Raw genomic sequence first — 57,671 nt, 5'->3', positions numbered from 1 at the left:
TTAATTAATACTATTTGATCTGTTCATAAGCAATTTTCAGCCAGCTTGCTACTGCCTCTTCGCTTAAATTATTTCCCTGAAGCTCAATAGCTTTTCTTATAGCTCCGTTACTTTTTTCTGAGTATGGTTTAGTAATATTCAGTTCTAAAAGCTCGCTCGCTAAAGCGGAAATTATTTTTCCAGCATTATTAGCTGATCTTATATGTAATTCTTTAGTAGGTTTCTCAGAACTTAGTTTGTTATTCAGATTTTCTATTTGTGCAAGTTGTTGACTTATAAGTCTATTAGCTTTTTTTAATTTTTTAGCTAATTTTGGAGCTAAATCAATATTTTCAATCCTACGAAGGATGAAGCTCACATCTTGACTTGAAAATATTAATTTGCATTGTTTTTCAGGTTTTATCGCTTTATGATAATCGCTATCAGGCATGTGTAATACCCAGCCAAAAACCTCATCCTCTCTTAATAAAGCCGCGTAATCGTCTTCACCCATATTGCCAAAAGGATTTTTTGAGATAAATTTTATGTGGTGAGAAATAGGCTCATAATCACCAATAATAACTTTTAAACCTAAATTAGTATGCATTACATTGTTAGAAGAGATACTAAATATACCTTCAACATAAGGAGCGAAACCATCGTTACCCATAGCATACTCATCTTTAAAAGTAGTAAGCAGCTTTTTGGTCTGATATATTATTGCGTCTATGTCTAAAGAAGCATCATATCTCTGTGGATCTACTAGTTCCTTTAACTCCAAAATATTAATATCTTCATTTATAGTTGCAGATAGCTCTTTTATAATATCTTCACGACTCTTCGAATAGACAGATCTAACACTATTAATAAGACCTTTGTAATGAACATAAGGTGTCAGTAGATGGGTGTCTATAAAACGTTTTATTGTTAGATCACTACTAAGCTGAGGATCAGTTGATGCAGCTAATTTATTTTTGACTTCTTCAAGAGTATAAAAGTTCTTTAAATGGTCAGACATCGTTATTATCCTTAAGATGAAGTTTACTTAAGTAGTCAGCCCACTTATTCATCATATCCTTACGATAATCTAAGTGCTGAGCACCGTTATAAGCTCTACTGATTTTGCTCTCTTGTTCATGTGCTAGTTGTAACTCAATAGCTTCATGCATAAACCCTTGCTCATGCAGAGTAGTACTCGCTAGTCCCCGAAAGCCATGCCCTGTCATCTTGTATTTATAACCCATTTGATAAAGTGCGTTAATAAAAGCGTTCTGACTGTACGGCCTACGAGTTGAAGGGTTATAGAATACATACTGCTCTGAAAAATTTAGTTCTTTGATTTGCTCTAATATCTTTATAACCTGTGGTGCAAGAGGTACAATATGAGGTCTATCCATTTTCATTTTATTTGCAGGTATGCGCCAAGTTTTATCATTCCAGTCAATTTCTGACCACTCCATAAATCGAATTTCATTAGTTCTTACAAAGGTATAGCATAAGAACCATAGACCTAGTTTGACAGTTATATGTCCAGTGTATGCATCGATATCTTGTAAAAGCTTAGGTAGTTCTTTTGAAGTAATACGACTGTGATTTTTTGTTCTGTGCGGTTTGATCGCTGCTGATAAGTCTGCTGCAGGATTTGACGTCGCTACGCCTATGCGAATAGCGTGCTTAAATATCTGTCCTACTTCTGCCATTATGCGTCGTGCCATTTCATTAGCACCACGTGCCTCGATACTTTTACCAATCGCTAAAATATCAGGTGATGTAATGTCGTCGATTAGCTTATGCCCTATAACTGGTTTAACGTCACGCATATAGGCTGAGTAGTTACGACTAAACGTACTTGAGGCTAAAAAGGTTTTACGATCTGTATACCAAGCCTGTGCAATAGTATCAAAAAGTCTTGAGCCATCTTGCTCAGCGAGTTTTTCTTTTTTCTTACCTTTTGGGTTAATACCTTCGTTAATCTGTTGCTTTATTTCTAGGTTACGCTGGCGTGCCTGCTGCAGTGTAATTACTGGGTACTTGCCCAAGGTCAGTGATTGCTGTTTACCTTGCCAGCGGTAAGCACTGATCCAGACTTTGTTTCCGGTGTGTCTTACCCACAGTTGAAGGCCGTCGCCATCACTATGCTTGTCAGGGCGGCTAGGGGTGCATTTGTCACTTGGGGTTAGTTTGTTGATAATCGTATGAGTTAATGGCATGTTGGTATATCCCCGTGTTGATATAATCTATACCAACAAATATACCAATATTCTATATAGTTCGCCATATACCAAGGTATTCGGAAATTACGTAAAATCCCATAAAAAAAGGCTTGCCGCATCGCTGCGAACAAGCCTGATTTGATATATGGTGGGCCCAGTAGGACTTGAACCTACGACCAAAGGATTATGAGTCCTCTGCTCTAACCAACTGAGCTATGGGCCCTAACGTTAGACGCACAATGATACCTGATTTTTTTAAATTTTCAAGTAAAAGATAGCAACTAAACGATATTATTCAGCTCTTTTTGCTTACTTACTAAATATTACCACCAGCTAAGGTCAAACCACGACCGCCATCGACATTAATAACCTCTCCTGTGACATAGCTTGCCTTTGCTAAATATAATACGCTTTGTGCAATATCATCTGGTGTACCGATTCGCTGCATAGGAATAGAGTCGATGATATTTTGTTGCTGTATGTCCTCGAGTGCTTGGTCGCTATCGGCATCAGGCAATACGTTTACCCCAGGTGCAACGCCATTAACGCGAACATAAGGCGCCATATCTAACGCGAGAGACTGTACCATCATCCGGTGCGCTGCCTTTGCCATATTATAGATAGTGTAGTGCTTAAACGGTTTATTATGAGCGTGAATATCAAGTAGGCTAATGATGCATCCATACTGCGTTTGTAAGTAAGGCAAAAAAGCTTGGCTAAGTAATAATGGTGCTTTGGCATTGCTCAAAAACAGATCATCCCATTGGTCATTATCTATACTATTGAGCGGAGTCGGGTAAAATCGTGATGCGTTATGTACTAGCACATCAAGCTGTCCAAATCTATCTATAACGGATTGAACAAACTGAGTTAATAAATGGCTATCGGTGACAACTGCTAAATCCGCAACGACAACTGCCGCACTATTATCACGGATTTCGTTAAGCTGGTTTGCTAGCGCTATTGCTTGTTGCTCGCTACGATGACAATGGATAATGACACGGTAGCCTTGATGATGCGCTGCTCGAATGATGGCTGCGCCAATACGCTTAGCGCTACCAGTGACGAGTATGACGGGACTATCACTGTATGAGTGGTCATTGTTCACGTCAATAGATGGGTTTGTGTCGCTCTTCACTGTGGATTCGATTGGCATAAAAATACAGTTTCCATCGTCTAATCGTATTTTGTTTAATAAAAAAGGTTGTTAGCTTTGCTTACAGATAAAATATATGACACTGTTAGTCAGTACTGGCTATAGATTGTTCCATAGAGAACAGATGCGCAGCACGCGCCTCATTTAATGCTTTACCGATGGCAGCGCCCTTAATGTCTGCATCTATACTTTTTATACCAATAGCATGAAAGCTATTTAATGCAAGCATCATTTGACGATGTTGTTTTGCCAGCTGTAATACATGACTGGTTACCAATAGCTGCGACAACTTATTAGGCTCTTTATGAGCGCTACAGGCTTGGATAAGATCAATCTTTTGAGTAGCGTTTAGTTCATTGACTGCGCTTAATTTCCCAGCTTGGGTAACGAATAAGCTTGCAAACTGAATGGGTACTTTAGGTACTTTGGCGCTATTGCTTATAGAGGTGATGGCTTTTAGAGCGGCTTTTTTCTCCTCAGCCGCAACACTTGTATGTGAACCGCTTGATAGTATGTCAGGGTTAGGTTGCGAGACGAATATGGATTGATCAAGACTAGCCATCAATAACGCCCAACGCTGAGACAAATTTAAGTGCATTTGACCAGCAAAGTATAGTGCTGTCTGTACCGTTTCCCGTACACGAGTATCACTCCAAGCGTGATGCAATGGCGCAAAGTACTCAGTTAAAGCGCCGATCGCATACAACTGCTCCCAATAAACCTGAGGAGAGTCTTGCATCATTGCGCGGCTTGATTCTTGCCAAATACGCTCAGCACTCAAATGGGTAAGCTCACCTGAATCGACCAGTTGGCACATGAGCGTGATGGTTTCCTCAGCGATGTGAAAACCTAAGTCATAATAACGTCCATAAAAGCGTGCGACTCGCAGTACCCGTAGCGGATCTTCGCTAAAAGCCTCCGATATATGACGTAAGGTCTTGCTCTGAATATCATCGAGTCCACCATAATAATCAATTACTTCACCCGTAAGAGGCGTGTCATCAGTGAGGCCAGTTACTTCAATCGCCATCGCATTGATGGTTAAGTCACGGCGCTGTAAGTCATCTTGCAACGTTACATCAGGGCTAGCATGTACGCTAAAGCCTTGATAACCACGACCAAGTTTGCGCTCAGTACGTGCGAGTGCATATTCTTCTTGAGTAGTCGGGTGCAAAAATACGGGAAAGTCTGCACCGACTTGAATAAAGCCTGCTGCTAGCATCTCATCGACGGTTGCACCTACCACCACAAAGTCTTTATCTGTAATAGGGCGATCTAACAGCTGATCACGAACTGCACCACCAACGAGATAAACTTGCATGGAAACCTCTTTTATTCGTCAAACAAATTTTAATCAGATGAATATTATTATCATTTTATTGAAGCAAAAAAAACCAGTCTATACCATTTATGACGATGATATAGACTGGTCTTAGTATAGCAAACTACTACTATTAATCATGAACAGTAGCAGCTCATCGATAAATATAATGCGGCAATTACTTCTCGTTTTCTAAGTCTTGCGCTTCAGTGACAGCAAGCGCCGTCATATTGACCACGCGACGAGCTGTCGCTGATGGCGTCAAGATATGAACAGGCTTATTGGCTCCCAGTAAGATTGGACCAATAGAGGCGCTGTTTGTTGCTGTTTTAAGCAAATTAAAGGCAATGTTTGCAGCATCAAGCGTTGGCAAAATAAGCAAATTGGCCGCACCTTTTAGGTGACTTGATGGCATATCTTCTAAACGAATATACTCATTAAGCGCAGCATCACCTTGCATCTCACCATCAAAATCGAAATCCACATTCATCTCATTTAGTAGCTTATAGACTTTGCGCATTTTGACAGCACTAACGCGATCAGAGGTACCAAAGTTTGAATGTGATACCAAAGCGACGCGCGGCGTGATGCCGAAGCGGTGCAATTGATCCGCAGCCAATACGGTCATTTCAGCCAATTGTTCAGCAGTAGGGTCTTCATGAATATAGGTATCAGCAATAAAGATATTGCGATCTTGCATGAGTACCGCATTCATCGCATAAAAGTCACTTACACCGTCTTTTTTACCAATGACTTTTTGGACATAATCAAGATGTAATTGATAATGGCTAAACGTACCGCAGATCATGCCCTCAGCGTCACCATTTTCGACCAGAAGCGCACCAATAAGGCTGGTCTTGCGACGGACATCACGACGAGCAAGCTCAATACTGACACCGCGGCGTTTATTTTTTTCGTAATAACCTTGCCAGTAATCTTTATAACGAGGATCATCATCTTGGTTGATAATGGTAATGTTCTCACCGTCTTTTAGACGTAAGCCAAGCTTCTCAATATTGTTTTCAATGACTGATGGACGTCCAACCAAGATAGGTTTTGCCAGCTTTTCATCAACGACGACTTGTACGGCAAGAAGGACATTGTTATCTTCACCTTCACAGTAAACGATACGCTTTGGATCTGACTTCGCACGAGAGAAGATAGGCTTCATCACAAACGCTGAGTTATACACAAACTCTGATAAGCGCTGACGATAAGTATCTAAGTTATCAATCGGTAAGGTTGCAACACCTGAGTCCATCGCCGCTTTTGCAACTGCAGAGGCAATCTCGATGATTAAGTTTGGCTCTAGCGGTCCTGGAATCAGATAATCAGGGCCAAAGCTTCTCATTTTGTCGATATTTCTGACGTTCGTGGTCGGCGTCGCTTCAACGTGCGCCATCGCTGCAATCGCACGTACGCAAGCAATTTTCATCTCTTCGTTAACAGTCGTTGCACCTACATCTAATGCCCCACGGAAGATATAAGGAAAGCATAATGCGTTGTTAACTTGGTTTGGATAATCTGAGCGTCCGGTCGCCATAATGACGTCTGGACGTACTGAATGCGCCAATTCTGGCATGATTTCAGGCGTTGGATTGGCGAGAGCAAAGATGATAGGGTTTTTTGCCATACGGCGTACCATATCGGGGCTTAAAATGCCAGGCATTGATAGGCCGATAAACATGTCCACATCGTCCATCACATCATCAATGGTACTAGCATCGGTGTCGCGAGCATAACGTTGTTTTGACTCGTCTAGATTCTCACGACTGGTGGTAATAATACCGCGTGAATCAGAAACAAAAATATTGTTCTGATCAACACCAAGAGCACAGATGATGTCTAGGCAAGAAATGGCGGCAGCACCAGCACCTGAACAGACGATTTTGATCTCTTCAATCTTTTTGCTAGTCAGAATGAGGGCGTTTAGCATGGCGGCAGCAACGATAATAGAGGTACCATGCTGATCGTCATGAAAAACTGGAATGTTCATACGTTTACGCAGCTCGCGCTCGATTTTAAAACATTCGGGTGCTTTGATGTCTTCTAAGTTAATACCACCAAACGTTGGCTCCAGTGATGCAACCGCTTCAATAAATTTGTCAGGATCATTTTGTTGAATTTCAATATCAAAAACATCGATACCAGCGAATTTTTTGAATAATACCCCTTTACCTTCCATCACTGGTTTTGACGCCAGCGGACCGATATCACCCAAACCCAATACGGCAGTACCGTTAGTAATAACACCAACCAAATTACTACGTGCTGTATATTTAGCGGCTGTCGTTGGGTCTTTTTGAATCTCAAGACAAGGTACTGCGACACCTGGCGAATAGGCTAAAGCCAAATCACGCTGGTTAGCCAGTTGTTTAATAGGTGTTACCGAGATTTTACCTGGTCTTGGAAACTCATGATAATGTAGAGCAGCCTGTTCGAACTGTTCTTTATCTGTATTAGGATTATCCATATTCAAATTGGTATCGTCATTCATAATAATGGCCATTGTTGGAATAAATTGAAATAAAACAAAGTGTGATAAACAAAATAAAGTAACGCTCGACCCCAAAAAATCGTCGAATATAAGCTCCAGCAAATAACAGATTAAGGAGCTACTAAGCGACTATTAAAAGGCGATGCACAGTCAAAAAAGCGTTAGGCTATGATCAGATGATAACGTAAAGCGAAAAGCTAATAAACTTAGCTATTTTAGTCTAGCATTATTGATAATTAGCTGCCGAGTCAATCATAACGAAGTGCATAACTTATATAATAAATTGATAACGAACATTTAGCCAGTTGATAGTAACAAATAAAGTGAAATTTACAATATATATTCAATATTGTGACTATTGTTTTAAATTTAGTCTAAATTTTACTGTCAGTTATTAGGTTAGTGGTTTCATCTCAAGATTTTTTAGAAGTGACATAATGATTAACAACTAAACAGAGAATAATAAAAAACGTTTATTAACCTCTGTTAGGGTTTAATAGTAGTAATCAAAAAGAGATTCTGTAGTATTTATGAAGAACAACTGATCGGCATCTGCGGTGCATTAGGAGCTGGAGGGGTACTATCAAGCGCTGTTGCGATATCTTGTACCGTATATGGGCTGGCAAGCAATTCATATAAGCGTGACACCTCTTCAAACTGCCCTTGTTCAGCAGCAGTGATAGCGCGCTGAGCCATGCTATTACGGAGTACATAGACAGGATTAGTCGTTTGCATGTCGGTGACGACTTGTTCAATAGATAGCGCTTGCACATGCGCTAAATAACGCGCTGACCAATCTTGCCATACTTGTAATGCCTCACCTTGCAATTCATGAGTCAAGGTGGCTAATAATTGCTTCTCATAAGGGTAATTCTCTGGAGATACTAAACCTAAGAGGGCACGAAAGCTATTGGTATAATCAAGCAAGTTGTCTTCTAGTAAGGTCAGCCACTCAAAAGCTAAGCTTAAGCTCTCTTTTTGATGCGGCAATCCTAACTTACGACACAGTCCTTGTTGATAATGTTGCATAAAGGTTGGTTCATAAGGGGCTAAGCAATCTGATAACGCTTCACGCGTCACGCCCTCTAAGCGCATAAAGTGTGGCAACCAGATATTGAGATTCCAGTGTCCAATAGCAGGCTGGTTTTGATAGGTGTAGCGTCCAGTATGGTCAGAGTGATTGTTGATCCAAGCAGGATTAAAACGTTCCATAAAGCCAAATGGCCCAAAGTCTAAAGTACTACCAGTGATAGATAAGTTATCGGTATTCATCACTCCGTGTGCAAAACCAATCAGTTGCCAGTCAGCTATCATACGTGCAGTACGCTCAACGACTGCTTGCAAAAATGCTAGCACTGGCGTTTCGCTATCACGACATTCTGGATAGTAGGTGTCAATCATATAATTAGTAAATTCACCAAGCAAATCAGGAGCAAAGCTTGCAATCCACTCTATGTGACCTAAGCGAATATGACTATCTGCTACGCGCATCAAAGCAGCACCTGCTTCCATACGTTCGCGGCGTACAGGCGTATCTGATACGACAAAGCCAAGCGCATTAGAGGAGGGGATACTGAGCTGATTGAGAGCATGCCCACATAGATACTCACGAATAGTACTGCGTAATACCGCCCGCCCATCACCCATCCGCGAGTACGGTGTCAGACCAGAGCCTTTAAGGTGCAAATCTTGCAATTGGTTGTCATTGTCTAGTACTTGCGCCACGAGCAAGCCACGTCCATCACCCAATTGTCCTGCCCATTGTCCGAACTGGTGACCTGCATAGGCCATCGCCAAAGGCTCAAATTGAGTAGGCACATAATGACCACCGAGAATCTCAACCCAGCGTGCCATTAAGTCTTCATCATCTGCCCAACCTAGCTGCTCTGCTACTTGAGTATTAAAATGCCCAGCACGCGGATTTTTTAGCGCGGTTGGTGGCTGCTTGTGATATAAACGTGGGTCTAAATTGACATAGGTATTTTGATAGCGCATACGTGCTTTTCCTATTGATACTCACTAAATATGAATAATAACGATGATATAAAAAACAATAAATATACTATAACATAGCCCTAGTGCTACACCTGTGCACTCTGTCCATGTCTTGTAATTTATCTTAAATTAATCACTGTTATAAGATGATAAATTTACGATGGCAAACTAATTTGATGAGTGTTAGTTGTCGCTTTACTCAACAGACCCTAAGTAATGGTAAACATTCCATAAAAAAATCTCCCTATCTACTATAGATAGGGAGATTTTGTATTATAAACAATGAACTCGTTTAACTAGTCAGGATGCTTTAAGCAGCTTTTTTATTGTAGCCAATCGAGCGAAATGCGATCTTCAAGTTGTCGTTATGCTCATGAATCTTTTGTTCGATCTTAGCATACTCAAGCTTGAGCTTGTCATCGACTTCATGCAAGCGATCTGCAAATTCATTCTTTTTCATCTCAACAGCTTTGGCTTTTAGTGCTTGCCATTCTTCTACTGTCTGCGTAAAAGCTTCGTACTCAAACTTGATGCGATCTTGGAAGCTTTGCATAACATGCGGAATATCGATGCCACTTGCACTTACCGTATCGATCTGCTGTTGAGCTTGTTTGAACTGCATTTGGACTTCAGCGTGCTTAATAGTTGTATCATCAACTGTACGAAGCTCACTCGTTAGACCAATTTTAGACAAACCAGCAATCAACCATTTAGTAGGATCGTACTGCCACCATTTTACACCGTTACGATAATCGTATTGGAAGAAGTGATGGTAGTTATGATAACCCTCACCCCATGTGAAGATAGCTAACATGAAGTTGTCACGTGCAGTGTTGGTATCAGTATAAGGACGCGAACCAAACATATGGCATAGCGAGTTGATAAAGAAAGTAAAATGGTGAGTCAATACCAAACGTAGCAAACCTGCTAGTACTAAGGTACCCCAAACATCACCAAGTAACCAACCAACAGCTGCTACTAAACCGACGTTCGTTGCTAATACCCAAAGACCATAATACTTATGCTGGATTTGGAGGACTTTATCTTTCGTCAAGTCTGGAATGTTTTTGTAGTCAAACTTACCACTTGGATAATTGCGCAGCATCCAACCGACATGACTAAACCAAAAACCACGCTTAGCTGAGTACGGATCTTCTATACGATCATCAACATGACGATGATGAGTACGGTGACCTGAGACCCAATCAAACGCAGAACCCTGTACTGCTAACGTTGAACCCAGTAATAAAAAGTTTCTCACTGCTGGATGCGCTTTATAGGCACGATGCGATAGCAAACGGTGATAGCCTGCGGTGATACTGATACCCGTCCATACCATAAAAGCACCAAATACGCCCCAAACAGGTGCGCTCACTTGGTGGGTAAATAAGTACCATGGAGTAATGATAGCAGCAGCAATAGGCGTCGCTACCAAAATAGTAGCAGGTATCCAATTGATTGGCGCTTTTTTAAATTCAAGCTCTTGTAAATCAAGAGTATGGTTACTTGTAGTGACGTCATTTTGCTTAGCAGTTTTTGTATAGTTACGTTTTGCGGTAGGCTGCTCATCAAGCGCAGCTTTCGCTTTGTTATTATCAAACCACGTTTTAAAACGTCCAACCTGAGTGGTTGCGTTATCCAAAATGCTGTCACCAGATTTGATAGCGAAACGTAAGCCTTTAAGCGGTAAGCCCATTGCTTTTTTTGCAATCATATAATTTTCCTAGCGGTATTAGTTTCAGGCTCTATATTACCCTAAAAGAAGCAGAAAGTGAACGTTTATACACTAGAAAAATATTAATAAATAACAATAACTTGTATGAGTTATTCGATATTTTATTGTAAATACCCTGTTAGCTATCAGGTATTGTGTGAAAGTGTAAGTTCTACTAAAGCTATGTTAAGAAACCATTGATTAATAAATAGCTAAAGCCGTCTTATCATAAGCGCTAAAAAGTATCATAAGCGCTAAAAACCTTAGCAAATCAAGCTAAATATATGACGCAAATAGTAATATAAGCCACTAGCTTACGACAATTGTCAAAAAAAATTTATAATAATTGACTTGGAATGTCAGTAATAATGACGTCTACTTGCCACTCGACAAGTTTTTTTGCAATTTCTATATCGTTTACTGTCCACGCACTGACTGGTAAACCGTAACGATGCGCGTTTTGAATAATAGACTGGGTAATGAGGGGATAATGTATGCCAAGCTGGGTACAGCCCAGTTGTAAGGCGGTATTAGGTGCTGAGATTATCGAGTGCGGTGTTCGTACCAGTAAGCCACGCGGAATATTTGCAAGCAGTTTATTGCATTGCAATTGGGCCAAAAGTTGCACATCAAAAGTAGTAAGAACGATAGGCAAGCTGGCAAGGGGCGTACCTACCAGATAGCGTATTAACGCTTGTATCAGTTTAGAGTAATTTGTTCGGTTATGAGTCTTAATCTCCAGCTCAATATGAGTGAACTGAGTCAAAGCAGGTAGCGTGATTTTGTGGTTTTGAGTCTTAGCTATTTTAGTTGTTTCAGTTACTTGAGTGACTAGGTCTTTAGGGACCTGTGATTGAGAAAAAATAGTAGAAGAGTAGGTCATAGACTGCGCCAACATGTCCAAGGTCATTATTTTATGACCTAATTGTAGTTGGCGCTGAATTTCAATCAAGCTTAGCTGATCCACTCGTGACTGTAAGCCGCAAAGTCGTTGTAGCGTCTCGTCATGAAATATTACCAGATGACCATCGGCAGTAAGTTGTACGTCAAACTCTACGCCTGACAAGCCCTGTGCCTGTAGCTTATAAGCATGTTCAAAACCAAATAGCGTGTTTTCCAATGCTTCACTACGCGCACCTCGATGACCTAGGAGCAAAGTATTATCAAGTTTTATCATAACTACCTATCATCAATTATTCGTCGAGCAATTATCTGTTGATCAATAATATGATGCCTCATAAATTTTTGCGTAAAAGAGCAGAGAAGTATAGTAGAGTTTGGTTTTGTACAGCTAAAACAAAGCAATAACAACGATCAACCAACTTAAACAAGCAACCAGACTGTTTTATATATAGACAGCTTAATAAGTGTTTGTTGCGTTTTTGCAACTGAAAAGGGTTTTTATAGTCTTTGATGGGTTTTATTTGTATATCAATGGTCTACATTACTGACCATCTGCGACAAACCTCGTATAATGAGCTGATTTTAATATTGGTCGTATAAAGCTGTTACAGCGTTATGGCAACATAGATAGCTATACTGTCTACCGTTGACGGTGCAAATGAGTAAATCGGGAGCAAAACAAATATGAGCGTAGCAAATAAAAAGTGGTCAAAATGGCAGCAAATTGCTGGTATTAGTGTGGTATGTGGTTTAGCGATTGCTGGTTGTGAACGTTCGGATAAAGATGATACTACTGAGACAGCTGAGGTTACTACTGAGCAACCAGCAGCCAATGATGGTACGGTTGTTCCTGCTATAAGCTGTGATAATCCAATGGTACAAGATCGTTTGAAATCTGCTTTAAGAAACACACTTAATCAGCAAGCACAGTCAACGGCTGCCAACTATGCGAACATTGCAGAAGTCAGCGTAGACAACAGTGTCTTAATTGATAAAGTAGATGGGGTAATGATTGATGTGCAAAATGCTGCCATCTTACAAGAAGCCAATGCAAATGGTATGACAACTTGTCAGGCAAGCGTTAGTATGACACTGCCAAGCGAAGATTTGTACCAAGCCAGTCAGATGAGTGCAGCGAACAATCAGCCAAGTCTGCAAACGCGACTCGCTCAAAACAACATCCGTATCAACAATAATATGTTAGTCGATGATGCATTCACTTATGTTGCTGGTGCGCAAAGTGGGCAAATACAAGCCCGTATTGCAGGTCAGCCAGCTCTTATCGCTATTGTGTCTGATGTGATGGCAAGCTCTGTGACACAGTCAGTTGTAGAAGAACAACGAGCGGAGCGTCAAAAGCAAGAAGCAGCACGTCGCCGTGAAGCAGCTCGCAAGAATAGTGAGAATCAGATAAAGCGTCAACCAAAGCCTGTCACGCCAGTCGAGCCTGCACGCCCAGCTGAGCCTGCTACGCCGCCTACTATCAATAAAAGTAATAATGACAATAGTGCCGAAGAAACAGCTGCACTACCTAGTGTCGATGCCAAGCCACCAGTGACGCCTGAAGCACCAAAAGTTGTCCCAAAGGATGACAGCATCGATATGATTATTGTGGAAGATGAAAGCGCAACCTATTGATTACTAGGTTCTGTGCTCTAAATCTAAATAGCGCCTGCAACTAGCATAAGTTGCAGGCGTTTTGCATATAGCATGCGCTCATTGACTGTCAGGTTAACTGTTGTTTTTATTATCGTTAATGGCAACGTTCTCTAAGACTTGACTGTCCCACAGTATCTCAGATGTCTGCTTTGGGTCCGTGCAAAAACGTGCAGCGACAAACAACCAATCAGACAAACGATTGATAAAGCTAAGCGCAGTACTGCGAATGGCTTGTGGATGCTCTTGCTGTAATAGCACAGCTTGGCGCTCAGCACGGCGACACACACTACGTGCTACATGCAATTGACTGACCAATAATGAACCTGTAGGCAGGATAAAGTCCTTTAGCGGCGGCAGGCTAGTATTCATCGCATCAATTTGTTGTTCTAACCAGTCTATATGAGCAGGATTAACACCTTCATATTCTGGCATAGCAAGCTCGCCACCGATGTTGAATAATAGATGCTGAAGCACCACTAGCGCTTGAGTGACATCTGACGCTTTTTGTTGCAAGCGTTCAGGTAACTGTTGCGCGCTTGGGTTTTTACTATCAGTTATAGCTTGTGTCAGATGCGCTCGTACCAAACCGATGTGTGAATTGAGCTCGTCGATATCACCCATAACGCTAAATAGATTATCCGCTTTACTCACGCGGCTACCATCTGCCATACCAGTACTACCATCATCACCGGTACGTGTATATATTTTGCTCAAACGATTGCCCATCTCTTATCCTTAATAGTTTTTAAATGTGTGCAAGTTTTAGTTATCTGGCTATTGTAGTATTTTCCTGCCGTTTTCGCTAAGATAATAGGTTACGTTTTATTTTCTTTATTTTTATCAAAAGGCTTTTTTATTATGACCACACCACTTGCCGATGCGATGTCTCAGCTTGTCATTTATGATTCACTCACTGGCGGCAAACGTCAGTTTGAACCGCTTAAAGCAGGGCAGGTAGGCATGTATGTATGCGGTATGACTGTCTATGACTATTGTCACATTGGTCATGCTCGCGTTATGGTTGGGTTTGATATGGTAGTGCGCTGGCTGGCACGACTAGGCTATGATGTTGATTATGTGCGCAATATTACCGATATCGACGACAAAATAATTGCTCGTGCTAATGAGAACGGCGAAGATATTAGTGCGTTGACGCAGCGTTTTATCGAAGCGATGCACGAAGATGCGGCCGCACTCGGCTGCGAGATGCCAGATGCTGAGCCTCGGGCGACTGAACATATTGATGAGATGCAACAAATGATTGAGACGCTGGTTACGGGTGACTATGCGTATGCTGGTGACAATGGTGATGTCTATTATGCAGTAGACAGCTTCTCTGACTATGGCAAATTATCTAAGCGTAACCTTGATGATATGCAAGCAGGGTCACGTGTCGATGTCGAAAACGACAAGCGTAACCCGTTTGACTTTGTACTCTGGAAAGCGACAAAGCCTGATGAGCCGCAATGGGCGTCACCTTGGGGCCAAGGGCGTCCAGGTTGGCATATTGAATGCTCAGCGATGTCAACTAAGTGCCTTGGTAATACCTTTGATATACATGGCGGTGGTCATGATCTGCAGTTTCCGCATCACGAAAATGAGATAGCGCAGTCTGAAGCAGCGACAGGTTGCGAATACGCGCGCAACTGGATGCACATCGGTTTTATTAATGTCGATGGCGAAAAAATGTCTAAGTCATTAGGTAACTTTTTTACCATACGTGATGTAACCGCCAAATATTTGCCTGAGACGGTACGTTTTTTCTTATTATCAAGCCATTATCGTAGCCAAGTAAACTTCTCTGATAGTGCTTTAGATGAAGCACATAATAGCCTAAGCAGACTATATAACGTCTTAAAACTGGCTGAACAGCAAAAAGGACAATCGCTAACAGTCACTGACGAATTGATAAACAACGCTTATAATAGCGCGGCTGGACAAGATTTTATCAAAGCCATGAATGATGACTTTAATAGCTCGACAGCGATTAGTGTATTATTTGGGCTGGCACGTGATGTCAACAAAGCCATCAAAGCTGAAGATTTAGACACAGCATGGCGCTTGGCGCAGCATCTAAAAGCGTTGGCACAAGTACTCAATATTTTGCAGCAGCCAGTCCAACAGTTTCTGCAAGCAGTGATTGGTGATCAAGCAGATGATGGGTTAACCGATGCTGACATTGATGGATTAATCATTGAGCGTGCAAAGGCCAAAACCGATAAAAAATTTGCGCGTGCTGATGAAATACGCGAGCAACTAAAAGAGGCAGGTATTGAGCTTGAAGACAGCCGTACTGGTACAACATGGCGCCGTGCTTAAGCCGATTGCTGGTGACATTAAATACGTATATTAACAAATTAAGTCAGCTCTACGCTGGCTTTTTTTTGCGCGCTGTTTTAGTTTGATTTTATTTTTAAGATATCTTTTTATATGACATTCACAGATGTATAGGCGCTAATTTTATGACTAGCTTTACCAAAAATGATTTTGAAATGAAATCTTCTAAAGCTTATCTCATGATTGGTTTGCTAATTATCATAGCTGGCATCATTTATATGCCAGCTAAAGCTGCCTCAAGTGATACTGAGATACTCACTAACAAAGACAATGCACCTGCTACTAGAGCAGAGCAGTCAATAAACAGTCCAAATGGTTTTATAGAATATGCTGAACAAAAAGTTGAAACCCTTGAACAAGGTGGTTTTGAGCTGTCCGATACTATCAATGAGGCTTTATATAATGACGAGCGAGCAGCGATGCAGCAAACGGATAAGCTGCAAGGATATACCGGACTTACAGGTGGGCAAGACGCAAACTACTTTGTTTTAACGCGGCTAAATAACGGTCTATCACCGTTGTCACCACCGCCAAACCTATCCACACCGTTTGCGACGTTGGAGTTTTTTCAAACAGCTGCAGTCACAAAACGTTTTGACTTGGCAGCTTATGCGCTTAATTTAAATTTGCTTGATCCAAGCGTGCAACCAAGCCGTAGTATGGAGTTGTCTAAACGTCTTGATTTTTTGCTACATAGAAAGGATCTTTATGTTTTTAATAAATTGCCAGATCGTCCTGATGGTTTGATTGAATCCTCTATTGGTAGCAGTGATCCCCTGCATGGTGTTTCGCGCCGTGCCATTCAACTTGGTCATATTGATTATCGTGAGCATCGAATACCTATATTTGTCGAACGAGTAAAAGTCGAAGATAACGCTCCTGTTTGGGTGTTTTCTGCCCAAACCGTCAGTCATATTGACAAGCTTTATGACCAGTACAAACCTGCAAAGTTCGAAAGCTATTTGCCATCAATGCTTAAGCTGCGAGTCCTTGGCATTGCTGTTTGGGAGTTTTTGGCTTTATTTATTTTCTTTATCATGACGCTAGGACTGGGTTGGGTGGTTAGTAAATTTACTGGCCGTTTGATAGACCATTATACCAGTGATGAAAATGGCTCTTACATCGGTCGCAAAAAAAGTATCACAGACTTGGTCAATAAATTTACCGTGCCGCTGACCTTTACTATTAGTTTGTCTTTAGTATTTACCTTGGTTTCAGGTGGCTTTCCTTTTATAGACGCTATTGCAACAGCGACGCGTCCTATAGTATGGATAGCTTTAGTACTGAGCGCTATTTGGCTTGGTATTCGCGTCATTAACTTCTTTGCCAATCGTTACGAGGACATTCAAATCGACAGCTTAGGGGACGAAGAGTATGACGAGTACCGTAAGCGTACGACGTATCTGTCAGTATTTCGACGTGTTTTTATCTTTGTTATGGTCATTGGTAGTGTTTGGATTGGGATGAGCGAATTTGTCAATCTTGAGGGCCTTGGCAAAACCTTATTGACCTCTGCTGGTATTTTAAGTGTAGTGATCGGTATTGCTGCGCAGCCAACGCTTGGCAACATTGTTGCGGGCTTACAAATAGCCATGACTCAGCCCATACGTATCGGCGACACAATTATGTATGATGGCAATTGGAGTACTATTGAGGATTTGGGTTACACCTACGCTACCATCAAGACCTGGGATGAGCGCCGCTTGTTTGTACCGATGCGCTACTTTGTGACAGAGACCGTTGAGAATTGGTCACATCCTGATCCGCATCAAACGTTTACAGTATCTGTACTGGTGGACTATGGTATCAATGTCGATGACGTTCGTGATAAGTACGCTGAAGTAGTGCAAGCTAGCGAGTACTGGGATGGCGAGACTGAACCCATGCTGTACGTATTGTCCGTAGATAGAGACACCATAGAGCTGTATGGCACTTTGGCGGCTGACAATCCTGATGATGGCTGGATGCTGCAATGTGAGATTCGTGAACAGCTGCTGGACTATCTTTACGATGAGCAAAAACCCTATCTACCTGCCGAGCGTATTACTTTTAAAAACAGCTAATATAATTTTTAAAAAGGCTAACGTGATTGTGCGGACAATAAATACGTATACTAACAAATTAAGTCAGCTTTACGCTGGCTTTTTTTTGCTGACTACATTAGCTTATCATCATACTACAGCCAAGATTTTTTATATGAAAACGCCTTGTCATTCAAAAATGCATAAAAATATGAATACTTTAAGAAGTGTTATTGGTAAAGACAATAAGCAAGTCAGCCATTCTATACAAGATAGTCACGCGATGCATTATGAGAGGCGCTATAAAGCGCTGCAAATACTATTAAGCTTTTTTATCATTGCACTGAGCGCTCTTTGTATTCCTACTTATGCCGCAACTAGTAATAATGAACTCAGCACTAGTGAACAAAGTGTCAGTGAGTCAAATCCTAACGCTCAAGATGATCCAAAAACTCAGGTAGCTGCTAAAGCAGAAAATTTGATCGACTATACGGCTCAAAAAATTAACACAATCAAAAAAGAAGGCGTGAGTGTCTCTGGAGTGACAGAAGAGATATTCGATCCTACAGAACTCAATGCTGTACAGCAGTCTGGAAATTTACAAGGTGATGCAGGATTAAAAGGGGAGTATAACGAAGGCTATTATATTTTAGATAAGCTCAATACAGGTTTGCCGCCCTTATCTGAGCTGCCAAACCTGTCAACGCCACTGGCCACTTTGGAGTTCTTTCAATCAGCGGTGATGAAGCAGCAGTTTGATTTGGCTGCTTATGCGCTCAATATGAACCTGATTGACAGTGAAGTTCAGCGCAGTCGCGCCCTTGAATTAGCCAAGCGACTTGATTTTTTGTTATCTGAAAAAGAGCTTTATGTATTCGATGACCTACCAGACCGTCCTGATGGTTTAATCAAGCCGCCACTTGGTAATGCCAGTAGCGTCATGGGCATTCCTAGACGCTCTATTCAACTGGGTTACATTGATTACCGCGAACGCCGAGTGCCCATTTATATAGAACGTGTACAAGTTAACGACGATGCACCGATTTGGGTTTTTTCAGCGCAGACCGTTGGCAATATTGATAATCTTTATGAGCAGTATCATCCCGCCGAGTTCGAACGTCATTTACCCATGTGGATGAAGCTACAGTTTTTTAGCATCGCATTATGGGAGTTTTTGGCTTTATTTTCATTTTTCTTATTTACCATGGCGATGGGTTGGCTACTAAGTAAAGGCACTGAAAAAATCATTAGCCACTATATTGATGACGATCAAAGGTATAGCACCTATGTAGGCAGTACTAATGGTGTGGCGGATTTGGTAAGTAAGCTGACGGTACCATTAACTTTTAGCATCAGCTTTTCGTTAGTTTTTACTTTAGTATCAGGCGGTTTTCCATATCTAGACGCGGTAGCGTCATCGACCCGTCCAGTTATTTGGATTGGGTTGGTATTTAGTACGATGTGGCTTGGTATACGCGTTATTAACTTTTTTGCCAATCGCTATCAAGACATGCAGATTGAAAACCTATCTGAAGAACACCTGGATAAGGAGCGACGTCGTCGTACCTATGTGTCGATATTTCGTCGTGTCTTTATTTTTGCCATGATTCTCGGCAGTATTTGGATCGGTCTTAGTGAATTTACTAATATGGAAGGCCTCGGTACGACCTTATTGACCTCGGCTGGTATCGCTGGTGTGGTCATTGGTATAGCCGCACAGCCCATATTGGGTAACATCATTGCTGGTGTACAGGTAGCGGTAACCCAGCCGGTCCGTATCGGCGACACCGTGATGATGGAGGGCGATTGGACTACTATTGAAGATCTGCGTTATACCTACGCGGTGCTAAAGACATGGGATGAGCGCCGCTTAATCGTACCAATGCGTCATCTCATTACTGAAGTGGTAGAAAACTGGTCACATACTGAAGCGCATCAGACTTGTGTGGTCTATCTATACGTTGATTATGGAGCAGATATCGATGCTGTTCGAAACAAGTTTAGTGAGCTGGTTAAAGAGAACGAATTTTGGGATGGTGAGACAGATCCTCAAATGCTAACAGTGTCACTAAGTGAAAACACGATTAAATTACGCGGTAGTCTGGCGTCTGATAGTCCTATGAATGCTTTTTATTTAGAATGTGAAGTGCGTGAGCAGATGCTCAGCTATCTATATCAGGAACAAAAAGAGTATCTACCAGCCGAGCGTTTAATATTTAAAGATAGGGACGAATAACGAATGATTGGTTGATACTTTCTATTAGCAAAATAAGCGAGTAAATATAACATGCGATTTACGCGCTTATTTGTTATAATATGGCGTTATTTTTAAGGGATAATTAAGACAGCAAAAGTAAGGCGACGCTATATTTGCGCTAACCAACAAATGGTAAATGAATGGCAATCTTCTAGTGTTTTATTTAACTGGTACATTGTTTACTGTTCAAAGCCTTATAAACCAAAGTATTGTGAGATAAAGTCTTTAGCTAAAGATTAGATATCATAAAGTTGCATTGGTACTCTTGATAGACCGTCTTAATACGAGTATCCCGCCCATCAAAATAACCACCACTAGAGGTCTGTATGTTGCGAATTGTCGATGAAGCCTTAACCTTTGATGACGTTTTATTGTTACCAGCCTATTCTGAAGTCCTGCCAAAAACTGCCAACTTGTCTACGCGTTTGACCAAAAACATCACCCTTAATTTACCGCTAGTATCTGCTGCTATGGACACGGTAACTGAGTCTGAGATGGCAATCACTATGGCACAGTTAGGCGGGATGGGTATCTTGCATAAAAGTATGGATATCGTCAAACAAGCCACGCAAGTACGCCGTGTCAAAAAGTTTGAAGCAGGTACAGTGGTTGACCCTATTACGGTACATCCTGAGATGACCATCGGTGACTTATTAAAGTTGACCCAAGATAACAACATCTCTGGTGTGCCTGTGGTAGAGAAGGGCACAGATAAAGTCGTTGGTATCGTGACTCATCGTGATTGGCGCTTTGAAACTAATTTGTCGTTGCCTGTTAGCCATATCATGACGCCAAAAGAGCAATTGGTCACCGTTCATGAAGGCGAAAGTAATGAAAATATCAAAAAACTACTTCATGAGCATCGTATCGAAAAAGTCATCGTTATTGATGATGAATTTCGCTTGCGTGGTCTAATCACGGTCAATGACTTTGCCAAAGCCGAAAATAATCCCAATGCTTGTAAAGATGATCAAGGTCGCTTACGTGTTGGTGCCGCTGTCGGTACAGGCGCAGATACGCAAGCGCGCGTTGAGGCATTAATCGACGCTGACGTAGATGTTATCGTGGTAGATACAGCTCATGGTCACTCAAAAGGAGTGGTGGATAAGGTTTCTTGGATCAAGAAAAACTATCCGAATGTGCAGGTTATCGGTGGTAATATCGCAACGGGTGATGCGGCCAAAGCATTGCGTGATGCAGGTGCTGATGCAGTTAAAGTAGGTATTGGTCCTGGCTCTATCTGTACGACGCGTATTATCGCTGGTATCGGTGTGCCACAAATCTCAGCGATTGACAACGTTGCTAGTGCCTTACAAGATAGTATTCCATTGATTGCTGATGGGGGTATTCGCTACTCAGGCGATATGGCAAAAGCCATCGCTGCTGGTGCGTCTTGTATTATGGTAGGCTCGCTTATGGCTGGTACTGAAGAAGCGCCGGGCGAAGTGGAGCTATTTCAAGGCCGTTATTATAAAGCGTACCGCGGCATGGGCAGTCTTGGCGCGATGTCAGGATCAAACGGTTCGTCAGATCGTTATTTCCAAGATGCCAAAGATGGTGTAGAGAAGCTTGTGCCAGAAGGTATCGAGGGCCGTGTTCCTTATAAAGGTCCAGTCGCTGGTATTGTCAATCAATTGGTCGGTGGTCTGCGCTCATCAATGGGTTATACAGGCTCAGCAACCATCGAAGATATGCGTACCAAACCGCAATTTATCAAAGTCACTTCAGCGGGTATGAAAGAGTCGCACGTCCATGATGTACAGATTACTAAAGAAGCACCAAACTATCGTGTGGACTAAACTGACGTATTAACCAAATTAGCGCTTTAAATATTCATTCTTTGATATATAATGTCTTAGAATACAACAGTCAACAATGCTCGTGTATTGTTGGCTTTTTTTATAAAATAAATTTAGTGGACAGACTATCATGCCTAAAGGCGTTTGGATTCTGTTATCTCTAACAGCTATCACAAGGATATAATCATAATGAGCTATTTTGGCACCGATGGTATACGTGGAAAATTTGGACAACTACCTATTACACCAGATTTTATTTTAAAATTGGGCTATGTAACAGGACGGGTGCTTATAGAGAATAATGATAATCCTAATCGTAAACCTAGTGTGGTCATCGGTAAAGACACCCGTCTTTCAGGTTATGTGATTGAGGGAGCACTGCAAGCAGGCTTTAACGCAGCAGGCGTCGATGTACATATGCTAGGTCCGCTACCCACACCAGCTATTGCGCATATTACTCGTAGCTTTCATGCTGATGCTGGTGTTGTTATTTCAGCCTCGCATAACCCTTACTATGATAACGGTATCAAGCTGTTTTCAGGCGATGGCAAAAAGCTAACTGATGAGATGCAAGATGCTATCAACGATAAATTGCAAGCGATGATGAATCCTACTAACGACGACTTACTGATGCCTATCATAGATCCATCGCAGTTGGGTAAGCATACTCGTATCAATGATGCTACAGGTCGCTACATCGAATTTTGTAAAGGAACTTTTCCTTATCAATATGATTTGAGTCATTTGACTGTTGTCGTAGATTGCGCCAATGGTGCAGGCTATAGCGTCGCCCCAAGAGTCATGCGTGAGCTTGGCGCTACTGTAATACCTATTAATAATAAGCCTGATGGTATCAATATTAATGCCGACTGTGGCTCAACACATCCTGAAGGTCTGCAAAAAGCGGTATTAGAATATGATGCAGACGTTGGCATTGCACTAGATGGAGATGGAGACCGTATCGTCATGGTAGACGAAACGGGTAAGCTGGTTGATGGTGATGGCATCCTATATGTGCTTGCTACTCAAGGACAGTCACGTGTTAAAGGCGTTGTTGGAACCTTGATGAGTAATATGGGCCTAGAGCTTGCACTACAAAATGCAGGAATTGAGTTTACTCGTGCGAAAGTCGGTGATCGCTATGTTATGCAAGAGCTTGCCGCCAATGATTGGTTATTAGGCGGCGAGCCATCAGGGCATATATTATGTTTGGATAAAAGCCGTACCGGTGACGCCATTATTGCAAGCCTGCAAGTACTTGCCGTTATGCAATCAGAGGGCAAAGCATTAAGTGAGCTAACAGAAGGGTTTGAAATCTTACCGCAAAAGCTTGTCAATGTCCGCTTGAATCAAATGCAAGATCCTTATGAGCAAGAAGAGTTGGTGCAAGCTTTTGATAAAGCACAAGCTACTTTGGAAGGTCGAGGTCGTCTGCTTATTCGTCAATCAGGTACAGAGCCTATGATTCGAGTGATGGTTGAGTCAGATGATGAGATTGAATGTGATGTCATGGCTAACGACTTAGCAGATAAAATCAAAGCAGTACTAGGTTAACCGTTTAATATAATGATCTTAAGATAAGGGAATAGAGTGAGCATGGACTTTACTGACCAGCGTTTGTCATACGAAAAAGGCAGTCTTGATCAGCAATCAATACCAGCATCACCGTTTGAGCTGCTAAAAACTTGGATGGATGAGGCGATAGCGCAGCAAGTACAAGAGCCATACGCTATGAGCCTAGCAACTTGCGGTACAGACCAAAAACCGAGCGTTCGTATCGTCCTTATGCGCGAGATTACCGATACTGGTATTGTGTTTTATACCAATTACGAAAGCGCTAAAGGTCAAGATATCAGCGAGAACCCTAATGCTGAGGTACTGTTCTTTTGGCATGAGCTTGAGCGTCAAATTCGCATTAGTGGTAGTGTTGCTAAAATAGATACCGATAAATCTGCCGCTTATTTTCAAAAGCGTCCGCATGATAGCCAAGTAGGCGCGTGGGTCAGCCAACCACAAAGCGGTGAAGTGGCTAATCGTGAAGTGATGGAACAAACGTTTGAGACGCTGCAAAACGACTATCCAGAAAACAGCCAAGTACCAACGCCAGAATTTTGGGGTGGTTACGAGATTACTATTCATGAGATAGAGTTTTGGCAGGGACGTGCCAGCCGCATGCATGATCGCATTGTCTATACTCGTGATAGTAATAGCAATAATATGAATAAAAACGATGCTAGCTGGTCTACCAAGCGATTATTACCATAATCTGATACTCTGATATATCGTTAATAATAAAAATGTAGCCATAAAAGGCCATGCTATAGCTTGTGTTAACACAAGCTATAGCATGGCCTTTTATGGCTACATCGTACACTGTATAGCGCTATTCTTTGGTATCAACACTTGCTGACACTGACATGCCAGGACGTAACTGTGCCAGCGCTGCTTGGTCTTGATCTAAGTCAATACGTACCGGAATGCGCTGAGCAATCTTAATGTAGTTACCAGTAGCAGGATTAGATGCACCCGCGCTAAATTCGCTTCCTGTTGCTGGCGAGATGTTACTGACATGACCGTAAAATTCGGTACCGCCTAAAGCATCGACATGAACAGTAGCAGGCTCACCGACAGTCATATTTGCAACTTGAGTTTCTTTAAAATTGGCAATAACCCAGACGCCTTTTGGAACAATATACATCAGCTGTGTACCAGCACTAACGTATTGTCCAGTCTTGACGCTAACTTGGCTCAGTTGACCTGATTCAGGCGCGGTAATAATCGTATTTTCTAGATTGATCTGCGCTTGCTTGGCACCAGCTGCCGCGTTTTTGATATTGGCATCAAGTGAGGAGCGACTATTACTGGTTTTTTTACTGGCCTCAATTGCTACTTGTAAATTGGCCTCAGCTTGCTGTACGCTCGCCTGTGCTTGAGCCAGCTGAGCTTTTGTATGGGCAACATCCGCCTTAGACACAGCGCCAATCGCATCAAGTCCTTCATAGCGTTTGACATCTTCACGTGCGCTATTAACACTGACTTTAGCACTATATAAGTCAGCCTCGCGTGCTTCGATTTGCGCCTGACTTGACTGCGTATCTTGCACGTTGCTTAAGCGATCGGTGTCTGCTATTTCGATGTTCGCCTGCGCTTGTTCCAGCTGCTGCTGAAAGGCACGATCATCGATCTTGACGAGCAGATCGCCTGCTTGCACATTTTCAAAATCTTGTACGGCAACTTCTGTCACGTAGCCTGAGACTTGTGGGCTAATAATAGTGGTTTGGCCCTTAACAAAGGCGTTGTCGGTCTGCTGCAGCGTTGGTGTGAAAGGTGGCAGTTTCCACGCATATAGGATCAACGCTATACCAATAACAATCAACCCAACAAGCAAAACCAAATTAAATAGTGATTTCTTTTTTGGTGACCAGCCTGTAGGTGCAGGAATAGGTTCAGTGGGCGGCATCGGTGTGTCATTTCCCGTTTCAACGGTTACGCCATCTGTATTTATCTTATCATTGGAGTCTTCAGGTTTATTTAAGACAGCGGTTGTTTGGTGCTCAGATGTCTCAAGCTTGGTAGTTGCAGGCTCAGGTATGTTGCGGGTCTCGGCTGACGAGTCCACAGGCGTAGCGATTTGTTGTTCAGACGCTTTGTTAGGCATGTGTGCATCATTAGAGCCATAAGAAGGTTTTTTGTCATTCATGATGCACTCCCAAGGAATTTATTAAACATAGTAAGTAACTTTAAAAAATAATCGTAAGGTAATAGTAGAGGTAGAACACCCAATAAAATTCACACTATCCGCTATTTCTTGCCCATCATCTCTGCTAATGCGGCCAGCTCCTTGCCAAGCGGATTGCGCTTATGATAACGATAATAAAAATAAACTATCAATAAGTATAGGGTCGCGATAGTGGCGCTCACTGCCATCAAAAAGAACAAATCATCATAGGCGGCGACCGCTGCTTGACGCTGAATGCCTTGTAGTATTTGTGGCAGCGCAGCAGTATTAACTTCATTCATTGAGCTGACCATATCAGCATAGTGCATTTGGGTGCGAATGGTCGTAAAGGCTTGAATGCCTGCCGCGCCTGCTAAGCCTCCCACGGTTTGGGAAATTCCAAAGATGACTGAAAAGCTGATAATGTAAGCTGGACCGTTGGCAATCGCACGAAACATACCTTCAAATACCATAGGCCCCATAAAATATACCGCAGCAAAAGCGATCATAAACTGACTAAGATAAAACATATATGGCGCAGAGTTTAGAGATACGCCTGTATCTAGCCAAGCACCAACAGCAATCAGGCCAACAGAAAAAATAACTGGACGACGTAAATCCATTGCATTGGTCTTAAAAATACTCAGCACTAATGCTAGTGCGCTAGCGACCAATATCACTGCATAAAAAACAACCAGCTGATCATTGCCATAACCTAAATTGGCCAGTAGTCCTGCTGCACCAACGTTTTGTTCTGATAGCAAAATACGCATCACAGCGCCTGTTATCATAAATGCGATGATAGTACGGCTACGCATCCAGCGCACTTGTAGCATAGGACTCTTGCGATGCGTTTCAATCCATAAAGCAATAGCTATCGTGGCTACTGAAATGATTAGTGGATAACTTAACCAAGGTGTCGTCCACCATAAAATCCGTCCTTGCACCAAGAACACAGATAATGCGGCAAGACCTGTGGCAAAAAAGGCAAAGCTCAGGATATCAAGCTTTTCAAATACCTTTTCGGTATTACCAGGTGGCAGCTCAAGAATATTAATAAGCCCAAAACATATCAGTGCAAGGCCAAACTCAAACAAAAACAAATTTTCAAGTTGACCATCAATCGCTAAATAAGGTGAGATAATACGTGATAGCGGAATACCAAACTGCACCAGACCAAATCCTAAAATCAGTCCACTAATGCGCCGCGCAGTAGGCATGCCTTGTAGACAATAAAAAATAGACAATACTGTCATCGCACTAGCTACCACCCCACTAAAGCCACGCGCGATAAGTTCTAAATAGTAAGGCTCAATACTAATGCCAGTCGCACCAGATAATAGGTTGCTACTAACCAACCACTGCATACTAGTCGCTGATAACAAAAAGAATAAGGTAATTTTGCTAAACAACGACATACCAAACTGCTGACGTATTTTATAAAGCAAGACAGTAATGCAAACATTGGTCATGTTATAAGCGACAGATATCCAGCCGCCTTCAACAGGGGTTAAGCCCATGTCACCTTGAATTTGAGTAAGGTTAGCGACCAATAAGCCGTTTTGAAAACTGGCGGTTAGACCGATAAAGATACCGATGAGTAAGTAGAGTACCTTGCGACGTGTAGGATGATCAGGGGTAGCAGGAGAGCCCAACATAAACGGCTGTTCATGGGGCTTAAATTGGTATTCAGCACTCATATTCAGTACTCAAGGATAGAGGTAATAGGCATGGATGAATAAATAAAGTCTTATCAGAGCTTGTAAGCCGTTTATAAACTACGGCCTTGCAAGTATTGACTGACGATGATCAATAATAGGACAAAAAAATAGCTCAAGATACACTTGAGCTATTTTATCATATTCGGCATATGGTATTTAAGGCGCTGTCGAGATGATTAAGTAGTAATCTATATAGAATCATCAGAATAACTGTCAGTTTCAAGAATTACTTAAATGATTCTATACTGAGCTTGATTGGTCATGCTCGGCTTCAAGACGCATTGCGCTTTGATAGCTATCAATATTAGCAAGCTGTAATGCATATTGCTTGATATGAGGATAATCCTCTAGCTGTTTACGCTTAGCCAGCATAATCAAATCAAACGATAGCATGAAGTCCGCACCACTTAACTTGTTGCCAACGATAAAGGATTTATCCTTTACTTCATCATTTAGATAGTTAAGCAGCTTGTGTTTTTCTGCACCGATATAGCCATTCAAAAACTCATTATTGTTGATGCCGGCTTTATTAATAAACAATTCAAGCAATAAAGGCACCATGAGCGAGCTTTCAGCAAAATCTATCCATTGTAGATAATGTCCATAGTCGCTGCTATCTGTAGCAGGACGCAAACTCTCAGGTGCAAAGCGCTCAATTAATATTTGGGTGATCGCTCCTGATTCTGCATACATCACCCCATCTATTTCGATAACGGGCGATTTACCAAGTGGGTGTACTGCTTTAAGACTGTCCGGTGCCAAGTTGGTGTTGGCATCACGTTGATAACTGACAATCTCATAGGGTTCGCCAAGCTCTTCTAAGAGCCAAAGCGTACGTAGCGAGCGCGATTGATTAAGATGATGTAAACGAATCATAATATTGGCCTTTTTTGCTTAGTATGTGGTATTAATCATCGAATGCTATTAGCCTTTAAGCTTAGCAATCAAACGTTTGGCGGCTTCTTCTGATGAGGCTGGATTCTGACCTGTGATGAGCAGACCATCTTCGACCACAAACGATTCCCAATCAGCGGTTTTTTCATAGTTGCCACCATTGGCTATCAGTGCATCTTCTACTAGGAATGGCACCACATCGGTAAGGCCAACCGCTTCTTCTTCAGTGTTGGTAAAGCCAGTAACTGTCTTGCCTTTTACCAAGTACTCACCGTCAACCTTGACGTTTTTGAGTGCGGCAGGAGAGTGACAAACAAAGGCAACAGGCTTATCTTGCTTCACAAAAGTCTCAATCAAATTGATAGAGTCTTTGTCGACTGCCAAATCCCATAATGGGCCATGACCACCAGGATAGAATACTGAGTCGAAGTCTTCTGCTTTCATGTCAGCAAGTTTTTTGGTGTTGGCAAGATGTTTTTGCGCATCGGTGTCTTCTTTAAAACGCTTGGTATCTTTCGTTTGCGCATCTTCAGTATCGCTACTAGGATCAAGTGGTGGCTGACCACCAGCAGGAGAGGCAAGGGTTACATTGACCCCAGCATCAAGAAAAGCATAGTAAGGGGCTGCAAATTCTTCTAGCCAAAAGCCAGTTTTTTTACCGGTATCACCCAATTCATCGTGTGAAGTTAGTACCATTAAAATATTCATAGTTGTCCTTTTCTATTAAAGTGATTTTTAAATTATTGATGGTTAGCAGTCACGTTAAATAATTATACTTAATCAGTAGTTGTATTAACGGTGACTGCTAGCCGTATCCATGTAACAGTATTCATGGTAAAGATGTCATTTTCAGTAGTTGTCTTAACAAGTTGTGTTGTTAAGTCGTTATTTACCACTGACTTAAATTTCGTTAACAAATCTTGATTATTTAACGTCAGCTACTTTGACTACTGTTTTACCGAAGTTATCGCCATTTAGCATACGAACAAAGGCATTTGGTGCATCGTCTAAGCCTTCAGCGATGGATTCTTTGGTTTTAACATCACCTGACTCTACCCATTTGCTCATGGTTTTGAGGAACTCTGGGAAGTGATCGCCATACTCTTCAAAGATGATAAAGCCTTTAATAGTGAGACGACGGCTCAACACATTGCCCATTAATACACTCAAACGATCCTTGCCATCAGGTAGTTCAGTCGCGTTGTATTGTGAGACCAGACCACATACTGGGATACGTGCATGAGCGTTTAGTAATGGCATGACCGCGTCAAATACTTTACCGCCGACATTTTCGTAATAGATATCGATACCATTTGGGCAAGCAGCTTTTAATTGCTCAGCGAAGTCGTCCGCTTTATGGTCAATACAGACATCAAAGCCTAGCTCATTGACAGCGAAGTCGCATTTTTCTTTACCGCCTGCGATACCAACGGTGCGTGTGCCATATTGATTACCAACTTGACCAACCGTTGCGCCAACGGGACCTGTTGCGGCAGCGACGACCAGCGTCTCACCTTTTTGTGGTTTACCGATATCCGTCAAACCCATATAACCAGTAAAGCCGGGCATACCCAATACGCCTAAACCATAAGAAGGGTTTGGCATATCTTTATCTAATTTCAGCACGCCTTCGCCATTACTGACGCTATAGTCTTGCCAGCCTGAATTTGATACAACCAAATCACCGACGGCAAATTTATCAAGGTTAGATTCAACGACTTGAGCAACCGTTGCGCCCATCATCACATCACCCACTTCTAGAGGATCTGCATAGCTTTTAGCATCGCTCATACGTCCACGCATATACGGGTCTAATGACAAATAGACAGTACGTAGCAGCATCTCACTGTCATTTGGGGTTGGGATATCGCTGGTTGTCATGTCAAAGTTTTCAGCTTTTGGCGCGCCATGAGGGCGACTCGCCAATTTAATTTGGCGGTTTATTTTTTGATTTTGTTGTTTATCAAAGCTCATTTTAATAATCCTTTTTATTTATTGGTTTGAGGTTTTAAAGTATAGTTTTGGTTTTAGAGTATAGATTTTAAAGTTAGCGGCCACTCAAAAGTGAATGGCTACTAATAATGAAAACAATATGCAAAGCTGCTGTTTTATATAAAGTTGTTGTTGTTATTTGCTTATATTCTCAGCTTACAGCGTCTAAAAGACTTTACGACTATTAAGCGGCGCTGGTTAATGAACGCTCTAAGATACGACGTGATACTTCTAAGTCATTGTTACCATGTTCGCCCAGTTTTACCATGTTGTGCGCTTCAAGCTGCTTGATAATCGGGTCAATCGCTGACTCATCTAATTCAGCATCTGCTAAGCTAACTGGTAGGCCGAGGCTACGGAAGAAGTTCTCAGTCTTAACGATAGCAGTCTCGATGATGCTGTCGTCGTCTTGTTTTGTATCAGTATTGCTATCAATAGCCCAAACGTTACGGGCATATTGAAGTAACTTGTCTTTTTTGCTTTCTTTCAGCTCACGCAGGACTGATGGCAATAGAATGGTAAGGGTGCGGGCATGGTCAATGCTATGTAATGACGTTAATTCGTGACCAATCATGTGTGTCGTCCAATCTTGTGGTACACCCGTACCAATGAGGCCGTTAAGCGCCATGGTTGCCGTCCACATAATATTCTTACGTGTTTCTAGGTTTTCTGAATCTGCTTTAACTGCTGCACCTTCCTCAATTAGGATCTTAAGTAAGCTCTCAGCGAAGGCATCTTGCACTTTCGCATTGACTGGATACGTAAGATATTGTTCCATTACATGGACAAAGGCATCAGCAACCCCATTCATTACCTGACGTTCAGGCAAGGTTAGCGTCTTAGTAGGATCTAAAATTGAGAACTTAGGGAAGACTAGTGGACTACGGAAAGGTAGTTTTGCTTGACGTTTACTATGGTTGACAACGCCGCCATTATTCATCTCAGAACCAGTCGCTGGAATAGTCAATACGGCACCCAAATCGATAGCAGTATCAATATTTGAACAACCACTGAGCAGTGCATCCCATGCTTTTTCACGTGAGACAGTGCTGTCGTCCTCGGTAAGTGAGGACACGAGCGCGACAAATTTACTGCCATCAATGACTGAACCACCGCCAACCGCTAATAAGAAATCAATGTTATGCTCATTAACCATATCAGCAGCTTTAAGCAAAGTATTGAACTCTGGGTTTGGCTCAATACCGCCAAACTCAAATACTTCGCGGCTACCACTTGCTGCTAGTGCAGTTCTGACTTCATCTAAAGTACCTGTACGTTCAGCTGAGCCGCCACCATAAGTAATAAGTACTTTTGCATCATTAGGTACTAAATCTGATAGCTGTGCGATTTGACCTTCACCGAAGACGATACGTACTGGGTTGTAATATTGAAAGTTTTTCATAAAATTCCTAAAATCTATTGAATGCTGACTGAGTATATGAGTTGTAAAACGGACTGGAAAATTATCCAGTTCGTTTTTGTGTATGTGGGCATTGTACAGTAATTAGACCGGTCGTCTAGTGCTCTTTACAAAACTCTCGTATATTTATAATTTATGAGAAACTGATTATAAAAATTGGAAGGCGAAAATATTCGCGCAGAACTTAGGGTGCGAACCTAGTAGTACATATGCTGTTAAGCGCTACTTAGATTATTTTGAGAGTGGCTTAGTTAGAACTAGAGTTAGGTGACCGGAGACAAACAAATGAGTATATCTAAAAGATAGTAAATCTTAAAAATACTTTTGCAAAATCGAGGTTAAGTATAGAAAAGAGCTAGGTATAGAGAAAAGAGCCGCTATTAGCGACCCATCTCAGTAGTCGTCATCTGCCATACTTCTGCAAGTGGCGTATTGGTTTGACTAATCTTAGCAATCAAACTGGCACCAAGCCATGCAAAGTACCAACGTTTCGCCATGCTCTCAGCTGCGATATTATCAGGTTGCGGTACTGAGTTACCCGACCAGCCAGCTTTGATTTGTTCCGCAAGCCACGTAATGGTTTGTTGATAACCAGCATTTAAAGCGATACGCATCGGCTCTGACATGTCAGCAACTTCAGCACTGAGCTTGACGACTAAGCACTTCTCATGATCACAGCCATTTTGCTGAGTGTCATACCAGCCTTGGAAGTAGTCATACAGCTTTTGCTGAGAACTGACATCTTGTGCGCCAATACTCTCTAGTCGCATTTTATAATTTTCAAAATAATGCGTGATAATGGCTTCCCCAAAGGCTTCTTTTGACGCAAAGTAGTGATAAAAAGAGCCTTTCGGAATACCTGCTGTGTCTAAAATTTGTTTGATGCCAACAGCGGTAAAGCCCTTTTTAGCAATAAGCTGATAGCCTACTTCTAAAAGATGGGTCTTGGTATCAGGTGGAATCGTGGTTGCATTAGCAGACATAATAGTAATGCCCTCCTAGTGTGCTATTGTTTATTAAAATAGGTGATGTATGGTTATGACGTTACGTTTTATCAACAATGTTTAGAGCGGAAGCAGTCTTGTTTTATCTATCTTCTATGTTAACATTAGACCAGTCGTCTAGCAAGCTTAGCTTCTGATCTAATAGCTTTATCGCCTATATAAGGTATATAGATCTACAATCTTGCTAGCGCTTTTTTATGATTTTCGCAGAATGTTTTATAAAGAATAATTTCAATTAACATTACACTAATAATTATCACAACCAATCAAGGATAGTAGTTATGACAACCAATAATACTGATAGCAATAACAACGCCTATAGCGACTTTCATTTGCAGTATATTGCAGGTGAGTGGCAGAGCGGACAAGATGACAGCATCAATACTAATGTCAATCCATATAATGGCGACACGCTGGTCGAGATCAAACAGGCTACGAAAGATCAGCTTGATGAAGCCTATCAAGCGGCAACTACTGCACAAAAAGAATGGGCGCAAAAGACGCCAGCTGAGCGTGCCAGTTTAATGTACAACGTCGTCAATGTCTTAGATCAGCGTCAAGACGAAATTGTCGATTGGCTTATCAAAGAGTCGGGCAGTACGCGTATCAAAGCAATGGTGGAGTTCGGTAGTGCGCGTGCGATTACACTTGAAGCCGCAAGCTTTCCTAACCGCGTCCATGGTGAGATTCGTGCATCAAATACGCCTGGTAAAGAAAACTTCGTCTACCGTGAGCCAATCGGTGTCGTAGCCGTCATTAGCCCATGGAACTTTCCGCTACATCTTACGCAGCGTTCTATCGCACCTGCACTAGCCCTTGGTAACGCGGTCGTACTTAAGCCTGCAAGCGACACACCTATTACCGGCGGTTTATTGTTAGCAAAAGTATTTGAAGAAGCGGGTCTGCCAAAAGGATTACTCAACGTCGTCGTCGGTGCGGGCAGTGAGATAGGGGATGCCATCGTCACTCATGACATTCCAAGCTTTGTATCATTTACTGGTTCAACCTCAGTCGGCAAACATATTGGTGAGCTGGCCAATGGGGGCGAATACATCAAGCAAGTCGCGCTTGAGCTAGGTGGTAACAGTCCATTTGTGGTATTAAAAGATGCCGATATTGAGCAAGCAGTCAAAGCCGCAGCCTTTGGTAAGTTCCTCCATCAAGGTCAAATCTGTATCGCTATCAATCGTATTATCGTTGAAGACGAGATTTATGATGACTTCGTAGAGCGCTTCTTGGCGCATGTTAAAACCTTAAACGTCGGTGATCCGAATAAGCAAGATACGGCAGTCGGCCCAATCATTAATGAAAAACAAGTCAAATCACTGAAAGAAAAAATCGTTAAAGCACAGAAAGAAGGTGCCAAAATGATTTTGAGTGGTGAGATTAAAGGTCAAGTAGTACCGCCGCATATCTTTACCGAAGTGTCTCGCGAGATGGACTTATCGTGTAATGAGGTATTTGGACCAGTGGTCGGTATCATCCGTGCTAAAGATGAAGACGATGCATTGTCGATCGCCAACGCTTCTATGTATGGGTTGTCTAGTGCTGTATTTACATCGGACATGCAAAAAGGTCTGTGTTTTGCACGTGGTATCAGAGCTGGCATGACCCATATTAATGATATCTCAGTCAACGATGAGAGCAATGTACCGTTTGGCGGTGAGAAAAACTCAGGTATTGGTCGCTTTAATGGTGAGTGGATACTTGAAGAGTTTACCAGAACGCATTGGATATCAATGCAAAACGAACCGCGTCAATATCCGTTTTAATTTAGCCATTTTAATTCAGCCGTTTTAATAGTGCTTTCTAGTTGAATTAGAGTGAAACTATTAATAATAAAAAAGACCGCTTTTATAGCGGTCTTTTTTTATGAGCGTCACGTGTCATTGTGAATTGCTTTATCTAAAAATATGCTATCGAGAATGAAAACCTAGCAAAGCTTCAATTTCTTCAATAGTCATATTTCTAACGAGCGCTTGCTCTTCTACCGACAAACGATTGGTATGTTCTTTTATCATCGTATGGATGCTACGAGAGATCTCAGAGGTCGTTGCATAATACATTTGCGGCTGTTCTTTAGTAAGCGTCATCAAAAACTTATTGACGATTTTGCGCTTTTCTTCCGGTGCATTTTCTTCAGTCATAGTATTCTCCTAGAAGTGAACCATTTAAGCAGCGAAGGTCATAACAGTCAATGAGACGTGTGTAATGTCAGTGATAAGATAGCATTAATATTTATAGTCATTCGTTGTATAATTTATAAGATTCATATAAAATGAATTTTATAAATATCTCCTTATATGATTGAGAAAGCAGTCATGCAATCCATCAATTTACCTAGCAAGCCACCAAGCTCTCCGCATCCTATTCTTAATTTAAGCTTTCGCATTTTTTTTAGTGCTGCGGCAGTATTTGCGATAGTGATGATGGTGCTGTGGTCATTTGTATTTACTGGACATACTGATATTGATGCGCAGGTTTTAAATCCGTTGTACTGGCACGGCCATGAGATGATTTATGGTTATGCTTTGGCGGTGGTCGCAGGGTTTTTGCTGACAGCGGTAAAGACTTGGACAGGGGTGATGATGCCGCATGGTTACAAGTTGCTAAGCATTTTTAGCTGCTGGTTGCTGGCACGTCTTAGCTGGTTGGCTTTTGGGCTGGGTATAACGATTGCGGGTAGCAGTATATCGTTGTTATATGCTGCCGCAGTGTTTGATTTACTGTTTATCGGTTCGATGGCTTTTGTGATAATTCGAGCAGTATTGCAAGTAAAGCAATATAAGCAGATGGGTATTTTAGCCAAGCTAGCACTATTAACGTTGGGCAATGGCTTGTGTTACTGGGGTATTGTCAACGCAGACATGAGTACGACCAGAGTAGGTATCTACTTGGGTTTTTACTTAATTATCGGTTTGGTATTGACGATTGGTAGGCGGGTTGTACCATTCTTTATTGAACGTGGTCTTAGTCTGCCTAATGCGGCAGGTGTCAAAGAAACCGTCAGTCTACGCAATAGTAAAGTGCAAGATATTGCCAGCCTATTGTTCTTTTTGGCGTTTTTTATTGTTGATGTGTTTTATCCTAATCCGTACTTGCTTAGTGTTACCGCGTTTGGGGTAGCAGTGGTCAACATCGTACGCCTAGTTGGTTGGTATCACCGCGGTATTTGGCAAAAGCCCTTGTTATGGTCGTTATATATCGCATTTATGGGTATGTGCTTAAGTTTTTTGCTCTATGCACTGCAGCCATGGTTAGGTTACGCTCACAGTATTGCTATGCATGGGTTAGCGATTGCAGGTGTTGGCATGATGACAGTTACAATGATGACGCGAGTATCGCTTGGACATACAGGACGCAGTATTCATCAGCCACCTAAGACTGTAAATATCATGTATATCTTGATGGTACTGGTATTTATGAGCCGTGTGCTACTACCGCTCGCTGATATGAGTCATTATCTGTTATGGATTATGATCGCTCAAGGCGCATGGATTGCCTGCTTTGTGCTATTTTGCATCAGCTATCTGCCGATGCTTGCACGTCCTAGACCCGACGGTTTATTTGGATAATAAAGGTCGAGTGATAAGATATGGCAATTAGGTTTGAATGGATAAATTTTTAAGCAATTTTAATTAAATAGGAGCGCAAATACATGCGACTGACCAACTATAGTGATTATGCACTGCGCTCGTTAATTTACTTAGCAGTGAGACCAGAACCTGAGACGCTAGCAAATATTAGCGATATTGCCAGCAGCTATCATATTTCTAAAAGCCATTTGACCAAGATCATTCATCAATTGGGTCAGCTAGGTTATATAGAAAGTGTGCGCGGCAAAAATGGTGGTATTCGGTTGGCTTATGCGCCAAAAGACATCAATTTGGGTGTATTGATCAAACAAATAGAGCCTGACTTTGATTTGGTTGAGTGCTTTGCTACAACCGGAGATAGTGATAAACAAAAGCCTCGTGCAGAAGGATTACCGATTACTTTTATCAGCGAAGAAGGCAGCAAACCCATCGGTTGTGTGATTACGCCAGCGTGTCAGCTTAAAGGCGTGTTTTTTGAGGCACTAACGGCATTTATTACCGTTCTCGAAAAATACACCTTGGCAGATGTTATTGATAATAAGGATGAGTTGAAGCAATTTTTATTTTCATAAAATCAATAAAAAAGCTCAAAACCAGCGATTTAGTGTTACTGATTTTGAGCCTAAATCTTAAACATTCGAACGTATCACTGTTCCAAACAGTAAATGATTTAATTTGCAATTAGTGATTAAAATTAATGAGTGAGCTGCTCTATCTTACGCGAGCCTTGTGGCTGAATAGGGCGGTTATTACCTTCGTATAGATCAGACATAATCGCAAACTGATCACTAGCAAGGGTTAAAGGCTTTTTACTAACATACCATTGTACTTCTTCTGAACATGGCGGCGTCGTCAGTGAACCACTATAATGATAGAAGGTAGGCATGACAGGTGCTAAAGCAGATAAGTCTACGCCGTTAGCCGTGTATTCATCGTCGTTTTGAGTTGTCAGCTCAGTGCCGTTTAGTAACACCCGTAGCGCGTCATTGGCCTCACCAATTTGCAACATGATACCCACTACAGCAAGATTGCCTTCGCTATTGGCATGCACAAAATGGATCTCGCCTGGGTAGTTCTGACTACCAAATTGATGCTCGCTTGGGGTATGGTAATGAAACTGCTTGAGAACATAGCGTTCATTGTCTAATACAATAGCATTGTCTTCAGTCGTTGGCGTATAGACGACTGTATGTCCATTGTCATGAATGCGAATGTTGGTCGATTGAGCATAGTTAATGACAGGCGCAGCTGAGCTACTGGCGGTAACGTTTGTAATGTTGATGGGCGATTGCTGTTTCCCAATCTTGCAGGCATCAGCGCCTTTAACATCACCCCAATACTCGGGACCTGTATTACCTTCGTATGACCACTTATGATGATGGACACCACCATTGCCTTGCGGTGTAACTACGGTCACATTGGCATCAGTCGGCTGATCTGTCAAAGCCTGCTGATTAGAGGTACAAGCAGAAAAACCTAAAGCGCTTACTGCCAGCACAGCAGTCGCTAAATAATGACGATTCATATTACAGTCCTTTTTATAGTCAAAATGTCCATGTTACCGTTAATTCAAAAGTGAATGAACGATAAGGTATGTCTGTTAAAGCTTAAAAAATTAAGACTTCTCAAGCTTAGGGCGTGCTTTTTCAATCGCTTTTAATAATGCCTTTTCAAACCCACCAACTTCAAATGTGATCAAGCTTGAGTGGGCAGCACAGAAATTATGAGCATCGCGCCATTGATGAGCAAGCTCGGTCGCCCAGTCGCAATATTGTTTGCCAGCGTCTGGCTCATCTTTAAGCGCTTGCTTGGTTGTAGGATGTAAGAGGAGCTCAGGTAATACCGCCTCAAGCACCTTTGCTGGTGGGCTCATAAAAGTATCATCTACATGCAAACTTCTGCTGGCAGGATGGTAAGCCAATAACGAGCCTGCATGGATTTTTTCGTTAGGGGAGATATAGTAGATACCTTGAGATAAAGAAAATTTGAGCTCCGGATAACGTTCGGCTACTGCATCACTCTCTACTAAATCGTCAGCCCATGGTATTTGGGGTACTTGTTTGTGGTGGCGACGACTACCATAAAATTCGGCTTGCGGAAAATCTTTTGCCATCTGCTCACAATGTACGGTATGAAAAGGATGAAGATTCAACACAGCTTCGACATCTTGGCCATCGTTGGTCAAGGCCATGACTTGATCTCGCACATCACCAGTCAGCTCGTAGCTGTCCAAAAAGACAAACTTGCCTGACTCCAACTTTACGAGCGAGCACTGGGTACCTATGTCAAGCACACCGCCTAAACGAAAAGATCCGCGTATGTTCCAAAATCCTGCACCTAGATTATAAATTTTATCTGCCATCTTTATTGCCTCTTATTGTTTAAAGATTGATGTAATGGTTTATCAAAACAGCTGCTAGCTTAACTGTCGCTACATTATTTTTAGAGATTATGAACTCAAGGGTTGCTAAAGTCTGTTATAGAAGGGATGTGGAATGTATAGATAGTTTAAATTAAAGCCAGTTAAGCAACTAAAGTAGAACAAGGTATAGTTATAACAATGAGCGAATGGTTTTAGAGCATTTAAAAAGTATGTATCGAAACATTTGGTTAGCAGTGCTTGACAGTATGTACCAGCAATTGGTATAAAGCATCTACCTAAACGAATATAGACAGACAAATGCCTACATCATCAGACTCGACCCTTAAAAAGATATATGTTAAAGATTATCGCTCCCCGCAAGCGGCGATAGACCACGCTAAGTCTATCGGCGGTGCTCGGATTATATTCCCCAATGGCGACTATCCTTGTAGTTTGGTAATTGATAGTCCGAATATTGAGCTATTTAGTGAGGGTAATACCATTTTACGGGCAAAAACACCTTCTACTGTCGTTGACGTACAGGCAGGCGGAGTAAACTTCGTCCTAGATGGATTTGATATACGTGGTCAAACCTTACGAGATGAGCTTACCTCTAACAGAAATGGCACGCACAAAAACACCAAAGCTCTGCACTGTATTCGCATTCAAGAGCGCGGCGCTCGTCTCAGAAACTTTAAGACAAGTGGCGCACGTTATGATGGTATCTACCTTAAATATAATGGACAGATTGACTTTGAGGCTCAGGACTTCTTAATTGGATCAACTGCACGAAATCCCGTAACTATCGTTGCAGGACAAGGGAGTAGGTTTACACGTGGTAAAGTTAGTATTGATAATAGGTTTACATCGAAACAAGGCAAATTGATAAGCGGTCTTTATTTATTTGACTGTGAACCCAATAATATTAATGATAAATATCGCGACATTAAGTTTACAGACGTGGTCTTTGAAAATGCTGGCACGCGTTACGGTAACAATCAAGTTATCTTTCAAGACACTAATATAGGCAATTCAAATGATTTGGGTGTGTACTTTGAAGACTGTGATTTTATTAAGTCTGGTACAGCTACTGGATCTGCTTATGTACGCCTCAAAGCTAATGGAAAATTAAAGGAATTTAGTAATATTCATTTTAAAAATACGCGCCATCAGTTTAGAGCCATGGCAATTGCTAGCGGTCGCGAGCTATTACTTAGAAATTCGTCTTTCAACGATGTTGTTATTGATGATCGAAACCTAACGTTTGCTATTAAATTATCATCTGGCACGGTTGTTAATAATGTGCGCACAACAGCTGATAAATCATCGGCTAAATCTAAAGCCCCAGCTGTCCGGACATCGTTAAATAAGCCTGTCAACTTGCTCTTAGATAAAAAAAGCAATGTCAAGGTTACAGATGTTCCAGGGTACTAAAGTCAAAGTGCTGAGCAATGTAAGTCGCCTTGAGCGGCTTTTTTTGTGTTTTAAGAGTGGATAGAATCATTCGTAGTGTATTAAATGGTTCATCAATGCGATAGATAGTGAATAGTGGTATATTTAGAATACAAGATTGCTCCTGTTTAAGGACCAAAATTACATAACATTTTGCATCTTAAGCTTAACTGCCAGTGTGATACCATGATGCGCTTGTCATAATGACTATAAGTTTAGGCTTTTGTATATTTATAGCCTGTTCCTACCACCCACGCCGATATCATGCGCGTATAACATAGTCAGTAACTTTGTGAATCACATACCAGATAACGCCTCAACGAATAACACGTCACATGACAGCGCAAATCAAACTGTCTCAGCGCCCTCATCAGTCATGCCACCTACTTCGCAGCCCAGTCCGCCGTCTTGGGTGTTGAAGCTAACTGTTGGTTTGATTGGGATGTTTGCTTTTTTGCAAGTATATTCTATTCAAGCAGTCTTACCTGTACTGATGGTGGACCTCGCTGCCACCGAAGTACAAGCAGGTATGGTCGTTGGCGCGACAGTGATGGCGATTGCTATTATGTCGCCATTTTTGGGAATGCTGTCTGATGCTGTAGGGCGCAAGTCTTTTATCGTCGGAGCTTTGTTGTTTTTGGCGATACCGACAGCGCTTATAGCCCAAAGCCCAGATATTGGCTGGATGGGTCTGTGGCGGTTTATTCAAGGCTTGTCAGTACCTGGTATTACGGTAGTGACGATTGCCTATATTGGTGAGGAGTTTGAAGGACGAGCAGTCACCGAGCTGATGTCATTTTATGTCTCAGGTTCAGTGCTTGGCGGTTTTTTGGGACGGTTCTTGCTTGGGCATTTGCATGAGCTTATAGGCTGGCGTCATGGCTATTATGTGATGGCCGCGATGACATTGGTCGGTGCATTATGGGTAGGTAAAATGTTGCCTTCATCACGCCAGTTTGAGGCCAATCCAAACTTCCGCTCAGCCATGCAAACATTAGGTGAGCATCTGACCAATCGCTACGTAGTGACAGCTTGCTTACTTGGCGCGTGTGTGTTGTTCTCTTTGGTAGGCTGCTTTACCTTTATCAATTTGCATTTGGCCAAGACTCCATATGAGCTAAGTACTGGACAGCTTGCCAATATCTTTGCTGTGTACCTAATAGGCGTGGTCATTACCCCATTATCGACTACTTTATTACGCCGGTTTGGCGCAGCACGAACGGTGCGAGTTGCTGTGATAGTGTCTATGATAGGGGTGCTATTGACCTTAGTATCACCGCTGTGGGGTATTGTTATTGGACTTGCTGTTATGTCGTCCGGAGTCTTTATCACCCAAGCTGCGACCATCAGTTACATCGCAGTCAATGTCAAAAAAGGGCGCAGCTTGGCTTCTGGTCTATATTATATGAGCTATTATGCAGGTGGTACGATAGGAGCTTGGCTATGCGGTATTGTTTATGCGCGTGGTGAATGGCCAATGACAGTATGGCTGTTATTGGCCTTGCAGATTCTTGCATTACTCATAGCAAGCTTTGGTATGGTTAAAACCAAGTTTCGTACTGCATGAGCCTCGTACTGTTTAAAACAAGTCTTGGCTAACATATTGTGGTAGGCAGTGGAATTACTATTCTCGAATGCTGAGTATCGTCATGCTTACGTGTGCACGCTTTACATAGTATGGGTTTTTTCTTACTATCAATAAGTAATCGGCTAAAAAGCAGATTTTTAAAAAGTAGATACCTCAAATAAAGTAAGCTTTTATCCAGATAGTAGTCTGCTTCTAAAAAGTATAAACACGACCGCACTCAATTATTTATAGTAATAAAACGTTCACGATAACGACAAACAAGGAAGTCTCATCTATGTCAAATATCTATGATAGCGCACCATCAGCCTATGAATTTCCGTTACTTATTAAACAACTACTAAACCGTGCCAAGACCGTCTCATTGGATCAAGAGATTATATATGCGGACAAAAAGCGCTTAACTTATAAGGATTTATTTACCCGCATTAACCGTTTAGCCAATGTCTTAGCAGATTTAAATCTCGATGCAGGTGATGTGGTAGCGGTTATGGACTGGGATAGTCATCGCTATCTTGAGTCTTATTTTGCAGTACCTATGTCGCAATATATTTTGCAGACGGTCAATATCCGTCTGTCCCCAGAAAAAATTCTTTATACCATTAATCATGCCAAGCCTAAAGTATTGATGCTCAATTCTGAATTTGCGCCTTTGGTTAAAGATTATCAGTTTGAAAACTCAAGTATTGAGCATATTATTTGGTTAGATGACAATGGTGTGTCGCATGAAGGTGTCTTTGGTGGTAATCAAAGTCGCGTGACAGGTGAGTATGAAGCGTTATTAGCAGCGGCTGACACTACCTTTGACTTTCCGGATTTTGATGAAAATACTATTGCCACAACCTTCTATACTTCAGGAACGACAGGTGATCCAAAAGGCGTGTTCTTTAGTCATCGCCAATTGGTATTACATAGCCTAGCGGAAGCTGCGTCACTTGGTATGCTGCCCAATAAGCAAGGCGTCAGCTACGGTGATGTCTATATGCCGATGACACCGATGTTCCATGTCCATGCCTGGGGCTTTCCGTTTACGGCCACGATGATTGGTTTAAAGCAAGTTTATCCAGGACGTTATGCGCCCGATACTTTGTTAGATCTAATCATTAATGAAGAGGTCAGTATTACCCACTGCGTACCAACGATATTACAAATGGTACTCAAAGAGGCGCAAGATCGAGATGTTAGCTTTAATGGGCTAAAAATGATCATTGGTGGTTCAAGGTTAACAGAAGGCTTGGCTAAGTCGGCATTGGCACAAGATATTGAAGTATATACAGGTTACGGAATGTCAGAGACCGCACCACTTATTAGCTTAACTGACTTTAGCCTCAATGAACCTGATATGACTGAGGAAGAAGACATTAATCGCCGCTGCATGACGGGTAAGCCAGTATTGATGGTCGATGCACAAGTCTGGAGCACAGATAATAAGCCAGTAGGTGTCGGTACAGAAAATACTGGTGAGCTGGTATTACGGGCACCTTGGTTGACTCAAAGCTATCTTAAAAACAATGACGCAGGCAAGGAGCTGTGGGAAAATGGCTACATGCATACCCAAGACATCGCTTACGTCAAACCTGATGGTTATATCAAAATAACTGATCGTCTCAAAGATGTCATCAAATCTGGTGGGGAGTGGATCTCATCATTGGAGATTGAAACCATTTTATCATTGCATCCAGCAGTAGCCGACGTGTCAGTCATCGGTGTCCGTGATAAGCAGTGGGGAGAGCGCCCATTGGCGTTAGTAGTCTTAAAACCTAATAAGCAAGACACTAGTGCTGATGATATTATTGCAGTTGCAGAACAAGCGGTCAGTAAAGGTATTATTCCTAAATATGGTGTACCAAGCGAGTTTAAGTTCGTTGATGAGCTGCCTAAAACCTCTGTTGGTAAGCATGATAAAAAAGTGATGCGAGAGATGTATGCCAATCAGACACAAGTTTAATTGATATTAACTGTAATCACATCGCAGTTTATGCGCTAAACAGTTGACCTTTATTACTAGCTCTGCTACATTTTAAACCGATACTTATCAAACCGATACACTATGTATTGTTTTTATAGGTATCGGTTTTTTGTTTCTGGCAGGGAAAGCCAGGGCAACCATACTTAAGCAGTCATATAAATTTGCTATATTATACTTATAATATATACAGCGACTCTTCCAACTTCATCAGCTATTTCATATAGCATATATAGTCGTGTTGCATCACATTTCGTTTACGCTAAGGATAGCCATTATGAGCGAGCAAGCTACCAATATAGATTCTAACCAAGCCTCTAATAATACCGATATCTCTGTGCAAGATTCTACTTTTGCTGATATTTATAGTGACTCGATCAATGATCGAGAGCAGTTTTGGGCAGAGCAAGCAAAGCGTATCTACTGGCATAAAGAGCCTGAGCAAATTCTTGATGACAGTAATCTACCGTTTGCTAAGTGGTATGTCGGCGGCGAGACCAATCTTTGCTATAACTGCGTAGATCGTCATATCCCCGAACGAGCCGAGCAAGATGCTTTCATTTGGCTCTCATCCGAGATCAATCAAGAATTGATAGAGACTTATCCAGCAGTCGTTGATGCCTTTAAGGACTTAGGAAATAACGTTGAGTTTTATACGGACTATACCAAGCGTCGCTTAACCTATAACGATCTTTATAAAGAAGTCAATTACTTCGCGGACGTGCTACAGCGTCATGGTATCGAGAAGGGCGACCGCGTCGTTATTTATATGCCGATGATTTTGGAGGCAGCCTATGCCATGCTTGCTTGTGCTCGTATCGGTGCGGTGCATTCGGTGGTGTTTGGTGGCTTTGCGGCGCATAACCTCGCCATTCGTATGGATGATGCTGAGGCCAAAATGGTCATCACTGTCGATGCTGGCCTACGCGGTGGTAAAGTAGTCAATTATAAAAATCTTGTCAATCAGGGGGTTGAACAAGCAAGCATAAAACCTGAGCATGTACTGGTAGTCAACCGCGGAGTGTTGCCGTTTAAACCACAAGACATCGATGTAGATTATGCAACCGAGCGCCGCATCAGCTGTGAAGCCGGTGCTGTGGTGGAGCCGGTGTGGCTTGAGTCAAATACGCCCTCTTATCTGCTTTATACCTCTGGGACGACCGGTACGCCAAAAGGCGTGCAACGTGATACGGGCGGTCATGCAGTTGCCCTGACTACCTCAATGGACTATATCTACGATGGTAAGGCGGGCGAGACCTTTTGGGCGATCTCGGACATTGGCTGGGCAGTTGGGCATTCTTATACTATCTATGCGCCATTGCTGGCTGGCATGACCAGTGTGATGTATGAAGGCTTACCGCATCGTCCAAACCCCGGTATCTGGTGGCGAATTGTAGAGGCCAATAAAGTCAATATCTTATTTACCGCACCGACGGGTGTGCGTATGCTCAAAAAGCAGGACGAGACTTGGATGACCCGCTATGATGTCTCAAGCGTTAAGTCTTTCTTTTTAGCAGGTGAGCCCCTTGACGAATCAACGGCCAATTGGCTGACCAAGCATTTAGGTGTGCCAATTTTAGATCATTATTGGCAAACAGAGTCTGGCTGGCCAATTTTGAGCAATACGCCCAAGTTTGATCACAAACCACATAAACAAGGCTCACCTGGCTATCCCATGTATGGCTATGATGCCCGCGTCCTCAACGAAGAGACAGGCGAGCCGTGCGGTGCAGGTGAGAAAGGATTGCTAGCGATTAGCGCGCCATTGCCACCGGGTTGTCTCACCACTGTATGGCGCAATGATGAGCGCTTTATGAGTAGCTACTTTGGTCTATTCGATGGCAAGCAGTACTCAACCTCAGACTATGCGGTAACTGACGAAGATGGCTATTTTTATATCTTAGGACGCACCGATGATGTCATCAATGTCGCCGGTCACCGTATCGGTACCCAAGAGATTGAAGAGGCGATCAGCACCCATCCAGAGATGGCTGAGTGTGCGGTCGTGGGCATACAAGATGAGCTAAAAGGGGAGTTGCCAATTGCCTTTTGTGTGCTAAAAGATCATGAGCAAGTCGCAACGACCGAAAACCGTTTCCGCATTGAGCAGCAGGTCATCGGTGCAGTAGTAAAATCCCTTGGTGGCATCGCAAGGCCTGCCGCGATTTATTTCCCGCAAGCCCTACCAAAGACTCGTTCTGGCAAAATCCTACGCCGCGCTATTCGTGCACTGGCAGAGAATAAGCCTACTGGCGATATGTCAACGCTTGACAATCCAACCGCGATCGATGCCATTAAACAGTCTATGAAAGGCTATTGATTGAAATGAAAGGATAATTTGTATTCGCTAGTTATAAATAACTATTTTAAAATCATATAAAAGCTCATGAGTCGTCATGGGCTTTTTTTATTGACTCAACTAATTTATCAACGAAAAGAGTTAACGTTACCAAAATTTCAACAAAGCACTTGACCCCAAAATTGATTTGTTGTTATAGTCAATAACGATACAAAATAAATCATTTTAAAATAAAACGACGTTAATAGTAAACTATTGCGCCTAATACTTTTAAGCTTAGTACTTTTAATAATCCCAGACGCGTCTAGCAGCAGTCTTAAAAACAAGATAAGGATATCTTATGCATCATGTTCAGCAACTCATTAATGGACAATTTCTCAAATCAACAACCAATGAATGGCTTGATATTACTGATCCAGCCACACAAGAAGTCATTGCCAAAGTCCCACAAACCACTGACGATGAGATTAATCAAGCAGTTGCAGCCGCCCAGACGGCTTTTCAAACATGGCGCAAAACGCCAATTACCACGCGTGCGCGTATTTTTCTAAAGTATCAACAGCTGATACGTGAGCATATGGATGAGCTGGCAGAAACCTTAACTGCTGAACAAGGCAAAACCATTGCTGATGCCCGCGGAGATGTGTTTCGTGGTTTAGAAGTGGTCGAGCATGCAGCAGGCATTGCTAACTTGCAGATTGGTGATTTTGTTGAAAACGTTGCCTCAGGCGTTGACACTTATAGTGTTTGGCAGCCACTAGGCGTTTGCGCTGGTATTACACCGTTTAACTTTCCAGCGATGATTCCGCTATGGATGTTCCCAATGGCGATTGCTACGGGTAATACTTTTATCTTAAAGCCGTCCGAGCAAGACCCGATGGTGACCATGCGTTTGGTAGAGCTGGCTGTCGAAGCTGGCGTACCTGAAGGGGTACTAAATGTGGTACACGGCGGCAAAGCGACGGTTGATGCCATTTGTGATCATCCAGATATCAAAGCGGTTTCATTTGTCGGCTCGACCGCCGTTGGTAAGCATGTCTACGAGCGCGCCAGCAAATCTGGTAAACGTGCCCAGTGTATGATGGGTGCCAAAAACCATGGCGTTATCCTACCTGACGCCAATAAAGAACAAACCCTCAATCAGCTAGCGGGTGCTGCATTTGGTGCGGCTGGTCAACGCTGTATGGCACTGTCTGTTGTGGTATTGGTTGGTGCAGCTGGTGAGTGGATTGACGATATTAAAGCCAAGGCTGAGGGTCTTGTAGTATCAGCAGGTAAGCATGATAAAGACTTGGGTCCACTGATTTCTCCAGCTGCAAAAGCCCGCGTCGAGCATTTGATTGATACAGGGGTAGAAGAAGGCGCGAGCTTATTACTTGATGGCCGCGGTATTACTGTCGAGGGCTATGAGAAAGGCAACTTTGTAGGGCCTACTATCTTTGATAACGTCACAAGTGATATGCAAATCTACAAAGAAGAAATCTTTGGTCCTGTACTTTGTATCATGCGTGCAGCGAGCCTTGATGAGGCTATAGAGATGCTTAATGCCAATCCGCATGGTAACGGTACGGCTATCTTTACCCAATCAGGCGCAGCGGCGCATAAATTCCAGCAAGATATTCAGGTCGGGCAAATTGGTATTAACTTACCGATTCCTGTGCCACTACCGATGTTCTCATTCTCAGGCTCACGTGCCAGTAAGCTTGGCGATCTTGGTCCTTATGGTAAGCAAGCGGTACAGTTCTATACTCAAACCAAAACCGTTACGGCGCGCTGGTTTGACGATGAAGCAAGCCGCGGGGTGAATACTACTATTTCAATTTAATCGTTTATTCCTTGTATTTGCGGTGTCGTGTTAATCTTGTTTGGTATGTTTCTTACTATTTAAGCATAGTTTAAGCACAGTTTTACGATTGTCACGATGTCGCTGTTATACTGTATGAATGACAACGATATAAAACCTAATTCACCATATTTGCAATGCATGCACAAGGATGACCCTATGGACTTTTCATTAACGGATGATCAAATCGCCTTTCGCCAAACCGCTCGGCAGTTTGCGCAAAAAGAGCTCAAGTCGAATGCCGCTGAATGGGACCGTACCTCGCATTTCCCAGTTGATGTGATTAAAAAGTCAGGAGAGCTTGGTTTTTTAGGACTCTATACCAATCCAGATTATGATGGCTTAGGGCTACCGCGCTTAGACTCTGCGATGGTATTTGAAGAGTTGGCATGGGGCGATACTTCAGTGGCTGCCTATATGAGTATTCATAATATGGCAGGTTGGATGATCGGCGAGTATGGCAGCGATGTACTATGTAAAAAGTATTTGCCAAAAATGGTCAGCGGTGAGTGGCTTGGCAGCTACTGCTTAACAGAACCCAATGCTGGTTCTGATGCAGCGTCATTACGTACCAAAGCCGATAAGCAAGGCGACTATTATGTGCTGAATGGCGAAAAAACTTTTATCTCAGGTGCAGGCTCGACCGATGTATTAGTAGTTATGGCGCGTACAGGTGATGCTGGGCCAAAAGGGGTTTCAGCTTTTGTTGTAGACGCGGACAGTGCTGGTATTGAATACGGCAAAAACGAGCATAAAATGGGCTGGAAAGCGCAGCCGACTCGTGCTATTAGCTTTAAAGACGTCAAAGTGCCAGCAGAGAATTTAATCGGCGAGGAAGGCCAAGGCTTTCGTATTGCGATGAAAGGCTTAGATGGCGGCCGTATCAATATCGGTATTTGTGCCGTTGGTACCGCGCAATCAGCGCTAGAGACCGCGACCAATTACGTACAAGAGCGTAGTCAGTTTGGTAGCCCAATCGCCAGCTTACAGTCAGTACAGTTTAAACTTGCTGACATGCTCACCCAAACGATTACTGCGCGGCAAATGCTTTATCTAGCGGCTAACAAAGTCGATAACAATGATGGTCAAGCTTCTACCTACTGTGCGATGGCAAAACGCCTCTCCACTGATCTTTGTTTTGAAGTTGCCAATCAAGCCTTACAGCTACATGGTGGCTATGGCTATTTGAATGAGTACCCGCTTGAGCGCCATGTACGGGACTTGCGTGTCCATCAGATTTTGGAAGGCACCAATGAGATCATGCGGGTGATTGTCTCGCGTCAGCTTATGCAAGATGATGCATTGAGTCAGTTGCGTTAATCGTAGTACGCAACTTTTTTATGGCAATATTTTTATCACGGTATTTTAAGTTCGCTATGGTTTTCTATATCTATTTTACCTAGCGCTTAACCAATAAATCGTACCAAATTCAGATAAAATAAAGGATTATTTATGACGGATTATACCAATCTCAAGTTATCAATTGACGGTCACATTGCTACCGTAACACTGAATAACCCGCCAGCCCATACGTGGACGATGGACAGTCTGCCAGCGTTCAAACAGCTGGTCACTGACCTCAATGCCAATGATGATGTTTATGCCTTAATTATCCATGGCGATGGTGAGAAATTCTTTTCAGCAGGTGCGGACTTAAATAATTTCTCAGACGGTGATAAAGGTCGTGCGATTAGCATGGCCATCGCTTTTGGTGAAGCGTTTGAAGCGCTATCAGCGTATCGTGGTGTGAGTATCGCAGTTATCAACGGCTATGCAATGGGCGGTGGACTTGAGTGCGCGCTGGCCTGTGATATCCGTATCGCAGAATCGCATGCACAAATGGCCTTACCAGAGACCGGCGTGGGACTTTTGCCATGCGCGGGCGGTACGCAGAATCTGCCTTTACTGGTTGGTGAAGGCTGGGCGAAGCGTATGATATTGTGCGGTGAGCGTATCGATGCCGATACTGCATTACGCATTGGCTTAGTCGAAGAAGTCACGGCAAAAGGTGGAGGTTTATTAGCGGCACAAGCATTAGCGCAAAAAGTCGCTAAGCAATCACCCGTTGCCGTCACTTATTCTAAACAGCTTATCCAAGCCGCAAGAAATACCCCGCCTGCACAAAACCTTATCCATGAGCGCGAAGCTTTTGTTAAGTTGTTCGATACCAAAGATCAGCGCGAAGGCGTGCAAGCGTTCTTAGAAAAGCGCAAGCCTACTTGGCAGAATAAATAAACACAATAAATCCATTTTTATTCTAATATTCTTGTTTTCAAACTTGATAGGTCGATTTTATGACAGCGACGGATAATATTAACAATCAAAAAGCCGTAGAGACAAGTACTCAAGACGCGCCCGTATTATTTGAGACCGAGTCGACAGACTGTGGTCATCTGATTGGCATCATGACACTCAACGCACCCAAATCTCTTAATGCGCTTAGCGTTGAGATGTGTCAGTTACTAGCCCACCAGCTGGAGCAGTGGGAAAGTGACGATCAGGTAGTGGCACTCATCTTAAAAGGAGCGGGCGATAAGGCGTTCTGCGCTGGCGGTGATATTCGTAAGCTGTATGACAGTATGTCTACCAGCGCGCCCTTACCCAATCCTTATGCAACTGAGTTTTTTAGCCATGAATATCGCTTATATCGGCAGATGCATTTTTATTCTAAGCCATTAATACTCTGGGGTGACGGTATTATTATGGGCGGTGGTATGGGGCTGATGGCTGGTTGTAGTCATCGAATGGTGACTGAGCGCACCCGATTTGCAATGCCAGAAGTCACCATTGGACTGTTCCCTGATGCTTCTGGCAGTTGGTTTTTGCAACGTATGCCAGCGAAGACAGGGTTGTTCTTAGGATTGACAGGTGCGATGTGTAATGGCAACGACGCACTATTAGCCAATCTTGCAGAGTATGCCGTTGCCAGTAGTGATTATGACGCCATCATACAAAGTTTAAAACAGAGTGATTGGCAAGCAGCAGCTGATAACACTGATAAATGTCATCAGCACAGCGCTCATAGTATTGCTAACCGTGCATTAGCTGCGCAATCAGGTGCTAAATTACCTGCTAGTAAACTGGCGACGTACTGGCAACCTATCCAGCAGTTGATGAACAGTGGCGGACTGGGGGATATCGATGCGCTCCTACAAAGCGATGAAGCACTCGCAAAATTAGATGAAGACTTTGCTAGTGACAGCTGGACGCAGCGCGCAGTGACTACTTATCGTCAAGGCTGTCCTGTGACCGTCGCTTTGACTTATGCGCTTTATCATAAAGTTACGGACTTATCGATAGAACAAGTTTTGTATTTAGAGACCAATGTGGCAGTACACTGTGCGGCCAATCCTGACTTTAAAGAGGGCGTACGCGCATTATTGATTGATAAAGACCGCACGCCTCACTGGTCGCGCTCATTAGCAGACTGTCTCAGCACAGAAGGACAAGAATACATACATCAGCATTTTGTAAATCCTTATGCTAAAGGTGAGCATCCTTTGGGCGATTGGTTGGGTGATAAGGCCTTGGCTAGCCAGCTTGTGCGATGAGAGCTTGTAGACTCATTATAAGAATCAGGTATAAATTGAAAAACGCAAAACTATGTATAGCACTGTCTGCATATATATGTAAATAATAAGCAATCATCAAGGAGCGATGAGATGGGTACAAAGGATACAGAGTTGAATAATAAAGAATCAAACAAGGCTACTACGTCTGACAATAACACTGATAAGCCAAATATTGCCTTTATTGGACTTGGAAATATGGGCGCCCCAATGGCAGAAAACTTGTTAAAAGCTGGTTATACGCTATCAGTCTATGATTTGTCAGCAGACGCCACTCAGCGTCTAGAGCAAGCAGGTGCTAGCATCGCAGATAGCCCTAAGAGCGCTGCGAGCAATGCACAAGTTGTCATCAGCATGCTACCCGCTGGTAAGCACGTGCATTCTGTCTATCTAGGCGAAGATGGAACCAACGGTTTGCTTGCAGAGTTACCCAAAGGTACGTTGGTCATCGATAGCAGTACCATCGCTGCGGCTGACGCAAGATTGGTGGCAGAGGCAGCAAGTAAGCTTGGGGTAGACTTTTTGGATGCCCCGGTCTCTGGCGGTACGGGCGGCGCCATCGCTGGTAGTTTGACTTTTATCGTTGGCGGCAGCGTTGAAGGATTTGCTAAAGCTGAGCCGATACTTGCCGTCATGGGCAAAAATATTTTTCATGCAGGCGAGCATGGCGCTGGACAAGTTGCCAAAATTTGCAACAATATGCTACTAGGGATACTAATGGCAGGGACGGCAGAAGCGATCAATTTAGGGGTCAAAAATGGCTTAGATCCCAAAGTATTATCAGATATCATGCTGCAAAGCTCAGGGCGCAACTGGACGCTCGAAGTCTATAACCCTTATCCAAAAGTGCTAGAAAATGTTCCTTCTAGCAATGGCTATAAAGGAGGATTTATGAGCAAGCTTATGCAAAAAGATCTTAATCTTGCCATGCAAACTGCAAAGGATACTGAGGTTGAGACGCCGATGGGCGCTAAGGCCACAGAGCTTTACGAAGCGCATGCACGCGATAATGGCGATAGAGACTTTTCTAGTATTATGGCCTATCATGATCATTCAGTATTGTCTTAAGTCTATCTAGGCGTTTTAAGACAATATATCGCTTATCGATATATTAGCGCACAAAAAAGGTCTTCATTATCATTATAGTGAAGACCTTTTTTATGCAAGACATAAAAGCTAACTTTGTAATTCATAAACCAAGGCTTGTATATCCTGCGCTGCTGTCTGTAAGCGCGGTACATGTTCGAGTAGCTCATCGAGAGACACTCGTACAGTAGGCGCATGCACATACAAGGAGGCCAAATACCGCGATTTTTTGTCTAGGATGGGTACTGAGACTGCCACCATCTCTGAGATAAATTCTTCGTTATCTACGCCGACTCCCATTTTAGCGATACGATCAAGCTCAGTGTTTAAAGCATCGATATCTATGATGGTGTTCTTAGTGAATTTATTTAACGTCAGATTACTCAGCATTTTACGACGGCTTGAAGCCGACAGCTGGCTTAAATAAAGTTTGCCAGTAGCCGTACACCACATAGGAGACTTGGCGCCAACGGGCAAGTATATTTGTAGGGGCAGTGTGGTTGTCACGCGATTGGTGTAGACCATGTTCATATGATAAGGGATACCGATACCGCAAGTTTCTTGAATATCCTCGACCAGTTTTTGCAAAATAACTTCACGCTCATTGAAGAACTGACGCTGTTGCCATAATGCCACGCTTAAGTTGCGCACTCGCTTACCAGGAATGATACCGCCGCCAATATCAACAGCCACAAACCCTTCATCAACCAAATTTTGAATCAAACGATGAATCGTCGGTTTCGGTATATCAAGCTCTTGAGAAAGCTCAAGCGGAGAGATAGGTTTGGGTGCATAGGATATCTTTTCTATGATCTCTAATACACGCGTAATTGAAGACACTTTAGGCATATAGGTAGCTTAATAATAAGTGGTAAATAACATGATGTATCGCACGATTAGACACACTAACGACTTATGGCGAATATCATAGAACAAACGCTATGATTTATATTATAAAAGAAAATAGGCTATAAATGTCACAGGTATCACAAACTTTTTTTGAGAGCAACTATTGATACATCATCTGACAAATCACAACAAACAGAAGTAATAAACTATATAACCATTATTGTATTAATTAATCGAGTAAGACATTATGTTTACATACTTTGCAGCACTGTTGCACAAGCTTTTAGTATTTAGAGAGTATGTATACATACTTATAATTACTTTGAGCGTATCTTGTAACGGTAAAGCGATTTTTTACAGGTTAGTGTAGCAATTATTACAATTTCTATGCAATCTTTACATAATGGCAAATAAAATGCCTCTATTCAGGGGTGACTTTTAAAGCCAAAATTGTTTTAATCTGCTCAACAAAAACGGTTGTTTAAAATACAAAAGAAATAATCGTTTTTTTGGGGCTAGTTATTTCATATCTTTAGGAGAACAAACATGAAACTTATTAAACTAACTGCAATTTCTGCCGCTGTTCTAGCGTCATCTGCTGCTTTAGCCGCTGAGCCTGTAATCGTTGTAGATGATACTCAAGCTGCAACTGCAGATGCTGTAGTATATGAAGCTGAGCCAGTAGCTGTTGCTTATGAAGCTGAGCCAGTTGCTTATGAAGCTGAACCAGCTCCTGCCGCTTATAACAACGACGCGGGTATCATCCGTAACACTACTGGTGCTATCTTCGGTGGTACTAAGACTCTATTTAACACAGCTATCAACCCAGCTGCAGTTAGCGCAGAAGTTGGTACTTTAGGTTATGGTGCTAACGTAGCATGGAGCATCAACGACAAGACTGAACTACAAGCTGGTTGGGCAGGTGGCGATGTTGCTGACCTTTTTGGCGGTGATTTCGATGCTGATGATGTCAACTATGATGTGGATGCTGACTTTAGCAACCCATACCTAGGCGTACAACTACGTCCTGCTGGTAACTGGTTCACGATGGGTGCTGGTGTTATTGTCCCTGATAACGATATTGATGTAACTGCTAATGCTGAAGGTGATTTCTTCGAACTTGATGGCATTCAGTATAATGCTGCTCAAACTGGTAACTTAGAAGGTAGTTTAGAGCATCGTAACAAATTAGCGCCATATGGTACTATTGGTTTCCGTCCAAATATCGGTAATAACTGGGGTGTATTTGGTGAAGTTGGTGCAGCATATATGGGTAAAACGGACGCTACTGTTCGTTCAACTAACCCAGATGCCGATGTTAATTACACAGACGCACAAGGCGAAACTCAGTCTATTAAAGGTAGTGAAGTTGCTAGCATCGCTGAACGTGAGCTAGAAGATAAAGATTGGTTAGAATGGTTCCCAATCGTTAAAGTTGGTGCAACTTACCGCTTCTAATCTGATGACAGTCTCAGTACTGTTGTGAGAAGAAAAGTAAGTGTATAAAAAACGACCCTAAAAAGGGTCGTTTTTTTGTCTGTAATAAAGTAATTGGATTAATATAATGTGAAAATCTTAATAGCTTATCAATGTTTAGAACCTTAAAATATTATTACCGTTTGATAAGAAAACAAGATAATGATCTGATAGGGAAGTGGCTGATTGTCGGTCAAGGTAACAAGCGTCTTATTTTGTTCAAGGTTAGTGACGATGTCAGAGATGAGATGTTGGTAGTTCATTCCAAGCCCTTGTGCAAGGGTATGATGGTTGATCTTGATAAAGCTCTCTTTTACTTGCCAAAGTAATTTGACCACGGTATCACGCTGATCTAATGGTAACGCTTGTAGTAGGGTGATTTCGTTAGGATGATAAAAACGCTGGGCTACGTGCCAAGCAACTTGATTGGTCTCTATGTCAATACCGACCATACGTTGATGGCTAATGACCACTGCAACGCTAGCATTTGGATTGTCATTACTATTATTGGCACTGCCAGTACTTGAATGGCTAAAGCACACATAGTAATTACTACTATTAAGACGATAAGGAAACTGGGCTTCGTTTAACGTATCATCGATTTCTAATTTGGCGAGAAGCTCTTGCAGTAATCGTCGTACGCCCATGCGTTGCTGTCGACGTTGTCTTTGGGCGTTTTTTTGTACGGATGAACCATGAGTAGGTAGACGGTATTGCCATTCAAGAGTGGAGAAGTTGATAGAAGAGGCATGTAAAGTATCGGCTATTGACAACCAAGGTAGCTCATTCCACAAGCGTAGACTGATAGGGGCGCTCACATAAGCGGTTGCGCACCACGTCGTGGGACTGAGCTGCGTATATTGAGTGTCATAAAGATGCGGAATGTGCATAATTTATAGATCAGGTATTTAAGAAACAAAGCGTTTGGCAAAATTAATATAAAAGCCCAACAATGTCACTCTTGTTGAGCTTTTGATATTAGAATATTTTTAGTAAAAATATAATAATTGTGTCTACTAAATCTTAGTAAGAAAGCTCAGCACGGCGGTTCTGTGCATAGGCTTGTTCGGTAGTACCAGCAGCAGCAGGACGCTCTTCGCCATAGCTAATGACGCGAATGTTGTTAACGCTAATGCCTTGAGCTGCAAGGTAGTTACGAGCTGCTTGCGCGCGGCGCTCACCGAGTGCCATATTGTACTCACGGCTACCACGCTCATCAGTATGACCTGCAATCACAACACCAGCGGCAGGATTTGAGCTAAGCAAACTTGCATGTTGGTTTAGTACACTGGCAGCTTGTGGAGTGATCTCGCTGCTATCAAAATCGAAATATACCACCGCTTGTAAGTTTTCTGCGCCAGTTACGATAGCACTTGAATTGTCTACGACCACAGCGCCAGTATAACCAGCTTGACCACCTGGGATACCTAAAGGAGCCACAACGACTTCTGAAGTAGCGCGCTTGGTTGCACAGCCAGTTGTTAGGGCAACAGCGCCTGACAATAGAGCAAGGGTAGCGATTTTTGCAAAACGGCTGCTGGATACTGAGCTAAAATAAACTGACATAATAAACTCCTAAAATTTTGATAGAATTGTTTTTTTTGGAATACTTACCATAAAGCTTAGGCATAAATGCCCATAGGAAAGTCAATGTTACGTTATGTAAATAACATTACCGTAAATCATGTCAAAATTTGTCAACTATTACAATACGCTTTTGGCAACTTTTGGTGAGAATCAGTAATTTGACAATTTATGCTACTACAACGCTATTACCAGCGATGCTTACCCCAGTTATCAGGGTTGGCCCAATAGTCTGCATTCAACCAATTTGGCAGCTTTTTATAATCATACAAATTAAATTGCCATAGCGTTAACGATGCTGGTAAGTTTGAAGATGAGTTAGGCAAGCGAGTGTCACCTAAAAGGTTAAGGGGCGTAAATCCGTAAGCTCGTAGATCTAAAGTACTATCAAGGACGATAAGTAGGTGAGCAGCGTAGAGGTCGCGGTAGCGCATGAGCAAAGGAATAGAGGCTTGCAATATGTCTGATGATAGATTGGGTAGCCAAAAGCAGGCCAGCTGATAGCGCTGTGATAGCTGCTTCGTATTTAGTGCTGGCAATGTAGTTAAATGAACTAAAGTGTCGGTCTCATCGTCGTTCAGACTCAACTGCGTCCTCAACTCAGCTATCATTTTTTGATCTTCAGCTATCCATAACAACTGAGACGTCTTTTGTCTGTCTTCATCTGTTTTTTTATCACTCGAATCTGCAAGAGTGGGTAACAGTACCTCGATATATTCGCGCAATATTGTAAGAGCCGTCATATCAAGTTCAGGTGTGTTTGCCGAGAGGTCAGTCATAGAGTAGTGCCAGCTGATAGATAGATGAGTTTTATTATAAGGGATAAACGTAAAGTTTGGCGACTGATCTTAAAACCGTTTTACGCTTGAAATTTCGTAGATTAAGCCAATCTAGCAGTATAATTAACCACTATACAATGTTTATGCAATTACAATACTTTGTAAATATAGGATGCAATTTATCCTATAGTTTTATTCGATAGCCATACTCACTATACTGACAACCATTACCTAAAATGTAACCATCTTAAATAATAGGAATCTTTATGTCTGTCTCTGAAACCGATGCGCAAATCATCAATCCTGATATGCCTGATGTACCACCACATGCCCCTAGAAAAATCCACCTGACAGACTATCAATTGCCAAGTTTTGATGTGGATACTGTAGATTTAGATATAAAGATATTTGACGATCATGCAACGGTCGATAGTAGGCTGGTCATGAACCGTCAAGCGGCAGGTGATTTAGTGCTGTACGGTGAAGACGTTGAGCTTGTTACTATTGTGGTTGACGGTGAGCCGCTAAGCTCTGAGCAGTATAGCCAAGCAGATGGCAAACTTACGATTAGCGATGCGCCTGATAACTTAACATTAGAGTTGCAGGTTCGTATTCATCCGCAAAC

General features: G+C 42.4%; 44 protein-coding genes and 1 tRNA gene (1 of these 45 running past the window's edge). 21 read left to right on the top strand and 24 right to left on the bottom strand.

The window, feature by feature from the left end:
- Nucleotides 1–10: 10 nt before the first annotated feature.
- The 9 genes from ACS8FC_RS07415 to ACS8FC_RS07375 form a co-directional block, all read right to left on the bottom strand.
- Entirely contained in the window at nt 11–997 is a 987-nt protein-coding gene (locus ACS8FC_RS07415; protein ID WP_439296330.1) for a hypothetical protein, read from the bottom strand.
- Nucleotides 990–2,189, bottom strand: coding sequence for a tyrosine-type recombinase/integrase (locus ACS8FC_RS07410; protein WP_439296329.1), 1,200 nt, complete (start codon nt 2,187–2,189; stop codon nt 990–992). Before ACS8FC_RS07410 ends, ACS8FC_RS07415 begins: the two co-directional genes overlap by 8 nt.
- A 149-nt stretch (nt 2,190–2,338) precedes the next feature.
- Nucleotides 2,339–2,415, bottom strand: a tRNA-Ile gene (locus ACS8FC_RS07405).
- Nucleotides 2,416–2,508: 93 nt separating this feature from the next.
- Complete coding sequence (locus ACS8FC_RS07400; RefSeq protein ID WP_439296328.1) at nt 2,509–3,348, bottom strand: pteridine reductase; 840 nt, start codon at nt 3,346–3,348, stop codon at nt 2,509–2,511.
- 85 nt (nt 3,349–3,433) lie between these two features.
- On the bottom strand, nt 3,434–4,669 hold the full coding sequence (locus tag ACS8FC_RS07395; RefSeq protein ID WP_439296327.1) for a tRNA nucleotidyltransferase: 1,236 nt from the start codon (nt 4,667–4,669) through the stop codon (nt 3,434–3,436).
- Nucleotides 4,670–4,847: 178 nt separating this feature from the next.
- Complete coding sequence (locus ACS8FC_RS07390) at nt 4,848–7,166, bottom strand: NADP-dependent malic enzyme (RefSeq protein WP_439296326.1); 2,319 nt, start codon at nt 7,164–7,166, stop codon at nt 4,848–4,850.
- Nucleotides 7,167–7,694: 528 nt separating this feature from the next.
- A complete protein-coding gene (locus ACS8FC_RS07385; protein ID WP_439296325.1) occupies nt 7,695–9,161 on the bottom strand; it encodes a protein adenylyltransferase SelO in 1,467 nt (488 codons plus the stop codon).
- Between the two features lie 310 nt (nt 9,162–9,471).
- Complete coding sequence (locus ACS8FC_RS07380) at nt 9,472–10,875, bottom strand: acyl-CoA desaturase (RefSeq protein WP_439296324.1); 1,404 nt, start codon at nt 10,873–10,875, stop codon at nt 9,472–9,474.
- A 337-nt stretch (nt 10,876–11,212) separates the two neighbouring features.
- Nucleotides 11,213–12,052 (bottom strand): glycerophosphodiester phosphodiesterase, encoded by an 840-nt coding sequence (locus ACS8FC_RS07375; protein WP_439296323.1) that lies wholly within the window; start codon nt 12,050–12,052, stop codon nt 11,213–11,215.
- A gap of 410 nt (nt 12,053–12,462) precedes the next feature.
- On the opposite strand from ACS8FC_RS07375, the gene ACS8FC_RS07370 reads away from it, so the two are divergent.
- Nucleotides 12,463–13,416, top strand: coding sequence for a hypothetical protein (locus ACS8FC_RS07370; RefSeq protein WP_439296322.1), 954 nt, complete (start codon nt 12,463–12,465; stop codon nt 13,414–13,416).
- A 93-nt stretch (nt 13,417–13,509) separates the two neighbouring features.
- Here the strand turns inward: ACS8FC_RS07370 and ACS8FC_RS07365 are convergent, their stop codons facing one another.
- Nucleotides 13,510–14,163, bottom strand: coding sequence for a cob(I)yrinic acid a,c-diamide adenosyltransferase (locus tag ACS8FC_RS07365; protein ID WP_439296321.1), 654 nt, complete (start codon nt 14,161–14,163; stop codon nt 13,510–13,512).
- Between the two features lie 132 nt (nt 14,164–14,295).
- Between ACS8FC_RS07365 and cysS the strand changes: the two genes are divergently transcribed.
- From cysS to pdxH, 6 genes are all read left to right on the top strand, one after another.
- Nucleotides 14,296–15,756, top strand: a complete 1,461-nt coding sequence (gene cysS / locus ACS8FC_RS07360; RefSeq protein WP_439296320.1) for a cysteine--tRNA ligase — start codon at nt 14,296–14,298, stop codon at nt 15,754–15,756.
- A 143-nt stretch (nt 15,757–15,899) separates the two neighbouring features.
- The gene (locus ACS8FC_RS07355; RefSeq protein WP_439296319.1) at nt 15,900–17,837 is read left to right on the top strand and encodes a mechanosensitive ion channel family protein; all 1,938 of its coding nucleotides are present in this window, start codon (nt 15,900–15,902) and stop codon (nt 17,835–17,837) included.
- Between the two features lie 169 nt (nt 17,838–18,006).
- Nucleotides 18,007–20,031 carry a mechanosensitive ion channel family protein gene (locus ACS8FC_RS07350; RefSeq protein WP_439296318.1) on the top strand — a complete coding sequence of 675 codons (2,025 nt, stop codon included), beginning with the start codon at nt 18,007–18,009 and terminating at the stop codon, nt 20,029–20,031.
- A 347-nt stretch (nt 20,032–20,378) separates the two neighbouring features.
- Nucleotides 20,379–21,851 carry an IMP dehydrogenase gene (gene guaB / locus ACS8FC_RS07345; protein ID WP_058368540.1) on the top strand — a complete coding sequence of 491 codons (1,473 nt, stop codon included), beginning with the start codon at nt 20,379–20,381 and terminating at the stop codon, nt 21,849–21,851.
- A gap of 189 nt (nt 21,852–22,040) precedes the next feature.
- Nucleotides 22,041–23,405: a phosphoglucosamine mutase gene (gene glmM, locus ACS8FC_RS07340; RefSeq protein ID WP_058368541.1), complete on the top strand. Its 1,365-nt coding sequence runs from the start codon at nt 22,041–22,043 to the stop codon at nt 23,403–23,405.
- Between the two features lie 42 nt (nt 23,406–23,447).
- Nucleotides 23,448–24,116: a pyridoxamine 5'-phosphate oxidase gene (gene pdxH, locus ACS8FC_RS07335; protein WP_439261604.1), complete on the top strand. Its 669-nt coding sequence runs from the start codon at nt 23,448–23,450 to the stop codon at nt 24,114–24,116.
- Between the two features lie 118 nt (nt 24,117–24,234).
- Here the strand turns inward: pdxH and ACS8FC_RS07330 are convergent, their stop codons facing one another.
- The 7 genes from ACS8FC_RS07330 to ACS8FC_RS07300 form a co-directional block, all read right to left on the bottom strand.
- The gene (locus ACS8FC_RS07330) at nt 24,235–25,551 is read right to left on the bottom strand and encodes an HlyD family secretion protein (RefSeq protein ID WP_439296317.1); all 1,317 of its coding nucleotides are present in this window, start codon (nt 25,549–25,551) and stop codon (nt 24,235–24,237) included.
- A gap of 101 nt (nt 25,552–25,652) precedes the next feature.
- The gene (locus ACS8FC_RS07325; protein WP_439296316.1) at nt 25,653–27,269 is read right to left on the bottom strand and encodes an efflux MFS transporter permease; all 1,617 of its coding nucleotides are present in this window, start codon (nt 27,267–27,269) and stop codon (nt 25,653–25,655) included.
- A 261-nt stretch (nt 27,270–27,530) separates the two neighbouring features.
- On the bottom strand, nt 27,531–28,166 hold the full coding sequence (locus ACS8FC_RS07320) for a glutathione S-transferase family protein (RefSeq protein WP_439261601.1): 636 nt from the start codon (nt 28,164–28,166) through the stop codon (nt 27,531–27,533).
- Between the two features lie 48 nt (nt 28,167–28,214).
- Entirely contained in the window at nt 28,215–28,892 is a 678-nt protein-coding gene (locus ACS8FC_RS07315) for a type 1 glutamine amidotransferase domain-containing protein (RefSeq protein ID WP_439261600.1), read from the bottom strand.
- A gap of 216 nt (nt 28,893–29,108) precedes the next feature.
- On the bottom strand, nt 29,109–30,158 hold the full coding sequence (locus ACS8FC_RS07310) for an NADP-dependent oxidoreductase (protein WP_439296315.1): 1,050 nt from the start codon (nt 30,156–30,158) through the stop codon (nt 29,109–29,111).
- A 202-nt stretch (nt 30,159–30,360) separates the two neighbouring features.
- Nucleotides 30,361–31,578: an iron-containing alcohol dehydrogenase gene (locus ACS8FC_RS07305; RefSeq protein ID WP_439296314.1), complete on the bottom strand. Its 1,218-nt coding sequence runs from the start codon at nt 31,576–31,578 to the stop codon at nt 30,361–30,363.
- Nucleotides 31,579–31,976: 398 nt separating this feature from the next.
- Nucleotides 31,977–32,579, bottom strand: a complete 603-nt coding sequence (locus ACS8FC_RS07300; protein WP_439296313.1) for a TetR/AcrR family transcriptional regulator — start codon at nt 32,577–32,579, stop codon at nt 31,977–31,979.
- Nucleotides 32,580–32,881: 302 nt separating this feature from the next.
- Between ACS8FC_RS07300 and ACS8FC_RS07295 the strand changes: the two genes are divergently transcribed.
- Complete coding sequence (locus tag ACS8FC_RS07295; RefSeq protein WP_439296312.1) at nt 32,882–34,372, top strand: aldehyde dehydrogenase family protein; 1,491 nt, start codon at nt 32,882–32,884, stop codon at nt 34,370–34,372.
- Between the two features lie 144 nt (nt 34,373–34,516).
- On the opposite strand, the gene ACS8FC_RS07290 is transcribed toward ACS8FC_RS07295, so the two are convergent.
- Entirely contained in the window at nt 34,517–34,747 is a 231-nt protein-coding gene (locus ACS8FC_RS07290; RefSeq protein WP_068327145.1) for a hypothetical protein, read from the bottom strand.
- Nucleotides 34,748–34,903: 156 nt separating this feature from the next.
- Here ACS8FC_RS07290 and ACS8FC_RS07285 point away from each other — a divergent pair, with 156 nt between their 5' ends.
- Nucleotides 34,904–36,175, top strand: a complete 1,272-nt coding sequence (locus tag ACS8FC_RS07285; protein ID WP_439296311.1) for an NnrS family protein — start codon at nt 34,904–34,906, stop codon at nt 36,173–36,175.
- 83 nt (nt 36,176–36,258) lie between these two features.
- Nucleotides 36,259–36,768 (top strand): Rrf2 family transcriptional regulator, encoded by a 510-nt coding sequence (locus ACS8FC_RS07280; protein WP_439296310.1) that lies wholly within the window; start codon nt 36,259–36,261, stop codon nt 36,766–36,768.
- 122 nt (nt 36,769–36,890) lie between these two features.
- Here the strand turns inward: ACS8FC_RS07280 and ACS8FC_RS07275 are convergent, their stop codons facing one another.
- Both ACS8FC_RS07275 and ACS8FC_RS07270 read right to left on the bottom strand, forming a co-directional pair.
- Nucleotides 36,891–37,721 carry a carbonic anhydrase gene (locus ACS8FC_RS07275; RefSeq protein ID WP_439296309.1) on the bottom strand — a complete coding sequence of 277 codons (831 nt, stop codon included), beginning with the start codon at nt 37,719–37,721 and terminating at the stop codon, nt 36,891–36,893.
- 90 nt (nt 37,722–37,811) lie between these two features.
- A complete protein-coding gene (locus tag ACS8FC_RS07270) occupies nt 37,812–38,558 on the bottom strand; it encodes a hypothetical protein (RefSeq protein WP_439296308.1) in 747 nt (248 codons plus the stop codon).
- A gap of 318 nt (nt 38,559–38,876) precedes the next feature.
- On the opposite strand from ACS8FC_RS07270, the gene ACS8FC_RS07265 reads away from it, so the two are divergent.
- The 9 genes from ACS8FC_RS07265 to mmsB all read left to right on the top strand — a co-directional run bounded on the left by ACS8FC_RS07265 (nt 38,877) and on the right by mmsB (nt 52,340).
- Nucleotides 38,877–39,992, top strand: a complete 1,116-nt coding sequence (locus ACS8FC_RS07265) for a hypothetical protein (protein WP_439296307.1) — start codon at nt 38,877–38,879, stop codon at nt 39,990–39,992.
- A gap of 394 nt (nt 39,993–40,386) precedes the next feature.
- Nucleotides 40,387–41,577 carry an MFS transporter gene (locus ACS8FC_RS07260; protein ID WP_439296339.1) on the top strand — a complete coding sequence of 397 codons (1,191 nt, stop codon included), beginning with the start codon at nt 40,387–40,389 and terminating at the stop codon, nt 41,575–41,577.
- 295 nt (nt 41,578–41,872) lie between these two features.
- Complete coding sequence (locus tag ACS8FC_RS07255; RefSeq protein WP_439296306.1) at nt 41,873–43,543, top strand: fatty acid--CoA ligase; 1,671 nt, start codon at nt 41,873–41,875, stop codon at nt 43,541–43,543.
- A 295-nt stretch (nt 43,544–43,838) separates the two neighbouring features.
- Nucleotides 43,839–45,881: a propionate--CoA ligase gene (locus tag ACS8FC_RS07250; protein WP_439296305.1), complete on the top strand. Its 2,043-nt coding sequence runs from the start codon at nt 43,839–43,841 to the stop codon at nt 45,879–45,881.
- A gap of 319 nt (nt 45,882–46,200) precedes the next feature.
- Nucleotides 46,201–47,685 carry a CoA-acylating methylmalonate-semialdehyde dehydrogenase gene (locus ACS8FC_RS07245; RefSeq protein WP_439296304.1) on the top strand — a complete coding sequence of 495 codons (1,485 nt, stop codon included), beginning with the start codon at nt 46,201–46,203 and terminating at the stop codon, nt 47,683–47,685.
- A 177-nt stretch (nt 47,686–47,862) separates the two neighbouring features.
- On the top strand, nt 47,863–49,023 hold the full coding sequence (locus ACS8FC_RS07240) for an acyl-CoA dehydrogenase family protein (RefSeq protein WP_439296303.1): 1,161 nt from the start codon (nt 47,863–47,865) through the stop codon (nt 49,021–49,023).
- A gap of 132 nt (nt 49,024–49,155) precedes the next feature.
- Nucleotides 49,156–49,938, top strand: a complete 783-nt coding sequence (locus ACS8FC_RS07235) for an enoyl-CoA hydratase (RefSeq protein ID WP_439296302.1) — start codon at nt 49,156–49,158, stop codon at nt 49,936–49,938.
- A 59-nt stretch (nt 49,939–49,997) separates the two neighbouring features.
- Nucleotides 49,998–51,254: an enoyl-CoA hydratase/isomerase family protein gene (locus ACS8FC_RS07230; RefSeq protein WP_439296301.1), complete on the top strand. Its 1,257-nt coding sequence runs from the start codon at nt 49,998–50,000 to the stop codon at nt 51,252–51,254.
- A 111-nt stretch (nt 51,255–51,365) separates the two neighbouring features.
- Nucleotides 51,366–52,340, top strand: coding sequence for a 3-hydroxyisobutyrate dehydrogenase (mmsB, locus tag ACS8FC_RS07225; protein WP_439261583.1), 975 nt, complete (start codon nt 51,366–51,368; stop codon nt 52,338–52,340).
- A gap of 108 nt (nt 52,341–52,448) precedes the next feature.
- On the opposite strand, the gene ACS8FC_RS07220 is transcribed toward mmsB, so the two are convergent.
- Nucleotides 52,449–53,207 (bottom strand): IclR family transcriptional regulator, encoded by a 759-nt coding sequence (locus tag ACS8FC_RS07220; RefSeq protein WP_299220082.1) that lies wholly within the window; start codon nt 53,205–53,207, stop codon nt 52,449–52,451.
- 546 nt (nt 53,208–53,753) lie between these two features.
- Between ACS8FC_RS07220 and ACS8FC_RS07215 the strand changes: the two genes are divergently transcribed.
- The gene (locus ACS8FC_RS07215) at nt 53,754–54,665 is read left to right on the top strand and encodes a hypothetical protein (protein ID WP_439296300.1); all 912 of its coding nucleotides are present in this window, start codon (nt 53,754–53,756) and stop codon (nt 54,663–54,665) included.
- A gap of 143 nt (nt 54,666–54,808) precedes the next feature.
- Here ACS8FC_RS07215 and ACS8FC_RS07210 read toward each other — a convergent pair whose 3' ends face one another.
- The 3 genes from ACS8FC_RS07210 to ACS8FC_RS07200 form a co-directional block, all read right to left on the bottom strand.
- Nucleotides 54,809–55,573, bottom strand: coding sequence for a 4'-phosphopantetheinyl transferase family protein (locus ACS8FC_RS07210; RefSeq protein ID WP_439296299.1), 765 nt, complete (start codon nt 55,571–55,573; stop codon nt 54,809–54,811).
- 133 nt (nt 55,574–55,706) lie between these two features.
- A complete protein-coding gene (gene pal, locus ACS8FC_RS07205; RefSeq protein ID WP_439296298.1) occupies nt 55,707–56,249 on the bottom strand; it encodes a peptidoglycan-associated lipoprotein Pal in 543 nt (180 codons plus the stop codon).
- A gap of 206 nt (nt 56,250–56,455) precedes the next feature.
- On the bottom strand, nt 56,456–57,046 hold the full coding sequence (locus ACS8FC_RS07200; RefSeq protein ID WP_439296297.1) for a DUF6231 family protein: 591 nt from the start codon (nt 57,044–57,046) through the stop codon (nt 56,456–56,458).
- Between the two features lie 308 nt (nt 57,047–57,354).
- On the opposite strand from ACS8FC_RS07200, the gene pepN reads away from it, so the two are divergent.
- On the top strand, nt 57,355–57,671 hold the beginning of the coding sequence (gene pepN, locus ACS8FC_RS07195) for an aminopeptidase N (protein ID WP_439296338.1). 2,284 nt of this gene lie beyond the right edge of the window; the window shows 317 of its 2,601 coding nt (coding positions 1–317); it begins with the start codon at nt 57,355–57,357; its stop codon lies beyond the right edge, outside the window.

It is taken from the genome of Psychrobacter sp. 1Y4, from assembly GCF_051847555.1.
Note: the sequence above shows the minus strand (reverse complement) of the source record. Positions and strands in the feature narration are given on the sequence as shown.

Excerpts from the sequence above, each read along its gene's own strand:
- ACS8FC_RS07210 (WP_439296299.1), bottom strand. The coding sequence starts at position 55,573 with ATGCACATTCCGCATCTTTATGACACTCAATATACGCAGCTCAGTCCC.
- ACS8FC_RS07375 (WP_439296323.1), bottom strand. The coding sequence starts at position 12,052 with ATGATAAAACTTGATAATACTTTGCTCCTAGGTCATCGAGGTGCGCGT.
- mmsB (WP_439261583.1), top strand. The coding sequence starts at position 51,366 with ATGGGTACAAAGGATACAGAGTTGAATAATAAAGAATCAAACAAGGCT.
- ACS8FC_RS07235 (WP_439296302.1), top strand. The coding sequence starts at position 49,156 with ATGACGGATTATACCAATCTCAAGTTATCAATTGACGGTCACATTGCT.
- ACS8FC_RS07270 (WP_439296308.1), bottom strand. The coding sequence starts at position 38,558 with ATGGCAGATAAAATTTATAATCTAGGTGCAGGATTTTGGAACATACGC.
- ACS8FC_RS07410 (WP_439296329.1), bottom strand. The coding sequence starts at position 2,189 with ATGCCATTAACTCATACGATTATCAACAAACTAACCCCAAGTGACAAA.
- ACS8FC_RS07395 (WP_439296327.1), bottom strand. The coding sequence starts at position 4,669 with ATGCAAGTTTATCTCGTTGGTGGTGCAGTTCGTGATCAGCTGTTAGAT.
- ACS8FC_RS07350 (WP_439296318.1), top strand. The coding sequence starts at position 18,007 with ATGAATACTTTAAGAAGTGTTATTGGTAAAGACAATAAGCAAGTCAGC.
- ACS8FC_RS07290 (WP_068327145.1), bottom strand. The coding sequence starts at position 34,747 with ATGACTGAAGAAAATGCACCGGAAGAAAAGCGCAAAATCGTCAATAAG.
- ACS8FC_RS07310 (WP_439296315.1), bottom strand. The coding sequence starts at position 30,158 with ATGAGCTTTGATAAACAACAAAATCAAAAAATAAACCGCCAAATTAAA.
- ACS8FC_RS07275 (WP_439296309.1), bottom strand. The coding sequence starts at position 37,721 with ATGAATCGTCATTATTTAGCGACTGCTGTGCTGGCAGTAAGCGCTTTA.
- ACS8FC_RS07305 (WP_439296314.1), bottom strand. The coding sequence starts at position 31,578 with ATGAAAAACTTTCAATATTACAACCCAGTACGTATCGTCTTCGGTGAA.
- ACS8FC_RS07325 (WP_439296316.1), bottom strand. The coding sequence starts at position 27,269 with ATGAGTGCTGAATACCAATTTAAGCCCCATGAACAGCCGTTTATGTTG.
- ACS8FC_RS07385 (WP_439296325.1), bottom strand. The coding sequence starts at position 9,161 with ATGCGCTATCAAAATACCTATGTCAATTTAGACCCACGTTTATATCAC.
- ACS8FC_RS07365 (WP_439296321.1), bottom strand. The coding sequence starts at position 14,163 with ATGGGCAATCGTTTGAGCAAAATATATACACGTACCGGTGATGATGGT.
- ACS8FC_RS07215 (WP_439296300.1), top strand. The coding sequence starts at position 53,754 with ATGAAACTTATTAAACTAACTGCAATTTCTGCCGCTGTTCTAGCGTCA.
- ACS8FC_RS07200 (WP_439296297.1), bottom strand. The coding sequence starts at position 57,046 with ATGACTGACCTCTCGGCAAACACACCTGAACTTGATATGACGGCTCTT.
- ACS8FC_RS07265 (WP_439296307.1), top strand. The coding sequence starts at position 38,877 with ATGCCTACATCATCAGACTCGACCCTTAAAAAGATATATGTTAAAGAT.
- cysS (WP_439296320.1), top strand. The coding sequence starts at position 14,296 with ATGACCACACCACTTGCCGATGCGATGTCTCAGCTTGTCATTTATGAT.
- ACS8FC_RS07330 (WP_439296317.1), bottom strand. The coding sequence starts at position 25,551 with ATGAATGACAAAAAACCTTCTTATGGCTCTAATGATGCACACATGCCT.
- ACS8FC_RS07320 (WP_439261601.1), bottom strand. The coding sequence starts at position 28,166 with ATGATTCGTTTACATCATCTTAATCAATCGCGCTCGCTACGTACGCTT.
- ACS8FC_RS07370 (WP_439296322.1), top strand. The coding sequence starts at position 12,463 with ATGAGCGTAGCAAATAAAAAGTGGTCAAAATGGCAGCAAATTGCTGGT.
- pdxH (WP_439261604.1), top strand. The coding sequence starts at position 23,448 with ATGGACTTTACTGACCAGCGTTTGTCATACGAAAAAGGCAGTCTTGAT.
- ACS8FC_RS07245 (WP_439296304.1), top strand. The coding sequence starts at position 46,201 with ATGCATCATGTTCAGCAACTCATTAATGGACAATTTCTCAAATCAACA.
- ACS8FC_RS07220 (WP_299220082.1), bottom strand. The coding sequence starts at position 53,207 with ATGCCTAAAGTGTCTTCAATTACGCGTGTATTAGAGATCATAGAAAAG.
- ACS8FC_RS07280 (WP_439296310.1), top strand. The coding sequence starts at position 36,259 with ATGCGACTGACCAACTATAGTGATTATGCACTGCGCTCGTTAATTTAC.
- pal (WP_439296298.1), bottom strand. The coding sequence starts at position 56,249 with ATGTCAGTTTATTTTAGCTCAGTATCCAGCAGCCGTTTTGCAAAAATC.
- ACS8FC_RS07260 (WP_439296339.1), top strand. The coding sequence starts at position 40,387 with ATGCCACCTACTTCGCAGCCCAGTCCGCCGTCTTGGGTGTTGAAGCTA.
- ACS8FC_RS07295 (WP_439296312.1), top strand. The coding sequence starts at position 32,882 with ATGACAACCAATAATACTGATAGCAATAACAACGCCTATAGCGACTTT.
- ACS8FC_RS07285 (WP_439296311.1), top strand. The coding sequence starts at position 34,904 with ATGATTGAGAAAGCAGTCATGCAATCCATCAATTTACCTAGCAAGCCA.
- ACS8FC_RS07250 (WP_439296305.1), top strand. The coding sequence starts at position 43,839 with ATGAGCGAGCAAGCTACCAATATAGATTCTAACCAAGCCTCTAATAAT.
- glmM (WP_058368541.1), top strand. The coding sequence starts at position 22,041 with ATGAGCTATTTTGGCACCGATGGTATACGTGGAAAATTTGGACAACTA.
- ACS8FC_RS07390 (WP_439296326.1), bottom strand. The coding sequence starts at position 7,166 with ATGAATGACGATACCAATTTGAATATGGATAATCCTAATACAGATAAA.
- ACS8FC_RS07380 (WP_439296324.1), bottom strand. The coding sequence starts at position 10,875 with ATGATTGCAAAAAAAGCAATGGGCTTACCGCTTAAAGGCTTACGTTTC.
- ACS8FC_RS07255 (WP_439296306.1), top strand. The coding sequence starts at position 41,873 with ATGTCAAATATCTATGATAGCGCACCATCAGCCTATGAATTTCCGTTA.
- ACS8FC_RS07415 (WP_439296330.1), bottom strand. The coding sequence starts at position 997 with ATGTCTGACCATTTAAAGAACTTTTATACTCTTGAAGAAGTCAAAAAT.
- ACS8FC_RS07355 (WP_439296319.1), top strand. The coding sequence starts at position 15,900 with ATGACTAGCTTTACCAAAAATGATTTTGAAATGAAATCTTCTAAAGCT.
- guaB (WP_058368540.1), top strand. The coding sequence starts at position 20,379 with ATGTTGCGAATTGTCGATGAAGCCTTAACCTTTGATGACGTTTTATTG.
- ACS8FC_RS07300 (WP_439296313.1), bottom strand. The coding sequence starts at position 32,579 with ATGTCTGCTAATGCAACCACGATTCCACCTGATACCAAGACCCATCTT.
- ACS8FC_RS07315 (WP_439261600.1), bottom strand. The coding sequence starts at position 28,892 with ATGAATATTTTAATGGTACTAACTTCACACGATGAATTGGGTGATACC.
- ACS8FC_RS07240 (WP_439296303.1), top strand. The coding sequence starts at position 47,863 with ATGGACTTTTCATTAACGGATGATCAAATCGCCTTTCGCCAAACCGCT.
- ACS8FC_RS07400 (WP_439296328.1), bottom strand. The coding sequence starts at position 3,348 with ATGCCAATCGAATCCACAGTGAAGAGCGACACAAACCCATCTATTGAC.
- ACS8FC_RS07230 (WP_439296301.1), top strand. The coding sequence starts at position 49,998 with ATGACAGCGACGGATAATATTAACAATCAAAAAGCCGTAGAGACAAGT.